This is a genomic window from uncultured Methanobrevibacter sp. (assembly GCF_902769175.1).
Lineage (GTDB): Archaea > Methanobacteriota > Methanobacteria > Methanobacteriales > Methanobacteriaceae > Methanobrevibacter.
The window spans coordinates 1-48232 of the sequence record NZ_CACXNW010000016.1 but is presented as its reverse complement, the minus strand read 5'-3'; the positions used below and the strand labels follow the sequence as shown (position 1 = coordinate 48232).

The window sequence follows — 48232 nt, the reverse complement described above, 5'->3', positions numbered from 1 at the left end:
TAATGTCTTAAATCCCCAGTAAATGTCATCTGGTTCATCAGGTGTGACTATTACCTCTTTAGCAAACTTAGTGATTTTAAATGAAAATATTTTATTCACTGTAAGTTGCTCTTTGCAAAATGCCAAGTTATCCATACCTATATCTACAAAGGTACCTTTCTTGTTCCTCTTAACAGTGAATCCTTGTCTGTAATCACATAATTCAGGTTTTCCAACAGGGTGATGAGGTACTCTTAAAGGAGGCAATATTCCAACATGTCTTAATTCAGGCTTGATAGGAATTGCCTTTTTTCTAAGGTATTGTGGAGTATCCATATATTTGAGAACTTCAGCAATGAAATCTCCATCATCATTCTGTTCACTGTCTGGAATTGAAAGATCTTTATAAATCACGACTTCATCCACTTCAAACAAAGCTAAGGCTCTTCCAATTAATCCAACTTTTGAAGTTTTTAATTTTAAGTCCTTAGTTTCTGCCAAGAATGAATTCGGTATAAAGACTGACACTTTTTTATTTTGCATATTATCATTTTTTTTAGTTTTATCTATATGCAACACAAGATTGAAAAGCATCTAGCAATGAACTAACTGCTATAATCTAAAGTAAAATAAGAAAAATAAAAATATATTCATGACTTCACGATTTAAATAGCTATAAAACATAGCCCTAGCTAAACCATTAAAAACCTATTAAATTCGATTTTTACACTGATATTCCACATTAGACAGATGTTTCATACCAAAAATCATGAAAAATAAATAAAAAATTTAAAAATTTCTTATAAATTACATAATGTATACATATAGATTAGTAATATTTAAGTTATTTCTAGTATATAAAGGTTTTGCTAAAAAAAGTAGATTTTTTTTGAAAATCAACTGATCTTCAAATGTAATAACAATTATTATATTATTTTATGCTTATCATTTAAAAAATTTATTGATTTACAAAATTTTAAATTGAAATAATAGTCAGGATAATAAAAATTTTATTGATTTACAAAATTTTGAATTGAAATGATAGTCAGGTAACATTGATTTACAAAATTTTGACATAAATCATTCTTATGACATCAAGATTCAAAATTTTCCACCCTCAAGACAACAACCTTTACATCACGAGATTCCTCTTTATGGAAATCATAAATCTTTGGAATTGGAAATTTGTATACAAGCTTGTGGCTCACATCAGCACCTAAGTCCCTATAGTAATCAATTACAAACTCTTCAGTATTTTTCATATGAAATGAATAGATCACTTCAGCACTGTTTACTGCAAATTCCATAAATTTCCTGTCTGCATGTCTTGACCCCTTCTCTTGAGAGCCAAAAGGAGGGTTCATGATAAGAGTGTCAAATTTATTTATTGAGATTAAATCAGGATTGAGGTCATTAGGATTGCTTGCATTTAATAAGTCGATTATTGAATTTAATGAATTAATGTCACCAACTATGAAATTTGCATTAGACATATCCATATCATGTTCTTCAGATATATGATTTTGAGTGATTTTTGCTAAAGCTATAGACTCATCATCAATGTCCACACCTAATGAATGACTTGCACCCATAAGTGAAGATGCAATTGCAAATATTCCAGTTCCACATCCAAGGTCTAAAATATTCATGCCATCAATATCCCCTAGGCCATATGCATTCCATATCAAATCTGCAGCAATTGTTGCAGGAGTGGAATACTGTTCAAGATCAACCTTTGGATTTGGATGTTTAGGAACATTTTCCAAAATCATTTCAAGATGTTTCTTTTTTGAAATCTTCATAAAAATCACTGAGAGAAATTCAATAAAAATTCAATAATAAAATTCTAAATAAAACCCTAAATAAAAAATTCAATAATAAAATTCTAAATTAAAAAATATAATTATTATATATTATATTATTAGTTATTTTTTTTATACATTCCTACAGAATCATAATCCTCTCTATTATTATAATAATTATTTTTACACAATTAATTCATCATAATTATAATTATATTAAAATAATAATTTTTTATACAAACAACATCATCATAATTATAATTATATTAAAATAAATATTTTTATACAAACAACATCATCATAATTTTAAAATTCTATTAAAATAATAATTTTTTATACAATAAACAGAATCAAGATTTTAAAAATATATTAAAATAATAATTTTTTATACAATAAACATCATCATAATTTTTAAACTATATTAAAATAATTATTTTTTATAGAATCACCAAAATCAAAATTTTAAAAATATGCTATATTATATTATAAGTTATTTTTTATATTCTCATAATCAAAATTTATAAAGATTGGCATAAGCTCATGAAAGTCATTAAAAAAATTTATATGGAACAAACATCTAAATAATGATAAAATTTAATATTAATAATTATTAATATATAATATTAATGATTGATAAATTAAGATTTGAAAATAAAATCAGATTTTATTATCATATGAATTATTAAAATTATAAAAAGAGGTATTATATGTTTGAAAAAGTACTTATTGCAAATAGAGGAGAGATTGCTATACGTGTCATGAGAGCATGTCGTGAATTGGACATGAAAAGTGTAGCAGTCTATTCAGATGCGGATAAAACTTCTCTTTATACTAATTATGCAGATGAAAGCGTTCCTTTAGGAAATCCTTCTCCAATCCAGTCTTATTTAAACATTGAAAAGATCATTAATGCTGCAGTTGAAACTGGAGCAGATGCAATTCACCCAGGATATGGATTTTTAGCAGAAAATCCAGAACTTGGAAGACAATGTGATAAGAATGGAATCAAACTAATCGGTCCTAAAGGAGAGCATATTGAAAAAATGGGAGATAAAATCACTTCCAAGCAAATAATGAAAGACGCAGGAGTTCCTGTTATTGAAGGTACACCTGACGGAATCACTGATGTTGAAGAGGCAAAAGAAATTGCTGAAGCTATCGGATACCCTGTAATCATCAAAGCATCAGCAGGTGGTGGAGGAATCGGTATGCGTGCAGTTTATGAAGAGGATGAACTTGTACGTGCACTTGAAGCAACACAATCTGTAGCATTGAAAAACTTTGGTGATGCAACCGTATTCATTGAAAAATACTTGGAAAAGCCAAGACATATCGAATTCCAGGTTTTAGCTGATGAGCATGGAAACACAATCCATGTAGGAGACAGGGAATGTTCCATCCAAAGAAGACATCAAAAGCTATTGGAAGAAGCTCCTTCACCAATTATGACTGAAGAGCTAAGGGAAAGAATGGGTGAAAGTGCAGTAAAGGCTGCTGAATCCATCGGATACAACAGTGCAGGAACTGTAGAATTCTTATATGAAAATGGAGAATACTACTTCCTTGAAATGAACACACGTATTCAAGTGGAACACCCAATCACTGAAATCGTTACCAATACTGATTTAATCAAAGAGCAAATCAAGATCGCTTGCGGTGAAGAATTGGAATACAGACAAAATGACATTAAGATTACAGGACATGCTATTGAATGTCGTATCAATGCTGAAAACCCACTTGCTGACTTTGCACCAAACCCTGGTAAGATCACTGGTTACAGATCACCTGGAGGACCTGGTGTACGTTTAGACAGTGGAGTTTACATGAATTATACAATTCCAACATTCTACGACTCTATGATTTCCAAATTGGTTACAAGCGGCCGTACAAGAAACGACGCAATCAATAGAATGAAAAGGGCATTAAGCGAATATATTATTTTAGGTGTTAAAACCACTATTCCATTCCATAAGGCAATATTAAGAAATGAATCATTCCTTGAAGGTGATTTGCATACTCACTTTGTAGATGAACACAAGAAATGGATTGATGCAGAAATGGAAAAGGTAATAGAAGAATATTTAGAAAGAGTAAATCGTATGAAATCCACTTTTATGCCTGGAAAGAAAATTGCTGCAATATCTGGAGCTGTTGGAACTTATTTCAATGCTGCTCAAGCACAGCAACTTAAAAAATAAATTAAACTTATCATATGAAAAAATAAGAATCTATATTGATTTTTAATAGGATTGAATTACACTAATTATTCGAGTGATTATTATGAGAAAAGAAATGATAAAGCTCTTGGTTAGCCATGATCTAATTTCTGAGGAAGATGCTAAAAAATTAGACTCCATCAATGACGAAAAAATTGAAGAATACATTAAAGACTTAGGATTTGGAAAAACTGAACACATTACAAAAGAAAATATTACTGAAAACTTAGAAACAGAATATATGGGCAGAGAAATCCTTTGTTTTAGAAAAGTGTTTTCAACCAATTCCATTGCTAAATTTTTAGCAAACCATGGTACAAAGGAAGGCACAGTATTGATTTCTGAAATTCAAACAAATGCAAGAGGCAGATCAGGTAAAAAATGGGAAGCTCCTGAAGGTGGAGTATGGATGTCCCTTCTCCTAAGACCACATATACCTCCTGCAAGAATAGGCTTGATTACATTGACAACAGGTGTAGCAATAGCTAAAACCATTAAGACTTTAGGTCTTGACGCTAAAATCAAATGGCCTAATGACGTATTGATTCATGGAGACAAAATCTCTGGAGTTTTAACTGAAGTCAATGCAACCTTAAATGAAATCGATTGGATTGTTGTAGGAATAGGAATTGACAGCAACTTCAAATTGGATGCCCTTTCTGAAGATGTAAGGAATGGTACAACCACCCTTACCGAAGAATTGCCAAGCGATACTGATGCAAATTCACTTATTGCAAAATTCCTAAATGAATTTGAAGAGGTTTATGACCTATACAAAGAAGGTGAAGTTGAAACCATTCTTACAGACTGGAGAAGCCTTTCAGATACCATTGGAAAATATGTGAACATTACCCAAACTGGAGGTAAGATCACTCAAGGATATGTTGTTGGAATCAATCATGAAGGAAGCTTAATCATTGAAAGACAAGACGGCACACTTGAAAAGATCATTTCCGGTGAACTTAGGACAGTTGAATAAGTAAATTAAGTTAAATTAAGTAAAATTAAATATTAAATTAAAAAAACAGATTTTTTGACTTAATTAAAAAACAAACAAAAACAGTACTTTAAAAAAAATAAAAAAATAAAATGAAAGATTTTTAATTTTTCATTTTATTACTCTTTTTTTAAAAAAAAATAGTATAATTTATTTAATAAAAAAATAATCTCTTTAAAAAAATTTTCATAAAGAATTCATTTAATAAAAAATAATCTCTTTTGATTTTTCCACATCTTGAGAAATCTCTATGAATTCTTCAAATGATGAATCTATCTTTTCATAGAGTTCATTCAAATCCATATCAATAACATCTTGAGTGGATAAGTCAAAGCGTATTGAAGCAGAAGCTCCTGGCATGCCTACTGCAGGTATTGTAATAATGCCAAAATCCCTTAATAAAATCATCGCCCATAAGAAACAACAGTCCTTTTGTGAAAGCTCTGTCTCAATATTTAAACTGTCCAACTGATTCTCAAGTGAACTTTCGCTTACATTAACACCAGTTGGAGTTTTTTCAAACATTTCATACTTTTTGCTTAGGAGATTATAAAATTCATCCTTTCTTGAAATGGCTGTAACCAGGTTTTCCTCGGTGTAATTCTTTATTCCATTGACCATAGCTAAAATCAATGGCGGCTGAGCTTCAAGGCCAAATTGATTGGCTTTAATCTTTACCTCATTGATCAGGTCTTCTCTGCCTGCCATCAATCCTCCTCTTGGACCTGGCATCAACTTGTCAGTGCTTGTAACAACCAAATCTGCTCCAAGCTCTGTAGCCTTTTTTTGCTTGAATACAGCAGTACGAAGCCTTGCACCTGAAGCGTCATCAACAAGGACAGGAATATCCCTTTCATGAGCCATAACAATGACCTTCTTAAACAAGCCTTCATCAATGACCTTATGGTCCATTGTAGAGCCTGTTACAACAACCAATGATGTGATTTCAGGGATTGTGAACTTATCGATATCAACAAACTCATCATAGCTTGCCCCCACTATTTTACAGGAACGTGGAATTGAGGGATGTGCAGGAAATTCGGCTAAGAAATGACTTACATGGTCTCCTTTTTTTACCAATGCTAAAATGCTTGCCAAAATACCGGAACTTGTCCTATTGACTGCTAAAACCTTTTCTCCACCGAGATGCTCCTTTCCTACAATTTGAAGTTCATCTTCAAATACCGCAGGACCTACATAAGTTTCCAAGAGATTCAACTCTTCATCACTTGCTATAAATCCACCAGAGAGTCCTGTAACATCATATAATGAATCTCTTCCTTTTTCGTTGATGATTTCCTTTATAATCTTTAGAGAGGATTCCCTTTTCCTAACTTCATCCAATGAATTGTTGACAATCATGATAAAACCCTTTAAAAAGTCAATATAAATAAAAATAGTTGATAGGTAAATAAAAAAATTTTAAAAATAGAGAAAATAAAAAAATTAGAATTAGAATAAATATTTATTCTAAAAGCTTTAATTCGAAGTCTTTAAATGCTTCAATGATTACTTTTAAGTCTTTTTCAGGAATATCCATTTGACTGAATTGGTCTTCTTCAGAATATCCGTATTCAGCAAATACAATGTTTCCGTCTGGACCAGTGTATAATGTAATCATGTCATCTTGCTTTTCTGGATTTTTATTAGGTAAACTTATAGTGAAAGAAAGACCTAATTGATTGAAGAATTTTTCTTTTTCTTCCTCATCCTTATTGCACTTCTTTAATTTTCTAATTCTTGATTTTAATTTCTTTTCTGCTGCTTCTGCAATATCAGCCATAATAATCACCAAATAATCATAAAATTTTTTTAATTAATTTAATTATAAAAACTATATTAATATAAATTTATTATCATATTTAAAATGATTGGTATTTAAAGTTTTACTATTTAAATTTTGAAAAATATTTTATTTTGATAATGAAGTTTTGAAAGATATTTATTGAAATATCATGAACTTTTTAGTCAATTAAAACATCAAATGGGAATGGTTACCTTTTTACAACAACTTTAGCAGTTCTTGATATGGCATTATATGATTTGTCTCCTGCAAACTTAGCTGTAAACTTATATGTCTTTTTGCTTGACAAGCTTACTTTGACTTTAGCAAGTCCCTTTGAATTTGTTGTTGCAACATATCTTTTTCCATTGATTGTGAAAGTAATCTTCTTATTCTTGATTGCCTTTCCTTTGCTGTTTTTCAATGTTGCTGTTAGATACTTGTTCTTATTTCCTACCCTATATGTTCTGTTAGGAGCTGTTAATCTCAATGATTGCTTTTTGACAATTACCTTAACTGTTTTGGATGAACCAGTGTAATTTGCATCTCCTGCAAAACTGATTTTAAAGGTATAGGTTCCAGCAGCTGCTATATTGATCTGCAATCTAGCAACACCAGACTTGTCGGTTGTTCTGGTATAGGTAGTGTTCTTAACTGTGAATGTGACCTTTTTGCCAGCTAATGCCTTTCCATTCTTATCCTTTAAAGTCATTGTAAGATTTTTGCCTGATTTTCCGTCAACGGAAACAACTACTGAATAAGTTGTTAAGTTATTTGCAATGACTTGAGTGCTGTTCTTTACAACAGTTACAGTAAATGTAGTGTTAGATGGGTCATAACGTCCATCTTCACCATCAAACAAAGCCATGAACACACATTTTCCTGGAAGCAAATTCAAAGTGAATTTAGCGTAAGCATCATTTGTATTTAAAGTAATAGGGTTCATGGAATAATTGTTGTTTGAACTTTTCAATGAAATACTTATGTTCCTATTTGGAATAAGCTTTTTATATGCATCAAGCAATCCAATTGAAACAATCTTATTGGATTTGAAATTAGTTGTCACATCTGCTATCTTCAAGAATTCTGTAAAACTGACATAATTGACAACAGATGAAGCCATCATGTTCTTATTGAAACTGTAAGTTAAGCTGTTTGCAATAAATGAGAGATTCATAGATGATTTGTCTTCATTAAACCTTAAGATTAAATTCAAGGTTTGGGTTTCTCCATTGTCTAAGCTATCCATTGTCCAGATTTTAGATGTCTCATCAAAGAACCCTTTTGTTACATAGCTGTATATAACATCTATGCTGTCATCAAAAATTGAACTGACATTGACTTCTTTGGAAAAGTCACCATTGTTTGAAATAGTAAGATTAAACTCTATTAAATCCTCTTCAATATAATAAGATGCATTGGATTTAAGGTCTAATGCCAAATCATCTGCAAAATCGGTATAAGCCTTAAGGCATACATTTGTTTCCACTAAATTGATTCTCATAAGGTTTTCATACAATTTAATTACAGCTGTATTCTTAGATGTGTCAATCCAATTTACACCATTTGGACTTATGAATGACTGGTTTGCTTGTGCACTGACCTTATCACTATAGTCAGAACGTTTGGATTCGATTGCTATAGGGAATAAAGAGCCGGGAGTGGTTAACTTTACAATTATCTTAAATATGTCTCCTTTAGATAAGTCAACCATGCTGTTTAATTTCACTGTATGATAACCTGCACCGATTAAGGCTCCTTCCTGTACAAGTTTGGAAATTCCATTGACTGTAACGTTTACCAAATAGCTTGAAGAGCCAAAGGTGTATAATCCAAATGCCTTAAGAGGATTGTTTGATTCTGCAGTGAACTGATTTGCAAGCCATGCGGTTTCGCAATTGTATCCTACAGATTCAAAGCTGTTTCCAACTATATCATATTAGTAGATATTTTTATATTCTGTTAAGTTCTCTACAGAACTGATTGCAATAGCTGCAAACTGGTCTGTAACACCGGGGAATGTTGCATCATAATATGAAACATAGTAGTATCCTCCTTGTCCAGAGGTGTTTCCCCAACTGTTTTTAATGATCCATGCACCATCTCCAGGAGGTGTGGATGCAAAATTGAATCTTGAATAATTGTCATCCCAACCGACGATGGCTACAGCATGCTGATTGGTGGTTGAAACATTAGAATATCCAGTTCCATTGGAGATTAAAATAGAAGAATATATTGAAGTGTACAATGCGCCATACTGCATAATTGCATATTTTATTTGTTCATTGTCCAAATAGTCCAATCTCAATGGAATGTATTTAAATCCTGTAACATATTTTAAAATATCCAAATCTTCAGGAGACCAAGTTGAATAAGGGTCAAAAGGATCCAAGCTTTCATCCACTGGTCCGCTGCCTCGCAATAGGTATGCAAATGCCATGATATGGTTACCTCCAGTGTTCCATCCAGTACCGTTTGTTCCATTTTCATACATTGCATTTTTCATATTGTTTTCAGAAAAGTCATAAGTGATGTTTTCATATTTCAATAGATAGGACTCTAAAGCAGCATAAATTGCAAAGGTCCAGCAATCACCGCCAGGCTTCTGGTTTTTGACGCTTGTGACCCAACCGTAATCCCTTAAGTCATAGCTTGAAGGCAAATCACCGATTAAACTGATGTCAAATGCATCTGAGATGATCAGCTGGTCTTCAAGACAGAATATCAAGTCTGACTTTACAGTTTTTATGGTGTTGTTTTCAAAAACGATATTTTCAAAGCGATAATTACCATTGATGTTAAAAACAGTGCTGTTTTCAACAGCTATTCCATTTGCATAATTATTCGCAATGGTTGAATTGATTATTTCAAGCAAAACACCTTTATGTGCAATAGCTGATCCAAATGTATAGTTCTCACTCATAGCATTTCCGGAAATAGTGGAATTGATAATATAAGTATTACGGCCATTCCAAATGCAAATAGCTCCACCTAATCCACGGGATGATGGAATGGTGGTGTTTGCTATTGAAGAGTTGACCAAAGTTAAAAATCCATTAGAACTGTAGATAGCTCCTCCAGAAGCGAATTTTCCCTGAAGGGTATTGCTTATGAATTTGGAATTGAATATGGACAATTCTCCTAAATGAGTGTAGATTACTCCTCCATATGAATCAGTGCCTCCAGATGAGGAATTCTTTGAGAAAGTGGAATTATATATTTTTATAAAACTTGATTTACTATATATAACGCCACCTACAGCATTATTATAAGCATGATTGCCAGTGAAAATAACATTAATGATGTTTAAATAAGATTTGAAAGCATAAATGGCACTTCCATTGACGTAGGAACCATTAGATAATGTTAAATTGATAATATTGACCAATTTCTGGTTAACCATATAAATTAATTGAGTGGAGTTTAAACCGTTTATAATTGTTTTTTGTGGATTTTCACCTATCAAGTTCATGGATTTTTGAATATATAATTTTCTTGAAATATTATAGGTTCCTTTAGCTAAAAACAGATTTGTTTTTTTATATTGTCCACTTAACTCTGATAATCCAGCTTCAATAGATTTAAATGGCTTTAATTGAGTTCCATCCTCTTCAGTTCCAGTGTATGAAGCATTTACAAAAACAGTGTTCTCATCAGTGATGTTTATTTTGACATTAGCAAAATCAGTATCTAAATTAGGAAGACTAGAATTTGATTCAAGATTAGATTGCAGATTATCTGATGATGCCTCATATAGACTACTATCATCATTTCCATTGTCAGATTCCAAGATATTTCCATTAGGATTTTCATCTGAATTGGAATCTGTATGGATGTTCTCATCCAAATCCTGATCAATTAACATATTACTATCATCAGACAATTGATTTGCATCCAAATCACTTGCAAAGCTTATTGGAATTGTAATCAAGGCTAATAACAATAAAATGATAATTATATTCTTTTCAAATTTCATTTTCCCCATTAAATTTTAAGTTTCAAGTTTTTTAATGATTGAATTTGAATTTCAGTTTCAAATTCATTCAAATTATTAAATAAATATGAATTTAATTCTAGTTTCAAGTTTTTTCAATAATAATTAAATAAATATAATTAGTCATAAAGACTGTTTCCATGGCTGTCCATTGCTACAATCAAAGGACCAAAGGAATCTACATCCAAGTCCCAAATGGCTTCAGGCATTCCTAAATCAAGCCAATTTACTCCTTTGATTCCATTTACCTTATCTACATACAATGCTGCACAGCCACCAGTTGCCACCACATAAACGGCATTGTTTCTCTTTAGGGCTTCCCTAACAGAATCATCCATGCCTCCTTTTCCAATTACAATCTTTGCACCCATATCCAAAACATCTGCCTGATATGGATTCATTCTCATGGAAGTTGTTGGACCAACTGCAACCATATTATATTTAGGTTCATCACTGTCTGATCTTTCCTCTTGAATTATAGGTCCTGCATGGAATAAAACTGCCCCTTCTATATCACAAGGAGCTCCCTGTTCCAAAATTCTCTTATGTGCTTGGTCTCTTGCAGTCAATATCTGGCCGGAGATTGCAATTACATCTCCTGCTTTTAGTTTATCAATATCCTCATCAGTAATCGGTGTTTTTAACTCTATCATGAAGTCACCAAATAATAATATTAAACAAAATCAAATAGTATTAAGTTTTATATAAAAAACTATCATATATTATAATTGTATTAATATATTTTTTTATTATAATATATAACGATTTATATAATTTTTTTATAGAAATTTTAAATTGGCTTAAAAAATTTTTGATAAGCCAAATGGATTCTTACAGATATTCATAAAAAATTGATTAGACTTTAATATTGAGGAAAACAAAAGGGTATGATTATCAATGTCCAGTATGAGTAGTGTAGCGGGATTATCAAAATATATAAGAACATTGCCTAAAGCTATGACTTCATTGCTATGTATAATTGTAATGAGTTTCATAATAGGTTTCTTGCTTTTTACAGTTAAGACAATGAGCTTTGGAAATGGATTGGAAAACTTCATTTATGGTGGGGCATTCGGTTTTGTTGTATTTGGATTGCCAGCAATCATAACCGGTTCTACAGATCAATTCTGGGTGGATTCCCTTAAGGGAATAAACCTTAAGACCAAACATTCCATGTTCCTTTCATTGGTTTCAATGACCATAGCAGGAGTCATCAGTATACTTGGAACTTTAGTTGGGCAAATATTCCATTGGGACCTATTCTTCAATTCAATCCTCTTAGGATCAGTATTGGCATTTGCATTCAATATTCTTGTGCTCTGGGGTACAACCAGAATAAAGATAATCAATTCTTTCCTTATCGCTTTGATTCAGCCATTGCTTATGATTGGAATGCTGATTATTACAAGTTTCCTAAATGATATTGAAGGAATGTTTGAACTCGGATTCCTTGGAACAATATTCAAGGTCATTATAGCAAGTATGATCTTTTTGCTTGCCATCTATTCATTCATCAGCGTAGTGGAATCTCCAATGAAAAAGAACTTAGGATTTGGAGCATTGGAAATACTCAGTTACTTTATTTCACATATGAATGAAGGTTCAAACAGCATTGAAGACTTATTTGATAACGCTGGAGAAGCTATAGATACACTTGTAGGTGTTGCAAGCTTTAGAAAATTAGACGGCACCATTAAGGCATTGTTCTTAAGCCCTTGCGTGCATCCAGGACCTCTTGGAGATATTGGAGGTTCCAATATGCCTACAATACTTGCAAACAGCTTTGATGCATTTACAATGGTTGCTCATGGACCTTCCACCCACGACTTCAACCCAGTTTCAAGTGATGAAATCGTTAAAATCGAAGAGTCAGTGAGAAAAGCATTGCGTGGTATTGAATACTCTCCAAAAGCAAGTGAATTTGTAAGATATTCCTATAAAAAAGCGAATATTGGTGTACAATTCTTTAATAATGGAACCATAATGCTCTCTACACTTGCTCCTTCAGGAAGTGATGACATTGAATATGCTGTTGGACTTGCAACAATGATTGAAGGGCAAAAGGTCTTAGGGACTAGAAACAATATCCTTGTAGATTGCCATAATTCATTCAATGAAGAAAAAGGTGGAGTTCTCCCTGGAAATCCAGAGATGTTCCAATTGCTTGACACCATCAAATTGATTGAAAAGAAAGAGTTGGAATATGAGATTCAAGTGGGATGCCACCATACAGACCTTGGCGGATTCGATAAGCATCAAGGAATTGGAGAAAGCGGCTTAAAAACCATGGTTATTGAAGTCAATGGACAAAGAACTGCTTATGTCCTATTTGATTCAAACAATATGGAGCTTGGATTTAGAGAAACCATATTCAAAGCTGTGGAAGAGTTGGAAATTGATGCAATTGAAGTCATGACAACAGACACCCACACAGTAAATACATTGTCTGCAGGATACAACCCTGTAGGAACTGTAGAGAAAGAAAAGATCATTGATTATGTAAAGCTTTCAATTAAGGAAGCAATCAATGATTTGGAACCTGTTGAAGCAGGAACCAATACAGAAAGGATAATCGGACTTAAAACATTTGGTCCAAACAATTCAACTGAGCTCATTTCCACTATCAGTTCAATTGTAGCTGTAAGTAAGATTATAGCTCCTTTAATCTTCATTGTAGCAATCCTATTTGTATTGATTTGGATATTCCTATTCTAATCCATTAGTTTTTTCAATAGATTTATATATTGCAAATCTTAAATTAGATTAAAAAATATTAAGGGTGATAATATGATTAATTGTAATGTATGTGGACATTTAAATCCTGATGGAAGAATAACTTGTGAAAACTGTGGATCTGACCTTTCTGACAGTCCAGATTTAGGTGGATCTGATGAAGATGATGAATTTTTCTAAAGTTTTTTAAAACTTTTTTCTTTTTTTTTTACTTTTTATTATAACACTTAAATTATCTTTTTTTTAACAATTGAACTTAACTAAATAATAAAATTAAATATTAACACTTAAATCATCTCTTTTTAACAATTTAACTCAATCTAATAATCTAATTTTATTATAAACATGAAAAATCTATTTTTTAACATTTAATAAATTGATAAATTATTGATTTAAACTTAAGTTAAAATTACTAATATGAAATAAGTTGTTAAATTAAAGAAAATTAGAAAAAGTGTAATAAAAGATATTAAAAAAAATTAAAAAAAAGAACTAGTTAAAGAGCATATACTCCCAACCAGTGAAAATGTTTTGATCAAACTTTTGAGAGCCGAAGGCGAGTAAAAGTTTGTTATAAATAATTAGTTAAAATAGTCCATAAAATGAACCAACAGAAACCGAATGGAAGAATTCCATCCCATAACCATGCGGAAAATCCTTCAATTTCACCTTCAAATGCTTTTTGACAGAATTGTCCAACGAAATAAAGAATCACTATACCTATAACGAAAGCGAATACATGGTTTTTAAATCCTAGCATACCTGTTGTAAATACAGTGGCTAAAATAGCTGCAACTATTGCAGCAACAATCTGAATTGATACGATTTTAACAGTAGAATCCATTAATTTTTCCTCCAATAATAAAAATAAATATAAATTGATTTGATTTTAAAATTTAATTAAGTAAATAGTCAGTTTAATATAATGATAAAATAAAATAAATCATATAAAAACTATAATTATAACTATAACTATAATTATATAAGTTGATATAATATATAAAATATTGCATAAAATTTATAAAATAATTAGTTTAAATTAATTATTTAGAAAAAATTAAACTAAAATTTAATAGTTCAAATAAGCAATTTAGAAAAAACAGATAATCTTAATTTTTAATTAAAATCAAAGTGAGAAATATGAAATCAATGTCTAATATAGACATATACACAATATGTCAAGAATTAAATGATTTGCTAGTCGGTGCAAGAGTGGACAAATCATTCCAGCCTACCAAAGATACAGTTGTTATGAGATTCCATAAGGCAGGTACTGGAAGATTGGACCTTGTAATCCAAGCAGGAACAAGAATCCACATAAGCCAATACCCATTGACAAATCCTCAAAACCCACCTAGCTTTCCAATGCTTCTAAGAAAAAGGGTGAAAGGAGCTAATGTAGTTAGCGTTACACAGCATAACTTTGACAGGGTTTTAGAAATTAAAATGAAGAAGGAAGAATATTACACCCTTATTGTTGAACTCTTTTCAGCAGGAAACATAATTCTATTGAATGAAGCAAATGAAATCATCCTGCCATTGAAAAGAAGGCATTGGAACCAAAGGGACATAAGCTCTAAAAAGGAATATGTTTTCCCTAAGGCAAATGGAATGAACCCATTCACAATTACAATAGATGAATTCAAGGAAGTGATTTCAGGTGGAGAGGACCATGAAGTCGTTAGAACCCTTGCTAGAAATGGGCTTGGAAGCGTATATGCTGAAGAGGTCCTGCTAAATGCTGAAATAAGCAAGAAGACTCCATGTTCCCAATTAACTGCAGAAGAGATAAAAACTGTTTTCGATGCATTGAAAGCTGTCTTTGAACCTTTGGAAAAAAGAGAGTTCACTCCTATGATTGTAAACAACAAAAAGGAAATCGAAAGGCTCAAATCTGAAAATCCTGATAAAAGCTACAAAGCCAAGGAAGATGTCATTCCAATAAGAATCAAGCAATACGAAGGTTTTGAAGAAGAGAAATTCGATAGCTTCAATGAAGCATGTGATGAGTTCTACTCCTCAAAGGTCAAAAATGAAATAACAAACATTCAGGAAGCTGCATGGAATAAGAAAGTTGGAAAATTCTCCAAAAGGCTTGAAAATCAGGAAGAAACCCTTCACAACTTTGAAAAGACAATTGAAGACTCACAAAAGAAGGGAGAGTTTCTCTTTACAAACTATGTTCAAGTTGACAATATCCTTAATGTAATAAAAGACGCAAGGGAAAAGGACTATGGATGGAAGGAAATAGGCCAAACCTTAAAGGATGCTAAAAAGTCTGGAATGGAAGACGCCCAAATATTCGAATCCATGGATCCTCTTGGAAACATCACATTGAAAATTGATGACATAAGCATACAGATGGACAGCAAAAAGTCAATACCAGACAATGCTGAAGTCTATTATGAAAAGGCTAAAAAGGCTAAGCGAAAAATCAAAGGTGCTTTAATAGCTATTGAAAACACTAAAAGGCAACTTGCAGACATTGAAGCCAAAAAGGATAAGGCCATGCAAAATGTTATGGTTCCACAGAAAAGGGTCCAAAAGAATCTCAAATGGTATGAAAAATTGAGATGGTTTGTCTCAAGTGATGGAATACTGGTTGTTGGCGGAAAGGATGCAGGTTCCAATGAAGCTGTTGTGAAGAAATATTTAGACCAAAATAATATTTATTTACATGCAGATATACATGGTGCTCCTTCAGTTGTAGCTAAAGTATCATCAGATGCATTAAATGATAATTTGCTTAAAGAATTAGGTGAGTTCGCCGCTTCCTTTTCAAGTGCTTGGAGGAAAAACTTCACATCTCAAGACGTCTTTTGGGTGGAGCCAGACCAAGTTTCAAAAACCCCTTCTTCAGGAGAGTATGTGAAAAAAGGGGCATTTATCGTTCGTGGATGTAGAAATTATATTAGAGGTTGTAAGCTTGAAATATCCATAGGTCTTGTTGACTATGATGGAGAGAAAAGAATTATGGCTGGACCTACAGATGCTATGAAAAAATTTACCAATAAATTTGTTACAATAAAACCTGGCTTTACCAAAAAGGAAAAGATAGCTAAAGAGATATTGTCTAGAATCAATGAGGATGGCTTATTGACTTTAGATGATGTTGTAAGAGTATTGCCAAGTGGAAAATGTGATTTTGTTTAAATCCATTTTCTATTTTCTTTTTTTTAATTTCAATTAAACTCTTTTAAAATAAATGGCTCTTTTTAGAAAAATAATAAAATTTATTGTTTTAATAACAATTAACAATAATAAAACATTTTTAAAAATAAAATAATTAAAATACTCTTTTTAGAAAAATAAATAAAATTTACTGTTTAATAAAAATTTAAAATAATGAAACTCTTTTTAAAAATAAAAAAAATAAAAATAGTTTAATTAATAGAATCTAATCTTTTTTATAATAAAAGAATATCTAAATAAGTTATAAAAATCTAAAAAAAATCTTTAAAAAAATAGCTAAATAAGTTATAAAAATCTAAAAAAAATCTTTAAAAAAATAGCTAAATAATTTATAAAAATCTAAAAAATAATAAAAATAAAAAATAAAAAAGAAAAATTCTTTTTTAATTTAATTGAATAAAATTATTCCTCTTTTTCAAAATCTGGCTTGTAATATTCCAATGGATTCATGATAACAACATCAATCTTAGGATTGAGTTGGTTTACGAAATTGGAAAATACAGCAGGATCCTGTTCTATTACTGGGAAAGTGTTGTAATGCATTGGAATAACTGCCTTTGGATTTAACCACATAGCAGCAAGTGCACCTTCAAATGGTCCAATGGTAAACTTGTCTCCAATAGGCACCATAGCAATATCCGGCTTGTAGATTCTTCCAATAACATTTTCCATATCAGAGAACAATCCAGTGTCTCCTGCATGGAAGACTTTAGTTCCATCTGGGAAAGTGAACAGGAAGCTTCCAGGGTTTCCTCCTGGGCGAACTTCATCAGTAAAATCAATGGAAGAAGAGTGCTTTGCATCAAGCATAGTGATTTTGATTCCTTGAATTGATACTGAACCGCCAGTGTTCATGCTAACGCAATCCAATCCTTGCTCTCCTAAAAACAATGAAATCTCATGGTTTGCAACAAGAGTTGCATTAGTATTGTTAGCTATTTCCATTGCATCCCCAAAGTGGTCTGAATGACCATGGGTAATGCAGATAATGTTTGCTTCCAATTCTTCAACTGGAAGGGGACAGGAAGGATTATTGCTAATGAATGGATCAACCAATATCTTTACTCCTTCATCACTAATTAATTCAAATGCTGAATGGCCTAAATATCTAATTTCCATAATTTCACCTTTGTCTTTTAAGAAATTTTTCATTTCAATAATTCAGTTTATTTTAGAAAATCTTTCATTTCACTAATGCACTTAATTTTAGAAAATCTTTCATTTCACTAATGCACTTAATTTTAGAAAATATTTCATTTCAATAATTCACTTTTTTAAGAAATTTTTAATTTTCAATAATTCACATTTCTTTTAAAAAATAAAAAAAATATCTTTCCTTATCAGAAAGACATCAAAAATTTAATATAAATGTAATATAAGCATAATTCCAATTATTCATCACCAATAATCGCATTGATATCCAAATCCTTTGCCATAGCCCATGAGGATTCAAATAATTCCTTGATGTTTTCTACAGACTCAACATCATCATAAACAGCACCATATTCAAAATCATTTTCATCAACACTGTTGGATATAATCAATGCATGAGAAGTGTCTCCTATCAAGTTAAATGAATTTACTGAAGGCAATGTCTTGATTTCAACTCCCTTCTTAATGAGAGAGCTTAATAAAAGAACATATGATAGGTCATCTAAATCAACCTCTTCGATTATGACTCTTGACTTGATTTTGGAAAGGCTTGACAAGAACCTGTCTCCCATATCCTTAACTGAAGGTGCCTCCAATAGAATTTCCTCTTTAGAGTGACTTGCAACCTCTTCAAATGCCTCTTGTGAAGTCAATATTCCCTTATCGCATATGACATAACTATTCAATAATCTTGGAATAGGCAATGATTCTGGATCATTAGGGTCAATATGAATGGTTTCGTCATCACCATCTAAAAGTTCAGAGATGGATGGAACATCATCTTCAGGCTCTGGAGTTTGAGCTATTGGACTAGGGCTTGGAATATCCTCTTCAACAACTGCCACTTCAGGCTCAGCAGTTACAGGAGTTGGTTTAGGAACTTCCCTTTGAAGAACTGCTCCTTCATTAGGTTTTGGTCTTGGCTTAGGTGCACTAAGCACTTCAGACTTTCTGTGTGGCCTAGTCAAATAGGAATTGATATCCCTTTTGGAAGCAATAGGGTTTGTAGATGCAATTGATGTTGGTCTTGGCAATTCCTCTACATCAATCTCTGCTTCAGGAGTTATATAATCTAATCTGTCCTCAACTGCTGCAGTTTCATCCTCATATTCAGGATAAATAACATCTCCAATGCCATGCTCTTCCTTATATGCCTCATCTGCATAAATTGGAGTGATAACATCATCTGCACCAGAGTCATCATAAATCACATTATTGTAGAGAGTGTTTTCAGATTGGGACAAGTCATAAATCGGCTCTTCAACAATCTCATCAATATCTATCTCATTGATAGGCAAAATGATTTCCTCATCAATGGTTTTAGGAATCAAGCTGTAGCTATCATCTGTAACTTCATTATCATAAATTGTTTCAGCTTCTCCAACACTTGCCAAAGCTTTTGAAATCTCTTGAGACCTTTTAGGAGTCTCTCTCAAATCAATTCTTTCCACAGATCTCTTTCTAGGTCTGCGAGTAACTTTCATAGGCTTTTCATAATTAGGTGTAAAGTAAAAGGTATCTGGGCTTGATTCCTTTTGGTCATCTTTCAAATAGCCATAGCTTCTTTTCTTAGGCTTATTTGATTTTCTAATGGATGGGAGTTTGAATTTAGGCTTTTCTTCTTTTACTGGCTTTGTTCTAAGGACCTGCTTGCTTTCATCGATTGGAGTTTCGAATTTTGGTGCAGGTTCTTTAGGTTTAGTGGCACTTAGGAAATCATCAAGAGTGGCTGTTGGCTCATCTAAACTGCTGTCCTCATAATATGAATCATGAGTTGTTAATTTTGCTTTTGGATTAGATGTGTTGTCCAATTTAGTGTTTACTAAATTTTCAACCTCTTTTGCACCTTCCTTAACCATAGAAAGAGTGTCATTTTTTGATTCATTTAACCTCTTCTTAGTATTTGATCCTTTTTTAGGAGATTGTAAATCTAAAATCCTATATATGAAAGCTGGAAGCAATTTGTATAAACCGAATATTGTGATTAAAACCCCTAAGATTAAAACCAAGTCAATCAAACGATAAACAATACTTCCATAAACAAGAACTAAACCAATGACTGTTAATAAAATACCAGTAAATACATCTAACGATTCTGCCACGGATACCCACCTTTTATGAAAATACTTAATTGATAATTATGAATCTGTAAACATTATAAAATTCCTAAAAATTCTTAATATTTTAATTTTTTTAAAATTCTTTTTTAAATTCTAAAATTTCATTCATTTTATAATGAAAATTTAAAATATAGTTTTTTTAAGCATATTTTTAAAAAATTATCCATAATTAATATTTATTTATAATCTTAATCATTTATATAATTTTGTTTTTATTTATAAAAATAATGATTAAAAATTAGTTAAAAATCAAAAAATTAATAAACAATGTATGAAATCTTAAAAAATAAGATGAAATTTTATTGAAAATAAATAAAAGCATCAAAAATTAAAATTTTAAAAAAATAGGCAAATTATATAAAAAATCAACCGGATAAAATCATGAAAAGATTTGGATATTAAATTTGCAATGCAATAATTGGAAATATCATAATATTTGAAAAAGGTCAAAAAATAAAATCAAATGAAAATATTCAAAAAGAGTAAAAAATTTGAAAATAATCTTAAATTATAATAATTCAATCAAATTATAATTTATTTGAAAAATTAAGATTAGATAATCCTTTAATAATGAAAAAAAGGCAAAATATAAATAATAAGTTGGCGAAAATAATATCAAAAATACATAAGGTGAAATTATGATTTTTGAAAATTTGAAAAATAAGAAAATGAGATTCAAATCAAAGGGTTTGATAAATTGTCAACTTAAGAAAAGATGTGTAAAATCAATGAAAGAGATTTCAAAGGACAGTTCAGGTCAAGGAGCTGCAGAATATATCCTATTGTTTGGAGGAGTTATTGTAATAGCCTTAGCAGGGCTTTTGATTTACAGATCCTACTTCAGCAATACTGCAAGCGGATTGAATGCAACTGAAGACATCAATTCCATAAGAAACAATATGACCAGTCTTTATTAATCTGATTGATTGAAAGGAAAATGTCTTTATGAAAAAGGTAATCAAAATATGTTAAACTGTTTGAAAAATGATGAAAGAGGTCAAACAAGCGTTGAAGTGATATTGTTGATAGGTTCAATATTAGTCATAACCATTATATGCGGAAGCTATGTCTATAAAATCAATACAGAGATTAATGACTTATATAATCAAACATTGAATAAAGGACGCTTGTGTTTATTTAATAAGCTAAAATAAGCAATGATTCCTTAAATCCTGGCAAAATTCGAATAAATAATAGATTAAATAAATAGAAAAATAATAATTATCTATAAAAACTAAATAAAAAAGGATTAAGAACCAATTAACATCTAAAAAAAAAAACTAAAAAAAGGATTAATGATCAATTAACAAATAGAAAACCCCCGTAAACTATTGGTTAATTGAAGATAATCACATAAATATAATTAAAGGAAGAAATAAAAAAATTTAGAAAATTAAATTATTTAATTTTCTAATCAAGCAGTTTTTCTAAAGCTGCTTTCCAAGAAGAAGATGAAATGTTGGTTAATTTCATTGCATTTCTATTAACAACAATTCTTTCTTGAGGACATACTTTAGTGCATGCACCACATAATACACAGTATTCCTGATTGAATTTTGCAGCATTGTCTTCAAGGACAATTGCATTACATGCACAAAGGTCTACACAAGATCCGCATCCTACACAGTCTTCATCAGTAGTGGAAATTTCTCCTTCAAATGGTTTTGTAACTTCTGCTGCATCAACTGGACAGATTTCCTTACACCATCCACAATTGATACAATCTGATCCTATGAAGATGTCACCGGTAATTTTAACCTTTTCAATCTCTTCACTGTACATACAGGTACTGCATACAGTCTTAATTGCTTCTTGAGGACATGCTCTTTTACAGACTCCACAGTATACACACTTATCCTCATCAACTTCAATGGAACATGCATCAGCTGTGTTTACAACAGTAATTGCATCTGCAGGACATAATTCTGCACAAATGCTACAGTAGATACAGTTCTCATCATTGATGGAAATTTCACCAACCAATAAGTCATTTCTATTAGGTAATTCCCTTTTGAATAAGATTGCATCTTGAGGACATGCTACAGTACATCTTCCACAGAATTCACAAGCTTCATCATCAATTGCAGATTCATGAGTCCAAGTTGGATAATTAGCAATGTCTTTAGAACTTTCACCTTCTATTTCAAAGTCTAAAGCACCAAATGAACAAGCTGAAGCACATAAACCACATAAAACACAAGTATTATCATCAAGTGTTATATAATTTCCTTCTGCTTGGCCTCTTGCAATCCCCAAAACATCCCCTAAAGCTAAGGAGCTGGTTGGACAGGAACCAGCACATATTCCACATGCTAAACAAACATTATTATCATACGATAATTTTCTTGATTCACTACCATCTCTTTGAATAAAAATCATAACAATCCCACATTTAATAGTCTTATTTTCATATAATATAAAGTATACTGAATAATTTTTAAAAAATACTTAAATTGCTAAAAAATATTCATACTTAAGCATAAAAAATTAATACTTAAATAAAATATACCAACTATTTTTATAGAATTAATAATATCTTTATAGATATGAATATATAAACATAACGATTTAATCTTAAGGTATGCCTAAAAATTTAGTTGATTATTCTGAATTTTAGAATAATATTGAATAAAAATAATTAAAAATATTTAAATCAAAATATTTTGTTTTAAATTAAAAAAATCATAATGAAAAATTAGTTAAAATTTTATATAAAATAGACTATAAGAAAAGTAGATTAAATCGAAATAATAATCAAAATCCAATAAGAAAAGTGGTAAATCAGCTAAATATTCATAAAAAAGCATTAAAAATAGATTAAATCGAAATTAAGAAAAATAGATAAAATAAATATCAACCTAAAAGTCTAAATTAACTCTCCCTTCTGATTGATTTTCCCTTGGCGTATACGTGTGGAAGAAATAGGTATTCCATCATCTGCCAATACAAAACTCACTACAACAATGTCTAATGGCTTCATGCCTTTGCTGACTCTAATCCCATTAATCTTAACAGCATTAGGTTCAGTTTCCTCACTTACAACAATTGCATCAAAACTTTCATCATAAATGGTTGGACCATAAGGATCATCTAAACGAGAAATATGAAAATTATTATGCTCTGTAGCTAAAAACTGATTTAAATTAGCCATACGAACATCACAAGAGTCAACATCCCCTTCCTTTTTTTCTGCAAAAACATTGGAAGTAACTCCTATTTCAACGCTTTCCCCAATTTCAAAAGCCTTAGCAATTAGGCTTCTATGACCATAATGAAATTTGTCAAATGTTCCCCCTACAGCAACTCGTTTATATTTTTTCATAACAATCCTTCAAATATTTTTAAAAATTATATAATTAATTTTAAATTTAAAATTATATAAACTTAATGAAAACAAGTAGGAAAATTTGGACTAAAACCGTTAAAAATTGAATAAAATGAAACTAAAATCAAAAAATGATAAAAATACTAAAAATAATAAAAATCAAAATTCTGAAGAAAAATAAACAAAAAATAGATAAAAATACTAAAAAAAATTAAAAATCTTAAAAATAACTAAAAACTAAAAATAATAGATAAAAATACTAAAAAAAGAATTTAAATAGTTAAAATAATAACTAAAAACTAAAAAATAAAATTTTATAGAATAAATCTTAAAAAAGATTATTCTATATAATTCAAATAATTAAATATTTCATATATTAGAATGGAATTTGTACATAGTTTGTATCACGATAGTGTGATCCAGTATTCCAATTCTTAATATTACCTACTTCATTTCTATAGCTTGTTGCATCAGCTGTGTACCAAGTTTGTGTATTTGTATCATAAACTTGTGCCCATACATGCCCAGTGTATAATCCACTTTGGAACTTACATCCTTGAGCATGAGAATATCTTGCATAAACACCTACAGATCTGCACATAGCTACAATTAAATTAGCCTTATCACAGCAATTACCAGATTTACTGCTGAAAGTGCCTGTTGCTCCTTTCAATGAGTTTGAATAGAAACTGTATTGAATGCTGTCCCTAACATATCTAAAGATAGCAATTGCTTTAGCTAAAGGATTTGTTAAACCTTTAGTAAGTGCTTTAGCCTTATTTTTAATTGCATCATTTACTGCAGCCTTTCCAGATGTTTTTAAATATTTTGCAAAAGTGGTTGAATCAAAAATCTCTCTGCAGTTTAAGATCTTTCCACCTTGACTTAGAGAATATGAATATCCTCCCCTGACATTATTAGTTTTGACACTAATAGATGCAGGCAATTTTTTATTTTTATTGTAGGAATCCAATACACAAGTGAAAGCATAAATATAAAGGTCCGCTTCCATTTTACCTAAGCTAACAGTTTTATAGTTAGGTATACGTTTGTTTGTTCCTACAAATTTAGTTAGATAAGTAGCTATCTTAAGATATTCCGCTTTAGACAACTTACCATTTATTTTTGAACCAGTAGATTTATAATTATTTGATAAATCCTTGATTGTAACACTTGCTTTTGAACCAGCATTAATATGTGATATAGCGCCAGCCATAAGATATGCAAATTCATCCATGGTAAACTTCTTATTAATGACAGTGACACTGTAAGACTTGTTCAAGAGATTGATGTACTCTACACGAGTCTTTAATTCCTTAGCTGCAGAAATGATCTGAGATAAGGTAAGATAAGGGTCAACTACCTTGAAGCTTTGACTGATTTTTGATGAATTGTAATATTTATTTCCAGCAAAACTTACTACCAATGGATAAGTGGCCTTTTTCAAGTTAATTTTAAAAGTCACTTGCCCTTTAGAGTCAGTGGTTCTATTGTAAAGCTTATTATTGATTTTTATAGCTAAGTTCTTATTAGCTAAAACAGCTCCTGCTGAGTTCTTTAAGGTAATAGTAAACTGATATCCTATTGCAACTTCCTTAGGTGCAGTGATGGAAGTAGCTCCTTTCACTACATGACAAATCTGTTGCTTATAGGATGGGTTGAATATATCGTCACCGACAAATCTCATTCTAGCTTTGAAATCACCGAAATAACTTATAGGAATGCTTACTTTACCATTCTTATTGGTTGTCAGCCTATAAGTCTTGTTCAATTGAACAAGGTTGACGATAATCTTTCTGCCAGCAATTGCTTCATTAGTTGTAAGTGACCTTAAAGCTACAACAAACTTTTTCCCATATTGGAAAGTGACATAGTTTGCAAATTTAGTGTCACATGGTATAGGATTAATCTTTAATGATGCATTAGTCTTATTTAAGTTTCCATTTCCGGCATAGCTAATAACTATATTAACCTTTTGCCAGGTATTGATCTTAAGTTTTGCCTGACCATTTGCATCTGTCTTAACGGTATACTTTTTATTATGCCATTTAGGAACTGTGAAAATAACCTTTTGGTTAACTAATGCTCTTCCTGATTGGCCATTTGTTAATGTAGCAGTTAAGTAGGTAGTTCTCTGAACAGTACGATTCAAGACCTTTAATTTAGTATTTGACTTTATGATCTTAATTGTTGTCTCTACTTTACAAGCCTCATAATTGCTGTCACCTGCAAAGCTAAATATAGCCTTACGAGATCCTACGAGATTTAAAACCAATTTTACTTGACCGTATGAATTGGTTGAGCCGGTGTATTTACTAATTCCATTTATATCAAATAGAACTTTCTTACCCTTTAATAATTTGCCATTCTTATCTTTTAATGTAAGAATCAAATGAGTTCCAGAATAGACAGTCTTATTGGCAACACTAATGCTTGTAGCATTTTTAGTGCTTGCAGCAGTTTTGGAAGCAGTGGTACTGGAAGCAGCCTTTGCATTGCTATTAGTTGTAGCAGCCTTTGCAGTATCAGTTTTTGTTGCAGTCTTAGTGCCAGTGGCATTGGTAGCTGCAAGTTTAGAAGATTCTGAACTGGATGCTAATGAACCATCACCATTATCCAAATCACTGTAAGAGCCAAGAAGATCTCCATTATTTAAACTGGAAACATCTCCATTAGATAAGTCATAAGAATCACTAACAAGATTATTGTTATCTGGATTATTCGACATATCTGAGATATCGCTAGCAGAAACTCCACCTATTACTAAAAAGAATAAGCAGAATATTGCCAAAAGCAATGTTCTTCTCTCTAACGAAATTTTTTCACCTCAATACACTAAAAAAATACGAATTAAAAGTTTTTAAAAAAATAACTCTTAGTCAAATATCTTTAGATTTTTATTGAAAAATCAAATTTTTTACTAAGGCTAATGCAATAAAAAATATGAATTCTTTAATAAAAATTAAAAAAATTTTAAAATTATCTGAATAATTAAAATTTTAAAATATTTCAAAAAAATCTTTATAAAATCAAAATAAAAACTATTTATATTTTATAAAAATTTATTCATCGAAATATTTAAAATAAAGATAATTCAACAATTTTTAGATAATATTTTTTTAATGTTATGTATAATTAAATGATTAATAACATATAAATCTTTCCCATAAAAATTTTAAAAAATAAGAGTGATGAATGGTTTAATTTTAATATATAGGTCAAAAAATTATTAATTTTATAAAATAAAACTTAATTATTAAAATATTTAATAATATAGAATAATGATTTAGTTAAAAAAGAAAATAAGCAATAAAAATAAATAATTATTAAAAAAGGCAAATAATTCGAATTAAGTTAAATAACCACTTATAATTAATTATTTTATTAAAATTTAATAGGATAATAATTGAATAATTAAAATATAAATAAAAATTCTTATTTAACTTATAAAAGAACAATGATTTAACTAAATAAATAAATTAATCTTAATTATATAAAGTTATATATTAAATTAATAATAATAAGCCTAATAATAAAAAAAAACTAATAATATTAAAGATTTATATCATTTATGCTCCATTAATTAAAGTTTATATAAAAAATAAGCAAGATTAAACCACTTTTAGAAAAATAATGATAAATCTTAAATTAGTTAAGGATTTTATGGAGAAATTAAGAAAATTTTTATAAAAAAATCAAGGAAAATAAATTAAAATTTATAATGAAAATTGAGATGATAATTTAAAAAAATAAGAAGTAAATTAAAATTTATAAAAAAAGTGAAAAAAGAGAAATAATCATTTATGTCCATTTATTCAATTATGTCAATATCCTGATTGTGATCATATTCCACTCCAAGAGGACATGCATGGACAGTTACTCCACGAATAACCTCAACCTCTTCAACGATTTTATCTTGAACCTTATGAGAGATTTCATGGGATTTCTCTACAGTCATATCACCAGGAAGGTCAATATGCAATGTTACAGTTGCATAGGATCCTAAATAATTCACCCTAATATTATGAGTTCCATAAACTCCCTCTACAGAATTGGCAGCCCTTTCAATATCATCAACCAACTCTTGAGATGGAACCTTTCCCATAATTGCATTTATATTTTCACGTGCAATATTAAAAGCGGTTTTTCCAATCAATAAAGCAATGAATAGCCCAATGATTGAATCCAATTGTGGATAACCATATTCACACACTAAAAGACCTAATAAAATAGCTAATGATGAGAAAATATCAACCCTCTGATGCTTACCATCAGCAACAATAGCGGGACTGTTTGCACTATGACCACGATTAATAATGCGTTGGCTCATTGCTAAGTTTATGAATATGCCTAATATCGCCATTACAACAGCTATAGAATCAGGAACAGCAAGGCTTTTTTTAACGAACAATCTAAGGAATGCACCTACCAAAATCTGATAGGCAACAACGACCAAAAAGATCACAATAACTAAACCGGCAATTGCTTCAGCTCTTCCATGACCATATGGGTGGTCAGCATCTGCAGGCTTATTAGCTATCTTAAAACCAGCATAGGCTATTATTGAAGTAATTAAATCTGATACTGTATGTGCACCTTCAGATACAAGTGCAAAACTACCTGATATTACACCAACTGTAATGTTAAAGATAGTCAAGAATAAATTACCAATAACAGCAACATAAAATGCACGCTTTCCATACTTTTCACGATCTTTAATTTTCATATTACCCACAAATATTTTAAAAAAATGGTTTTTATCTGATCTTAAATATTACAAATACCAAAATAGTTATTACTTAATATACCTATATTATTTTTCATATAAATAAATTCCCATATGATTTTCCATATACAATATTAAGTAAGTTAAGAATTAAAAATCTTTCTATTTACTTTCCATTCATTGAGAATAATATTAAAATAATAATCAAACTTTCAAGAATATTGAAAAAGCTAATTGAAATATTCAGTAATCCAAATCCTTCAATATATCCATTGCTTTTTCAATGTTTTCATATGAATTTGCATAGGACATCCTTACATGGTCTTCTCCAATGCTACCAAATGGAGAACCAGGAACTGAAATCACACCTGCTTCAGCAGCTGCCTTAACAAATTCCATAGGTCTTTCAACTTTAGGGAACACATAGAATGCACCTTTACAGTCCACTGTTTCATATCCCATGTCATTTAAGCTGGAAACGATTAAATCACGTCTTTTTGAAAACTCGCTTACCATCATTTCAACAGAGTCTTGTGGTCCAGTGAGAGCTTCAATAGCTCCAACTTGAGAAACTGAACTTGCATTTGCAGTACAGTATTGGTGAACCTTCAATAAGTTCTCGGTAATGTTTTCATTTGCAACCATATAACCTACCCTAAGGCCAGTCATTGCATAGGATTTTGAGAAACCGTTGATTGTAATTACATTGGCAGAGTACTCTGCAGGAGAGTGGTTTTTAGTTCCATAAATGATCTTTTCATAGATTTCATCTGAAATTATATAGAAATCATGGTCTGTTGCCAAATCTGCTATTCCCTTAATGTCTTCCTTATCCATTACTGCACCAGTTGGATTGGAAGGAGAGTTGATGATCAATCCTTTGGTGTTCTTGTCAATCTTCTCCTGTACATCTTCCACTTTCATCTTAAACTCATTTTCCATAGGAGTGCTTACTTCCACAACATTTGCTTCTGCTAATTGAATGCAAGCGGAATAGGATAGAAATCCAGGATTTGGAACCAATACATTGTCTCCCTTTTCAAATAATGCTTGAGCACAGTCGTATAATGCTTCACTTGCACCTGAAGTCACTATGATGTTTTCAGCATCGGTTTTAATGTTGTTGTCCTTTGCCAATTTGTCTACAATTGCTTCTCTAAGTTCAATCAAACCCTTATTTGAAGTGTATTTAGTATATCCGTCATCAATAGCTTCTTTCATAGCAGTCTTGATGTTTTCCGGAACATCAAAATCAGGTTCTCCAATTCCGAGATTAATTGCATCTGGATTTGTGACTTCAAACATTTTTCTAATTAGAGACAATTCTATAGTTTCAACTCTTTTAGCAGAATTTAACATGATAACACCTAAAATAAAATAATAAATAAGAAATAATCATATTTTTGAAAATAATAATTTAAAAAGAAATTTAAAAAATAAAATTTTTTATAAAAGATAAAGCTTTTAAAAATTCTTTAAAATATTCTTAAAAATTTCTTTAAAAAATTTCTTTAAAATATTCTTAAAATATTCTTAAATATTCTTAAAATAATTCTTATAACTACAATTAATATATTAAATTTAATATTTAAATATTTTTTATAAAATTTTGAAAAATGGAGATTTGTAAAAACTAATTGCAAGCACCACAATTATAGCATAGCCCATCCTCACACCAAGGAGTCTGTTCACTGCTTCTTATCTTTTCATACTCTGAAACTAAAAACTCCTTGCTTACGCTTATATCAATAGGATTCCATGGCAAAGCATCTCCCAACTCATAGCTTGGAGCATTTTCAGCCCATTCCTTAATGCTTATCTTTTGATTTAAGGACCTTTCTATCAGATTTCCAATATCCTTATCTCCACAGGACAATACAAATTGTATAAGCCCCATCTTAGCGCTATCAAACTTAATGTCCAAACCCTTTAGGTTCTTTTTAAGATATTTGATCTTTGACTTGATTGCCTTCATGTCATATGATTCCCATTGAAGTGGAGTGTGAGGCTTTGGAATAACCGGATTGACACTAAAGCTGATAGAAACCTTAGGCTTTTTATGAGACTTTGATTTTTTTCCACTTCCTTTTGTTGAAAAATTGGATTTTTTCCCATTCTCATCAACTTCATTTTTTGATCGTGAATTTGATATCAATTTCCTTGATTTGTCGCTTAATTTATTTGAAGATACAAAATTTGAATCAATATTATACTTCATGGAATCAATCTGCTTCATCATATCAGCAAGTTCACAAATATCTTCTTCTGTCTCATAGGGCAAACCGATTAAAAAGTACAATTTAATATTAAAACCTAAATCAACAGCATCACTTATCACCCTATAGACATCCTCATCACTAATGTCCTTATTGATTCTTCGACGCAATGAATAAATGGATTCTGGAGCTATTGTCAATGTCTTCAAACCGCTTGACTTTAGTGAAACCAAGGTTTCCCTTGTTATTGACTCAATTCTCATTGAAGGAGTTGAGACTAAAAATCCCCTTTCCCTTAATGATTTTGTCAATTCATCGATATGGGAGTAATCGGAAACTGCTGCACCAATCAATGTTATCTTATTCAATCCTGTGTTTGCTCTAGACTCTTCAGCAATTGATAGAAGATGATTCAAGTCTGTTTGCCTAAGAGGCCTATACATATAGCTTGACATGCAGAATCTGCATCCCCTTGTACATGCCCTTGAAACATTGAGGAAAATGGAATTGGAAAATGCAGGCATCAAGTCCTTATCGTCAGTTTCTGTAACTATTGGATAGGTCAAATGATAAGCCTCAGCCATTTCATCCAAAAGGGCAATTTTTGTATTGTTGTTGAATTCAGATATGTATAATCCTTCCACATCTAAAAATGGAGAGAGATCCCTTTTTATGCTTTCATTATTTTTACCCTTTCCCTTTGAGAGATTTTCTTTAGAATAGATGTCAAGAAAGTCGTAAAGATTGGATTCCGCTTCTCCAACAACAAAAATGTCTATAAAATCAGATAAAGGCAAAGGATTAGAGCTTGCACATGGACCTCCAGCAATTATAAGAGGGCCATTTATTGTTCTGTCTTCTCTTCTTAAAGGAATATTTGCTTCTCTTAAAAGCTCTAAAACATGGAAATAGTCCTGTTCATACTGTAAGGAAAAAGAGATAATGTCAAAGTCAGCAAGAGGACTATTGGTTTCAAGACTGCATATTGAAGGGTAGATTATTCTCTCTGCATAGCAGTCATCTCTTTCGTTGATATAATTATAAATTATCTGATATCCCAATGAGCTCATGGCAGTCTTGTATACATTTGGATAAACCAATCCAAATCTGATATCTGCCTTTAAGGGGTTTTTTATAATTATATTCTTTTCTTTAAACATGCTTTATTCCTTTTTAATTTTTATTTGCTATTTTTAAAATTTGTTTATACAAATATAATAAATTTTACTAATGTGAACATTTAGATTTTAGATTTTGCAATATGATTATAATATTCAAATCAAAGTATCAGTTATATATAAGCTTTGTTATTAAAAATAAACTGTGATTTTACACAAAATCACAATTAGAAAAGATATTTAAATTATTAAAATAAAATAAGAAGTTACCCATCTTTAAAATAAGAAAAATTACATTTTAATTAGTATTTTTCAAATTGAGACAATATTATAAGTAAAATTAATATTATTGCTTGATTAAAATATTCCAATTAAAATGAAAATTGTTTTAAAGGTAGTGAATGAAATAAATGGAGGAAAAAATCAAGAAAAATGAGGGGTTACTATTAAAAATAAAATGATAATTTTAGCTTTATTGGTAGTGCTTATATTTATCATCAGCAGTGTTTCATCAGTTGTTGTCAATAATACAAGCGATGTTAAGCTAGTTAAATCAACTAGCAAAACAACTGATAGCTCTAAAGTTAAAACTAATGCGACAAAGGTAACAAGTACTAAAACAACAACAGTAAACAAGAAAACATTGGCAAAGACATCTACAAGCTTTATGAAGTCTGTGGAGAAAAACGGAAAACTTCCAAAGGTTAAAATCAGCAATAGGAACTATTCACATACTGAGTATCTGTATCTAATTTCAAAATCAGTTGAGAATGAGTCCAAATCAAAGATTGAGATTAAGAACAAATTGGTTAAGCCTTATACAAACACTAAAAGCAAGTGTGTGAAAGGAACCATAAATAAGACAGAGTATGTGAAGATTGCTGGAAAAACCAGAAAATTTATTGAACAGAATAAAAGAGCTCCTAATTGGGCTTCCTCTTCAAAAGGCAATATTCCATACAACCAATTGATCTTAATGTTCAGCAAATGTTTAGACAACTACAATAAGACCAATAATTTACCGGCTTCCATAAAGCTTGATGATTTGGATTTGGATAAGATCAATAGTAAGGTAAATAGCGCTAAGGCAACTTTAGTGAAGAAAACAAATGCAAGCAGCACTAAAAAAGCAAATGCTACAAAAACTACAGCAAAAGCAAGCAGCACTAAAAAAGCAAATGCAACAAAAACTACAGCAAAAGCAAGCAGTACTAAGAAAACAAACACTACAAAGACTGTTAAAACCAGCACAACAACAAGCAAAAAAACTGCAGGAACAAATGGAAATGCAGCCAATAATCGCAGCTTGCTTGAAAAGTCGATTGATTATGTCTATAATGTACTAAACAGCATTTTAGACAAATTGGACCCAAGCAAATATAAACTTGAAGCAAGCAGATCTGCTGAAGCAAATGTCAAATTCAATATCAGTAAAGCCAAAGTTGATATGAATGGAAAATCCACTATCAGTTTGAAGATTTCTCCAAAGACTATAAAATTGGTTTCAAGCAAATCAAAAACAAGCTCAAGCAAGAAGAATGCAACTACAAGCAGTGCTAAGAAAACCACTACAAGCAGCACTAAAACAACAGCAAAGAAAACTACAAACAGCACTAAAAAAACAACTGCAAATAGCATTGCAAAAGCATTGAAAAAATACTTGGTCAGCTCTAAAAACTGTCAAGTGAACAATAAACAGATTAAAGCATTTGCAAAATCCTTGACTAAATCTCTTAAAACAGATTATCAAAAAGCAAAAAAGATATTCACTTGGGTTCGTGACCACATAACATACAAAAAGTATTCAAATACCCTAAGAGGTGCCTTAAAAACCCTTAAGTCCAGGAAAGGAAACTGTGTTGATCAAAGCCATTTGCTGATTGCATTGTCAAGGGCAGCTGGAATCCCTGCAAGATATGTAAACGGAGGAAACTGCAAATTCACCAGAGGTTACGTATCTGGACATGTATGGGCACAGTTGTATATCAAGAACAAATGGGTAGTTGCTGACACTACAAGCTATAGAAACAGCTTGGGGAAAATAAAAAATTGGAATACAAAAAGCTATACACACTATGGAGAGTACAGTTCCATAAGCTTTTAAGTAGATTTCATGTAAAAAAAAAAAAAATCTTTTTTAGTTTTGATTAATTATTTTCTTTAGAATAATAATTAATTAAAACTTTTCTTTTTTTAAAATTAATTTGCTCTTTGGAATTAAAACTAACTAAAACTTTTCTTTTTTTAAAAATAATTATTTCGCTTTTGAATTAAAACTAATTAAAACTTTTCTTTTCTCAATAGATAAAACTGATAAAAATAATTAAAAAAAACCCAATAAGAAATAGATAAAACTGATAAAAATAATTAAAAAAAAAACCAATTAAAAATAGATAAAACTGATAAAAATTAGAAAAATTGTAAAAAGCGCCGGGACGGGGATTTGAACCCCGGCGATCTAATGATCATCGGATTAGCAGTCCGACGCCGTACCAGGCTGGGCCATCCCGACTTACAAATGAAAAAAAGTTAAAAAACTTATTGTATATAATACAACTATTATTACTTTATATTTACTTATTATATAAACTTTTTCTTTTTAGAACAATTTCATTCATTCTTAAAAATAATTGAAAAAAACTCATTAATGAATTTTTAAAAATTATTGAAAGTTAGAAAATAAGTTAATAATCATCAAATGGCACATAAAGGAGTGGACACCTTTCATCAACCAAGGTGATCTGAAAAACTAACTCCACCCCGCTGTTCTACAAGCATCAGCTGTAAGCGGTAGAGCTGCTCCTTTCCAGGCCTGACACGTTCCCACAATAAAGCCAATTAAATATTACCCTCCAGTAATATCCTTGACACCATTGATCCTGCAGGACGGGGCTTCTATATTAGCTCCGCAGGCCCTGATTGAATCCAAATGCCGCCTCCTTTATTTCGACCGCACCAAAGGAGATTTGTGCTTACAGAGGACTCCTAACCCTCCAGTCTAGCCAATTATAATATATCTTACTAATCTTATATAAAGTTTATTAGTAAAAAAAGTCTAATTTAAAAAAAGGTATTTAAATATAAAAATTATCGATTAATAAAATAATAAAAAAAGATTTGACAAAACGATAAAAAAGAACACAATAAAAAAAAGATTTTAATCAAACTTTTTTAAAAAGTTTGAAAAAGGGATATTAAAAACTTTTGTAAAACTTCCAAAAGATGGAAACAATTTAAAAGATTTTATAAAAACTTCTTTAAAAAGTTTGGAAAATATAACGGAAGAAAAATTTTGATCAAGCTGATTCTAAAAGTCTAGAATTTATTTTCAAAATTTTTCTAAATGATTGAATTCTTCTTAATGAATTTAATAATATCTCCATCAGATATTATACCTACAAGTTCACCATCGTCAACTACAGGCAATTGGTTAATGATATTGTCTCCAGGAGCTTCATTAAACATTTGAGCAATTGCATCTTTAACAGTGTCTTCAGAACTGACAGTAGCAACATCCTTGACCATAACTGATTTTACTTTAGTACCATATTGATACTTGTCTAAAATCAAGTTGTGTCCTAAATCGGTAGCGGTAACGATACCAACCATTTTTCCTTCATTAACTACAGGCATTGCGCTTATTTTATGTTTCATTAATTTTTCAAAAGCGAAAACAGTTGCTTCTTCACAATCAACTGTTAAAACGTCTTTTGTCATTAAGTCTTTAACTTTTGTCTTTTCTAACATTTATTCAAACCTCCATATTGTTCAGCGATTGAATTAATTATAAATTCTATTGTGGTTAACCTATCTACATTATTTATATTAGGTATTCCCTCTATCTTTGATTGATCTATAAAATATTTTTGAATCTTCCTAATGGAATCGAAATTGTCCAAGTACTTTTGTAATGGCCTATTAGCCCAACCATCCCTACTTCGAGAATACAGTCGATTCTTATGGGCTTCCTCACCATCAAGAGTCAATGTAAACATCAATACATTATCCTTTTCCAGCAAATCCTTGCGAATAAAGCCTGGAACTATATGCACTCCTTCGATAATGATGCTTATTCCTTCAGTCAATGCTCTTTCAATAACAGCTTCCACTCCAAGGCTCACTGTTCCAACATGGTCTTTAAAACCTGCCAAAACAATGTCTGATTCAAGTGGAGGAGTTACTCTTAAAGCTTTATGAGCAATAAATGAAGATTCATGAATAACAGGACTTAATTCTTTTGATACAATTTTCCTCATTACTTGTCTAATCATATCAGTATTTATCATACTTTTAATACCTAATTTTCTAGATATCTCATATGAAATAGACGATGTACCGACACCAGATACTCCACCGATTAAAATAATCAATGGCTCATCTATTTTTCGTATTTTCATCCAATTTAAATAGTTTTCAGCATGAAGAGGACTTTCCTCTTCCAATAACTCAATAATTCTTTCAACTAAGTCTTCAGTAGAAATTGAAGAGATTTCATTTTCCACCAAATCTGATTCAATTTTATTAGCTATTTCATAGGCTTTACTAGGGTCTAATTCAGCACGAATAAGGGACCTTGATAAAATCCCTTTTGAAAAAGGCTCAGTATAAGATTTGCCTTTTAATTCTCTGCGAACTAAAATCATAAAATCACAACCTTCAGACTAGCGAGATAGTTTGAGATTTTTTAATTTTAACCGTTTTTGCCAAAAATTGATTAAATAACTTTAAATAATTTTTTAAGCTATAATTGGCAAGTTAAAATTTTAGAAACTATATATTTGTTTCATACTATTAATAATATTTACTGTTTACATTTTATAAATTTTTATATTTGATTTTTTTAAAAATTCACTTGAAATTTTTTAAAAAGAGATGGAATAAATGAAAATTGAAAAAAAAAGAAAAAATAAGATAAAAATCGAAAAAATAAGTTAAAAGTTGAATAAAATAAGCTAAAATAGAAAAATTATTACTTTAAAACAATACAAAAAAAATAGAAAAATAAAACAAATATTTCTTAAAAACAATACAAAAAAAAGAAAAATAAAAAAAAAACAACAAAATAAAACAAATATTTCTTAAAAACAATACAAAAAAGAAAAATAAAAAAAAACAACAAAATAAAACAATAATTTCTTAAAAACAATACAAAAAAAGAAAAATAAAAAAAACAACAAAATAAAACAATAATTTCTTAAAAACAATACAAAAAAAAGAAAAATAAAAAAAACTTAAAAAAAACAACACTACAAAAAAAGTTAAAAGAATAGTCTTTTGACTATTCTTAATTTAAATTATTTTTCTTTTGTTTTTAGTTTATTTTTAGTGTAGCTGATTTTGTTACTGCTTTGTATGTGCTGTCTCCTGCAAATTTAGCTGTGAATGAGTAGGATCCTTTAGCACTGATGCTTATATTTACAGTTGCCACTCCCTTGTCATCGGTTTTTGCCTTATAGACTTTGCCGTTTACAGTGAAGCTGACCCATTTTCCTGCAATTGGAGTTCCTTTATCAGACTTGAATGTTGCAGTTAAGGATTTGGTTTTTGCAGATGCATCGTAAGCCTTGTTAGGAACAGTTAAAGTAGGAGTTTGCTCTTTTACAGTAATTTTAGATAGAACAAATGAAGCATTGTAGTTTTCATCACCTAAGAAACATATAGCAAAAGTGTATACTCCTTTGTATCCAAGGTTGATTTGGAGTCTTGCAGTACCGTTTTCATCAGTAATGATTCCATCTTTCTCATAAGTATAGACTACACCATTAAATCCTATTTGCATTGGAACATTTGCCATTGGTTTTCCATCAGAGTCTGTTAATGTCCATGTGAACCACTCACCAGTTTTAGGATCTGCTGAGCTTACTGCAGTGGTTTCCATGTTTTCATATAGGATTTGGGTGCCGAGTTTAGCTACATTGAAATTGGAGACTGCAGATGATGCAGCGTATTTTTCATTTCCTAGATAAGCTGCTATAACAGTATAATTTCCTGCAGTTAAATTTGTTCTAAAGGTTCCTGCACCATTTATCACTTCAACAGTTTGGTTTTGATTTCCTATTAATGCAAAGATAGTTCCATTTAGTTTGTTTCCGTCTATGTCACTTAAAATGAAGTTTATGACGGATTCTTCACCATATTTAATATCCATTGTTGTGACATTGATTATAGTGTCTTTGATTGATTTAGTGAAATCAAGACTATTGAATGCATAATCTCCATCATCTGTTTCCAAGATAAGCTTTACATTATAATATCCAGAAGTCAAGTCTGCAGGAAGAGGAATTATTCCTTGTCCATTTACTAGTGTAATGGTTGGCAATTCTTCAATATCTTGTCCTTTGATGAGAACTCCATTTATTGTACCGCTTACTGTTTCACCAGTATCTGCCTTTTTAGCATCTGTAATAATGATTCCTGTAAAATCAGCATTAACTTCTGCTTCAAATGTGATGCTGCTAGGTTCTGTTACCCTTATTTTCTCAGTATCGTTGACATTTGAGGTGTAGTTTCCATTTCCGATGAATTTTGCGATTATAGAGTAGTTTCCTGGAATTGCAATATTTTGGAGTTTTGCTATTCCTTTGCCTTCTTCATCAAGTTCAACAAAGTCTTTTGCAACACCTCCAACCCAATCAACTGTAACAAGAACTGTGCCTTTAATTGGATTATTGTCCTTATCCTTTGATTGAATTGTTACGATAGCTTCATTTCCTAACTCCACTGTAGATCCGGTTACTATGAGATTTGGAGTTGCAGGTTTGACAGTTGCTATTATATTAGCTGTTGTTGGGTCATAATATCCTGTATAACTAACTTGGATGAGAGTTGAACCAACATCTACTTTTCCAAGGTTTACTTCATTCCATATGATTTCATACTCTTGAGCTTCCTTATCTCCGACAGCTATATTCACTCTCCTTATGCTTACTGGCACTCCTCTGCTATCTGTAACTCTTATGTTGAGAATTGTGTCTTCTCCATAGATTGCATCATTTGCAGTTATGTTCAGATTTATTTTTCTAGGTTCGTAGACAACAAATACGCTATCGTCATGAGCTTCATTGAAATTGTCATTAGCTAAAAAGATTGCATTCAATCTGTAGGCTCCTGGATAAAAATCAGCTGTTAAAGTAAGCTGTCCTTTTCCATTTTCACCAATTTTTGTATAATATTCAAATAATCCATCAACGGATATTTTGGCAATGCCTGAAATTGGATTTCCATTCTTGTCCTCTGCTGTAATGTTTATAGTAGCTGTTTCACCCATAGCAACTCCAGAATTTTCCACATATATGTTAGGGTTTCCTTTGGTTATATTTATCATTCCTGTGGTGTTTGAAGCAAGATAGTTGTTGTTTCCATTATATAAAATGAATACAGTGTATTTGTTTGTTTCTAAACCATTTGTAGATATTTTAACTTGTCCGTTTTCATCGGTAGTCTTTTCTTCAATTCCTTTTAGCAATACTAAAATCTTTTCATTTGCTATTGGACGTTTTTGACTGTCTTTCAAGGAAATGGTTAAATACCCTTCATCATCAAGGCTTGTTGTTATATTGTCTGCATACAATATAGTGTAAGCTTTATTGATTATTATATGTGCTTTAGAGTTTGATGCTGTGTAGTTTTCATTTCCAGCAAAATCAAATTTTACGTCATATTCTCCTGCAGCTAAAGTGTTGGTAGGGATTTCCACTTGTCCCTTTGCATTGGTAGTGAAAGTTTCTCCAGGGAAAAGATCAATTGTCAATTCTACACCGCTTACAGGATTTCCTTGTTCGTTTGTTATGGTTGCAACAATTTTATCATCTGAATTGAAAACTGTGACCACATCATTTGAAGACAATGTTGTATTTTGTTTTTCCACAACTAAAGTTACGGTTTTTTCTCCTGGCCCGAAAACATCATATGTAAATCCTTCAAAATAGATTCTTGTTGTGTAATTGCCTGCTGCCAATTTTTGCAAGTATCTTGGGTCTATCCTAGCATATCCATTACTATTGGTTATGAAATAGTCTTCATCAATCAAATCCATCCATATGCCTGCAGCACTTACAGGAACTCCATCTATACTTACCAATCTGACCATTATAGGGTCTGTGCCCTTATATTTGATAATAATCGGATCTTCACATTCAACTCTTATTGGAATCTTTGTAACTGTTATTCTTACAGTTTTGTTTGAAGCCTCATAGAGTTCATTTCCTGCAAATCTGATTGTTGCAATGTGTGTATCAATACTTAAATTATTGAGAGGCAGGTAGATGTATCCATCTGAGTTTGTTGTATAGTTGCTTATATTGCCATCTAAATCAATAATTAATTGTGCAATTATAGGTAAATAGCTACCTGTAACATTTTCCACCAATCTAATAGCTAAGGTTGGGTCTGTAGCATTGTAATGGATATTAATGTCATTTGCATAAACTTCAGAAGGTGTCTTCTTGATTTTTATGCTAAAGTTTGCACTTCTTATTTCAGGGATTCCATTGATATATGCAGTAGCTGTGTAGTCCCCTGGAGCTAAACGAGGAGTCCAAGATCTACCGCTTACAAAATTTTCAGTTTTGATCAATTCTCCATCCTTATAGATGCCAATGGTAATTCCAATATCATAAATTTCGGTTCCATCTCCAATTAAATGTATATTTGCATTTCCTGGTTTGATGGCGTATGCTGTGTAATCATCAGCAAGCAAATGAGATTCGCTGACAACCTGAGAATCTTCCCAACCATTATTGACAAAGGTACAGTTTACTGCAAATACCTCATAAATTGCATTGTTTGGGTCATCGTAGCCATCAGGATTTATTATGGAGTTGTTTTCGAAATGACTAGTTACTGCAATATTTTTGTATATTGCTCCTCCACCATATTCTGCAGTATTGGCTATGAAGGTACAGTTAATAGCTTTAATATCATATCCGGCTCCACCAAGTAACCCTTTGTTATTGGTAAATGTACAGTTTATTGCAGTTCCCCTATACATTGCTCCACCATATGCATCATATTCTCCAACTGCTCTGTTATTATGGAAGGTACAGTTTATTGCATCTACCTCAAAGGTTGCTCCACCAGCATGTGCACTAGTATCTCTAAATGTACAGTTTATTGCTGTGGATTTTCCATATATTGTTCCCCCTTCAGTTTCAGATGGAGCTTTTCCTCCGAGGAAGTTAATGTTTTTAAATACAACATTGCTATTGGTTACATGGAAAATTCTTGCTTTTAGGTCTCAGTTAATTGTATATCCATTTCCGTTGATGGTAACTTCACGATTTATGGTAATTCCTTCAATCATATTATCCCCAGTTGAATAAACATAGTTTTTATCCAAGTTTATTACTGGGTCTGTATTGTCATTAATTAAATTATTTAATTCTGTAAAGTTTCCAGTAGTATCAGTTAATGGATTCTTTTCTTTTTCAACATTCAAATTCACTTTATTGGGACTTTCTTCTAAAATAAGTTCTTCATTCGCTTCATTTAGATTGTTTGCCACATGGTTTTCCTCTAAAATGAGTTCCTCATTATCATTTATACTGCTAATATCATTTGAAGCATCATCTGCAGCACTTACTGCAGAGATAGTTAACATACAAATAATAAATATTAGCAGTATGCCAATATATTTTCTTTGTTTCATATTTTCCCCTTTATATTAAGAATCTGTTAAATTTAATTAACATTTTATATTTATTTAAAAAGGTATTTATATAATTTTATATAATCTTTTAAATTTTTATTAACTAAATTAACAAAAACAGAAAAAAAGTGAAAAAAATTATTAAAATAATGAATGAAAATAGAAAAAAGTGAGAATATTTTGAAAAGAATAATGAAAAAATAGAAAAAAATGAAAAAATCTTTTAAAATAATAAATAAAAAAAGAGAAAAAAATCTTTTAAAATAATAAACAAAAATAGAAAAAAATGAAAAAAAAATCTTTTAAAATAATAAACAAAAAAAAACAGAAAAAAATGAAAAAAACTTTTATAAAAATAAATAATAGAAAAAAAAGAAAAAGAGAGGAATAAATTTATTCCAATTCAACTATTTCAATAGTGAACTTAGCATCTTCTGCTACATCGATTAAAATAGCATGACCCATTTCAAGCATACCAGGGTTTGCAACTTTGGTTTTTCCTATTTCATCTATAGAGCATGCCTCATGAATATGGCCACAAATGTTTATGTCAGGCTGGAATTCATGAATAGGCTTTTTAACTCCTTGACTGCCTACATGGGATCCATCTGGAATCATGTCTGCTTTAGTGTCATAAGGAGGTGCATGAGTAAGCAAGATAACTACTCTTTCAGCTTCAGTGTTTCCAATGTAGTCATATTCAGCTAAAAGCTCATATACATTGAGATAAATCTTATCGTCATCCACTTCTCCAGGAGTGTTGAAAGGAGTAGGGTTAGAACCTCCATAACCCATAATAATTACGTTTTCATATGCTACCATTTGATTGTGTAAGCATAATGCAGGTCTTTCATCAGGACCGCTTTCCTTAATTGCATTGCAGATTCCTGCAGGGTCACAGTTTCCTGGAATTGCAAATACATCAACGTCACATTCTTCAACCAATTCATCAATGAATGGCTTTACAAAACTTAATGGTTCAAAGTCTGTAATGCAAAAATCAGTAATATCTCCAGCAATCAATACTAAGGAAATATCTTCTTTTTTTAAGTAATTAATTAATTTTTCACTTTTTTTACCGTGTACGTCACTAATTGCTAAAATTTTCATGATAACGACCTACAAATTTTTTTAATTCAATAATGTTTTTATTAAAAATACGCACTAAAAACTAAAATTATCAAGGATAATTATGATGCCTAAGATAAGCTAAACTATGATATTCTAAAAGCATAAAAATAAAGAAAATAGAAGAATAGCTTAATGTTTATTCTTCCTTTGTGTTTATTCAGAGAAGAACGGTGCCATCTCTTTTAGAGCTGATTGGATTTTAGGCTTTTCACCATACAATGCAATTGTCAAATCAGAATCAAATTCTATTATAAGACCGTAATATTCAGCTATCTCTTGCACCCTATCTTCTGCAATTGGATTTCTTAATGTAATTTTTGCATAGGAAAATCCTGGAGGAGCATTCAATATGAATTTTGATTGGGTATCTGAAATCTTATAGATTTCCTCCCCTTTATTCGCTCTTTGGAGTTTATCTAACCATTCTTCATAGAAAGACTCATCATAAGCTTCCGCTAATGACAATAGGATTCCTTGAATCTCGTTTAAGGACATATCTGCTTTAGCCATCTCATTGATCATATCTGGATGAGAAGGGTCTTTCTTATAAAAACCGATTTGAGATTTGACTAATCCTAAATCCTTATTGATTTCACTTGGAATTGGAATTCCTTTCTTGTGCAATTCAGTAGAAAGGTTAGCAATAACCAACCAAGATTGTTCTATAGGCAAAGTACTCATAAATGTCCTTCCAATATTTTTAAGGTAGTAACATTAACTTTTGCATCTGCTTCCCTTAATTCTCTTTTGATTTCATTGAGATTGTTGTATCTGTCTAAAAAGAGAACGTGATGACTACCAGTACCGGTAATATCTAAAATAGCGATTTCGTCTTGATCTTTAATTTCATCTCTGCCTTCAATAGCAGCTTTGAATTGTACATAAGGACCATATTCTTCAGGAAGGTCTTTGAATCTAAATATTCCACCTAATATTGCAATAAACATATTATTTCTCCTATATAATTAAATAAAACTTAAAACCAGCAAACCAGAATATCCAGCAAACTAGTTTAATCAATATCCAAACCAATATAAATTTTATATAATATCAATTATATGATTATATCTTTAATTTAATATTAATATAGTTTATTATTATACAAATAATTTTTATATACCTGAATAATTTAATTTCTTTAAATTTGTTAAATAATATACAAATTATTCTATATTATATTAATAATTATAAATTTATTTTTAAAGTATAAAAACATTTGTTAATATTGAAATGAAATTTTTTATTAAATGTTTAAAAGCATTAGGAACTAATCAGACAAGATAACATAATGTCAATCCATTTATAAAATCCATAAAACAATTATTTTCTAAAAAAAATTAAAAATAATGATATAAATAATTTAAATTAAGGATATTTGAATTAAAAATTAAAAACCAAGATTCACAGGAGATAGAAAATGGAACAAAATAATGTAATTTATGAATTTAATGCATTAACCGGAGACAATTCTATCCTTTATGATAGACTTAAAATAAGTATCCATAATGCTAATCAAATTGACATAATTGTTTCATTCCTTATGGAATCTGGAGTTAAACTTATTATTGAAGATTTAAAACTTGCTATGAAAAAAGGAGTTAAAATACGTATTTTAACTGGTAATTATTTAAATATAACACAACCACATGCACTTTATTTATTACGTAAGGAATTAGGGGATAAAATTGATTTGAGATTTTACAATGTACCTAATAAAAGTTTCCATCCAAAAGCTTACATTTTCCATAATAAGGAAGATAGTGAAATTTACATAGGATCCTCTAATTTATCCAAAGGAGCATTGACTGATTCTATAGAATGGAATTATCATTTTAAAAAATCAGACAATGAAAAAGATTTTGACCACTTCTTCAATAATTTTGAAGATCTTTTTTATAATTTTGCAATCGAGGTCAATGACAATATTTTAAGAGAATATTCAAAGTCCTGGAAAAAACCAAAATTTACTAAACAAACTCTTAAAAATGAAGATGAAGAACCGAAAGAAGTTGATGAAACATCCCCAATAGAAACTTTTGAACCTAGAGGAGCACAAATAGAAGCATTATATGCTTTAGACCGGTGTCGTGAAGAAGGATTTGACAAAGGTCTGGTTGTAGCCGCCACAGGAATAGGAAAGACATATTTAGCTGCTTTCGACTGTAAAAATTATGATAAAGTTTTATTTGTAGCACATAGAGAAGAAATCATAAAACAATCTGCTGAAAGTTTTAAAAATGTATATCCTGATAAACAAATAGGATTCTTCTATAATAAATATAAAGACACTGATGCTGATTTCATTTTTGCACTTGTGCAAACATTAGGGAAAGAAACCTATCTTAATGAAAACTATTTTGATAAGGATTACTTTGATTATATTATCATAGATGAATTCCATCATGCTGTTGCTAATAATTATAAAAAAATTATAGGCTATTTTAAGCCTAAATTTTTATTAGGACTTACAGCAACACCTGACCGTTTAGATAATAAAGATGTGTTTGCATTATGTGATTACAATAATGTTTACGAAGTTAGATTAAAAGAAGCCATAGCTAAAGGTTGGCTGGTTCCATTCAGATACTATGGAATCTTTGATGATACAATAGATTATTCAACAGTTAATATGCGAAACGGCAGATATGATGAGAAAGATTTGGAAGAAAAACTAATGATCCATCATCGTGCAGAGTTAATCTATAGACATTATATGAAATATCCATCAAAATCTGCTATGGGTTTCTGTTCATCTAGAAACCATGCAGAGTATATGGCGAATTATTTTAATGAACAGGGAATCCATTCTGTAGCAGTATACAGTGGAGAACAAGGAGAAAATACTGGAGAACGTGATGAAGCATTAAGAAAATTAAAAAATGGAGAATTGAGAGTAATTTTCTCAGTTGATATGTTTAACGAAGGTTTGGATGTTCCTTCAATTGATACTGTGCTTTTTTTAAGACCAACACAATCCCCAACAATATTCCTGCAACAATTAGGTAGAGGTTTGCGTAAATATGAAAATAAGAAATATTTAACAATTTTAGATTTTATTGGAAATTATAAAAAAGCGAATTTAGTTCCATTCTTACTAAGTGAACAAAACTATGATAAAAAAACATTATTAAATGAGACAGTTTTAGAATTTGAGTATCCTGACGATTGTTATATTGATTTTGATTTTCAATTAATTGATTTATTTAAAGAACAAGCCGAGAAAGAATTGAAAGTTAAAGATAGGATAAAAATAGAATATGAAACTGTGAAAGCGGATTTAGAACATCGCCCAACTCGTGTTGAATTATTCTTGGGTATGGATGATATTATCATAAATGCTATGAAAAGAAATAGCCAACTTAATTTATTTAGAGATTATCTAAGCTTTTTAGATAAAAATAACGAATTAAATGAGGAAGAGAAAAAATTTATCAATACTCCTGCTCATGAATTCTTAAAAACTATCGAAACTACCAGCATGACCAAATCCTATAAAATGCCAATTTTAAAAGCATTTTATAATAATGGAAATATAAAGATGAACATTACAGATGATGATGTTTATGAAAATATGAAAGAGTTTTATAATTATGGAACTAATGGAGCAGATATGCTAAAAGATAAAAGTTCAAGAGATTACAAAAATTGGGATAGAAATGATTACTTATCCTTAGCTAAAAGAAATCCTATTAAATTTCTTGAAAAATCAAGCAATGGATTATTTGTTTTTAAAAAGGATTATGCATTATCCTTAAATGACAACTTAGAAAAATATATCCATTTAGATAGTTTTAAAGAACATTTTAAAGACATAATTGAATATAAAACCATGTATTATTATAAAAATAAATTTGAAAAAAATGAATAATGTATTAATTAATTAAATGAAGGTATAAAATGACTAATAATTTCTATGATTTGAATGCAAAAGAATTTTTTGAAAATACTGTTAATGTAGATATGAGTCCACATTATAATGAATTTTTAAAGTTGATTCCCGAAAAAGGACATATTTTAGATGCAGGATGCGGATCTGGTAGAGATACATTGATGTTTAAATCATTTGGCTATGAGGTAACTTCAATGGATGGCTCCGAAGAAATGTGTAAATTAGCTAGTGAATATACTAAGCAAGAAGTTTTATGTTTGCAATTTCAAGAAATAGAATTTGACCCAATATTTGATGGAATTTGGGCATTAGCATCATTATTGCATGTGCCAAGCAATGAGATTAAAATGGTTTTAAATAAGTTAAAAAACTCACTAAAAAGCAATGGTGCAATGTATGCATCCTTTAAATATGGGGATTTCGAAGGAGAGCGTAATGGAAGATATTTCAATGATTTTACTGAAGATAGTGCTATAAGGTTATTTAGTGAAATAGGATTTGAAATAAATAAGACTTGGATCAGTAATGATGCAAGAAAAGGAAGGGAAGATGAAAAATGGGTTAATATATTAGTTACAAAACCTTGATTATATTAAACATCACCACAATATAATATTTGAACAAGATAATGGAAAAAAAGGTTTCTTATAAAAGTTTGTAAATTTACGAACTAAAAAAAATGATTTAAAAAAAAAAGAAAAAGAAAAGTAGGATAACCTACTTATTCAATTTTTTCTAAAACAGGAGCTGCGTCGATTAATTGTGCGTCGAAAGTTAATTCGTCAGCAGATAATCCCATAGCTAATCCGTATAATTGAGCTAAGTGCATTACTGGGAATGCGAATTCAGTTCCGTATTTAGCGTTTACTTCAGTTTGACCTACATCGAATTGTAAGTGACAGAATGGACAAACTTCTACGATAGCGTCTACACCAGCTTCAGCCATAGCGTCGAGTTTTTCTTTGGTGTAACTTAAAGTTACATCGATATCTCTAGCTCTTAAACCTCCACCTGCACCACAGCACATCATTTTGTTTTTGTAAGGTACAGATTTAGCACCAGTGATTTCAACTAATTCATCTAAGATAGTTGGGTTTTCTGCGGATTCTTCAATTCCTACTTCAGCGGTAGGTTTTAAGAAGTGGCATCCGTAGTGTACTGCTACATTAATACCTAATTCTTTGGTGAACATTTCAGATAATTTGTCAAGACCTACGTCGTTGTATAAAATTTCTGCAAAGTGTCTTACTTTAGTTTCACCTTTGTATTGTTTGTCAGTGGTTTCAGCTAAGATAGCGTTAATTTCGTCTTTTTTAGCTGGGTTTTCTTTTAATAAGTGGTCACATTCACGTAAGGAACCGAAACATCCGTTACATTCGGTCATGATGTCTGCACCCATTTCTTCTGCAATAGCGAGGTTACGTGCTGCAATAGCTGCCCAGGTGGTTTGGTCAAAGGATCCGAATACACCAGGTGCAGGACAACAGGAAGCTCCTTCCATGTCTTTTAATTCAATGTCTAATTTATCGAATAAGATTCTGGTTGCTTTTTCGATACCAGGATAACGGTTGTTCATAATACAACCTAAGAAATATGCAATCTCCATAATAATAACTCCTTCAATATGTTTATTCTAATTCTCCAGTTTCCATGTTGAAACCGATTAATTTATCAAATTCACATGCTGCACAGATTTTTTGTACTTCATCTAAAGCGTCAGGGTAAGAATGTACTGTTGGAGGTAATTCGTCAAGTCCAATAGCTTTTCTTAAATCTTTGGTTTTGTCGTTGATTGGTACACCGTGACCAAATTTGATTACGTAAGATCCGGTTGCTTTGTGTGCGTCTGCCATGTATCCAGCTTTAGCTGCTTCGTTACGTGCCATTTTGATGATGTCTACGATTTTTACACTTCTAGGACATCTTTCTTGGCAGGTGTAACAAGTGGTACACATCCATAATGCAGGGTCAGATACTACTTCTTCTCTGAGTCCTAATAAACATTTTCTTACAATTTGTCTTACTCTGTAAGGAGTTCTTCTACCAGAAGGACATCCTCCACCACAGGTACCGCATTGGAAACAGTGGTCTACAGTTTCAATTCCAACATCAACGAATTTTTGAGTAAATTCTTTATCAATATCATCCATTGAATATATATCATTTTCTTTTAATAAAGTCATATTATCGCTCTCTTCATTTTCTTCTGAAGC

36 protein-coding genes, 1 tRNA gene and 1 other RNA gene are annotated in these 48232 nt (G+C 30.7%); 11 read left to right on the top strand and 27 right to left on the bottom strand.

Features of this window, described 5'->3' with window-relative positions; genetic code table 11:
- Together QZV12_RS06980 and QZV12_RS06975 are read right to left on the bottom strand one after the other, a co-directional pair.
- Window positions 1-522, bottom strand: a 522-nt coding sequence (locus tag QZV12_RS06980) for a putative RNA uridine N3 methyltransferase (RefSeq protein WP_295619317.1), incomplete at its 3' end; no start/stop codon positions are given.
- Between the two features lie 551 nt (window positions 523-1073).
- Entirely contained in the window at window positions 1074-1781 is a 708-nt protein-coding gene (locus QZV12_RS06975) for an METTL5 family protein (protein ID WP_295619313.1), read from the bottom strand.
- Between the two features lie 707 nt (window positions 1782-2488).
- On the opposite strand from QZV12_RS06975, the gene QZV12_RS06970 reads away from it, so the two are divergent.
- The gene (locus tag QZV12_RS06970; RefSeq protein WP_295619310.1) at window positions 2489-3979 is read left to right on the top strand and encodes an acetyl-CoA carboxylase biotin carboxylase subunit; all 1491 of its coding nucleotides are present in this window, start codon (window positions 2489-2491) and stop codon (window positions 3977-3979) included.
- A gap of 82 nt (window positions 3980-4061) precedes the next feature.
- A complete protein-coding gene (locus QZV12_RS06965; RefSeq protein WP_295619307.1) occupies window positions 4062-4976 on the top strand; it encodes a biotin--[acetyl-CoA-carboxylase] ligase in 915 nt (304 codons plus the stop codon).
- Between the two features lie 219 nt (window positions 4977-5195).
- On the opposite strand, the gene QZV12_RS06960 is transcribed toward QZV12_RS06965, so the two are convergent.
- From QZV12_RS06960 to QZV12_RS06940, 5 genes are all read right to left on the bottom strand, one after another.
- On the bottom strand, window positions 5196-6356 hold the full coding sequence (locus QZV12_RS06960; protein ID WP_295619304.1) for a TIGR03576 family pyridoxal phosphate-dependent enzyme: 1161 nt from the start codon (window positions 6354-6356) through the stop codon (window positions 5196-5198).
- Window positions 6357-6459: 103 nt separating this feature from the next.
- A complete protein-coding gene (locus QZV12_RS06955) occupies window positions 6460-6777 on the bottom strand; it encodes a hypothetical protein (protein WP_295619299.1) in 318 nt (105 codons plus the stop codon).
- Between the two features lie 211 nt (window positions 6778-6988).
- Window positions 6989-8710 (bottom strand): lectin like domain-containing protein, encoded by a 1722-nt coding sequence (locus QZV12_RS06950; protein ID WP_295619327.1) that lies wholly within the window; start codon window positions 8708-8710, stop codon window positions 6989-6991.
- A 6-nt stretch (window positions 8711-8716) separates the two neighbouring features.
- Window positions 8717-10753, bottom strand: coding sequence for a C1 family peptidase (locus tag QZV12_RS06945; RefSeq protein WP_295619296.1), 2037 nt, complete (start codon window positions 10751-10753; stop codon window positions 8717-8719).
- Between the two features lie 137 nt (window positions 10754-10890).
- On the bottom strand, window positions 10891-11424 hold the full coding sequence (locus tag QZV12_RS06940; protein WP_295619293.1) for a FumA C-terminus/TtdB family hydratase beta subunit: 534 nt from the start codon (window positions 11422-11424) through the stop codon (window positions 10891-10893).
- A 244-nt stretch (window positions 11425-11668) separates the two neighbouring features.
- Here QZV12_RS06940 and QZV12_RS06935 point away from each other — a divergent pair, with 244 nt between their 5' ends.
- Window positions 11669-13486 (top strand): DUF2070 family protein, encoded by a 1818-nt coding sequence (locus tag QZV12_RS06935; protein WP_295619291.1) that lies wholly within the window; start codon window positions 11669-11671, stop codon window positions 13484-13486.
- A 72-nt stretch (window positions 13487-13558) separates the two neighbouring features.
- Complete coding sequence (locus tag QZV12_RS06930) at window positions 13559-13684, top strand: zinc-ribbon domain-containing protein (protein WP_295619288.1); 126 nt, start codon at window positions 13559-13561, stop codon at window positions 13682-13684.
- Between the two features lie 391 nt (window positions 13685-14075).
- On the opposite strand, the gene QZV12_RS06925 is transcribed toward QZV12_RS06930, so the two are convergent.
- Window positions 14076-14348: a hypothetical protein gene (locus QZV12_RS06925; protein ID WP_295619286.1), complete on the bottom strand. Its 273-nt coding sequence runs from the start codon at window positions 14346-14348 to the stop codon at window positions 14076-14078.
- A 296-nt stretch (window positions 14349-14644) separates the two neighbouring features.
- On the opposite strand from QZV12_RS06925, the gene rqcH reads away from it, so the two are divergent.
- Window positions 14645-16657, top strand: coding sequence for a ribosome rescue protein RqcH (rqcH, locus tag QZV12_RS06920; protein WP_295619283.1), 2013 nt, complete (start codon window positions 14645-14647; stop codon window positions 16655-16657).
- Between the two features lie 441 nt (window positions 16658-17098).
- On the opposite strand, the gene QZV12_RS06915 is transcribed toward rqcH, so the two are convergent.
- Both QZV12_RS06915 and QZV12_RS06910 read right to left on the bottom strand, forming a co-directional pair.
- A complete protein-coding gene (locus QZV12_RS06915) occupies window positions 17099-17815 on the bottom strand; it encodes a metal-dependent hydrolase (RefSeq protein WP_295619280.1) in 717 nt (238 codons plus the stop codon).
- 272 nt (window positions 17816-18087) lie between these two features.
- On the bottom strand, window positions 18088-19950 hold the full coding sequence (locus QZV12_RS06910) for a hypothetical protein (RefSeq protein WP_295619278.1): 1863 nt from the start codon (window positions 19948-19950) through the stop codon (window positions 18088-18090).
- Window positions 19951-20696: 746 nt separating this feature from the next.
- On the opposite strand from QZV12_RS06910, the gene QZV12_RS06905 reads away from it, so the two are divergent.
- Together QZV12_RS06905 and QZV12_RS06900 are read left to right on the top strand one after the other, a co-directional pair.
- Window positions 20697-20885, top strand: coding sequence for a class III signal peptide-containing protein (locus QZV12_RS06905; protein WP_295619325.1), 189 nt, complete (start codon window positions 20697-20699; stop codon window positions 20883-20885).
- 48 nt (window positions 20886-20933) lie between these two features.
- Window positions 20934-21122, top strand: a complete 189-nt coding sequence (locus tag QZV12_RS06900) for a Flp family type IVb pilin (RefSeq protein WP_295619275.1) — start codon at window positions 20934-20936, stop codon at window positions 21120-21122.
- Between the two features lie 256 nt (window positions 21123-21378).
- Here the strand turns inward: QZV12_RS06900 and fwdF are convergent, their stop codons facing one another.
- The 6 genes from fwdF to QZV12_RS06870 form a co-directional block, all read right to left on the bottom strand.
- On the bottom strand, window positions 21379-22347 hold the full coding sequence (fwdF, locus tag QZV12_RS06895; RefSeq protein ID WP_295619272.1) for a tungsten-dependent formylmethanofuran dehydrogenase subunit FwdF: 969 nt from the start codon (window positions 22345-22347) through the stop codon (window positions 21379-21381).
- Between the two features lie 487 nt (window positions 22348-22834).
- Window positions 22835-23290, bottom strand: a complete 456-nt coding sequence (locus QZV12_RS06890) for a phosphopantetheine adenylyltransferase (RefSeq protein WP_394350727.1) — start codon at window positions 23288-23290, stop codon at window positions 22835-22837.
- A 379-nt stretch (window positions 23291-23669) separates the two neighbouring features.
- Window positions 23670-26084, bottom strand: coding sequence for a transglutaminase family protein (locus QZV12_RS06885; protein ID WP_295619269.1), 2415 nt, complete (start codon window positions 26082-26084; stop codon window positions 23670-23672).
- 1020 nt (window positions 26085-27104) lie between these two features.
- On the bottom strand, window positions 27105-28019 hold the full coding sequence (locus QZV12_RS06880; RefSeq protein ID WP_295619266.1) for a cation diffusion facilitator family transporter: 915 nt from the start codon (window positions 28017-28019) through the stop codon (window positions 27105-27107).
- A gap of 243 nt (window positions 28020-28262) precedes the next feature.
- The gene (locus QZV12_RS06875; RefSeq protein ID WP_295619264.1) at window positions 28263-29378 is read right to left on the bottom strand and encodes a pyridoxal phosphate-dependent aminotransferase; all 1116 of its coding nucleotides are present in this window, start codon (window positions 29376-29378) and stop codon (window positions 28263-28265) included.
- 274 nt (window positions 29379-29652) lie between these two features.
- Window positions 29653-31395 carry a radical SAM protein gene (locus QZV12_RS06870; RefSeq protein ID WP_295619261.1) on the bottom strand — a complete coding sequence of 581 codons (1743 nt, stop codon included), beginning with the start codon at window positions 31393-31395 and terminating at the stop codon, window positions 29653-29655.
- A 439-nt stretch (window positions 31396-31834) separates the two neighbouring features.
- Here QZV12_RS06870 and QZV12_RS06865 point away from each other — a divergent pair, with 439 nt between their 5' ends.
- Entirely contained in the window at window positions 31835-33457 is a 1623-nt protein-coding gene (locus QZV12_RS06865) for a transglutaminase domain-containing protein (RefSeq protein ID WP_295619320.1), read from the top strand.
- A 324-nt stretch (window positions 33458-33781) separates the two neighbouring features.
- On the opposite strand, the gene QZV12_RS06860 is transcribed toward QZV12_RS06865, so the two are convergent.
- The 5 genes from QZV12_RS06860 to QZV12_RS06840 all read right to left on the bottom strand — a co-directional run bounded on the left by QZV12_RS06860 (window position 33782) and on the right by QZV12_RS06840 (window position 40342).
- Window positions 33782-33865 (bottom strand) — tRNA-Ser (locus tag QZV12_RS06860).
- Window positions 33866-34048: 183 nt separating this feature from the next.
- Window positions 34049-34362: signal recognition particle sRNA (gene ffs, locus QZV12_RS06855), an RNA gene on the bottom strand.
- 330 nt (window positions 34363-34692) lie between these two features.
- The gene (locus QZV12_RS06850) at window positions 34693-35100 is read right to left on the bottom strand and encodes a CBS domain-containing protein (RefSeq protein ID WP_295619257.1); all 408 of its coding nucleotides are present in this window, start codon (window positions 35098-35100) and stop codon (window positions 34693-34695) included.
- Window positions 35094-35996 (bottom strand): 2-phosphoglycerate kinase, encoded by a 903-nt coding sequence (locus QZV12_RS06845; RefSeq protein WP_295619254.1) that lies wholly within the window; start codon window positions 35994-35996, stop codon window positions 35094-35096. The genes QZV12_RS06850 and QZV12_RS06845 overlap by 7 nt, the downstream gene beginning before the upstream one ends.
- A 668-nt stretch (window positions 35997-36664) precedes the next feature.
- On the bottom strand, window positions 36665-40342 hold the full coding sequence (locus QZV12_RS06840; protein WP_295619251.1) for an Ig-like domain repeat protein: 3678 nt from the start codon (window positions 40340-40342) through the stop codon (window positions 36665-36667).
- A gap of 42 nt (window positions 40343-40384) precedes the next feature.
- Here QZV12_RS06840 and QZV12_RS06835 point away from each other — a divergent pair, with 42 nt between their 5' ends.
- Window positions 40385-40585, top strand: a complete 201-nt coding sequence (locus QZV12_RS06835) for a hypothetical protein (protein ID WP_295619248.1) — start codon at window positions 40385-40387, stop codon at window positions 40583-40585.
- A 3-nt stretch (window positions 40586-40588) separates the two neighbouring features.
- On the opposite strand, the gene QZV12_RS06830 is transcribed toward QZV12_RS06835, so the two are convergent.
- The 4 genes from QZV12_RS06830 to QZV12_RS06815 all read right to left on the bottom strand — a co-directional run bounded on the left by QZV12_RS06830 (window position 40589) and on the right by QZV12_RS06815 (window position 43077).
- On the bottom strand, window positions 40589-40999 hold the full coding sequence (locus QZV12_RS06830; RefSeq protein ID WP_295619245.1) for a hypothetical protein: 411 nt from the start codon (window positions 40997-40999) through the stop codon (window positions 40589-40591).
- Between the two features lie 393 nt (window positions 41000-41392).
- Window positions 41393-42109, bottom strand: coding sequence for a metallophosphoesterase (locus tag QZV12_RS06825; protein WP_295619243.1), 717 nt, complete (start codon window positions 42107-42109; stop codon window positions 41393-41395).
- A gap of 174 nt (window positions 42110-42283) precedes the next feature.
- The gene (locus QZV12_RS06820) at window positions 42284-42811 is read right to left on the bottom strand and encodes a DUF2096 domain-containing protein (protein ID WP_295619241.1); all 528 of its coding nucleotides are present in this window, start codon (window positions 42809-42811) and stop codon (window positions 42284-42286) included.
- Window positions 42808-43077: a DUF749 domain-containing protein gene (locus QZV12_RS06815; protein WP_295619238.1), complete on the bottom strand. Its 270-nt coding sequence runs from the start codon at window positions 43075-43077 to the stop codon at window positions 42808-42810. Before QZV12_RS06815 ends, QZV12_RS06820 begins: the two co-directional genes overlap by 4 nt.
- 470 nt (window positions 43078-43547) lie before the next feature.
- On the opposite strand from QZV12_RS06815, the gene QZV12_RS06810 reads away from it, so the two are divergent.
- Entirely contained in the window at window positions 43548-45998 is a 2451-nt protein-coding gene (locus QZV12_RS06810; RefSeq protein WP_295619235.1) for a DEAD/DEAH box helicase family protein, read from the top strand.
- 29 nt (window positions 45999-46027) lie between these two features.
- A complete protein-coding gene (locus QZV12_RS06805; RefSeq protein ID WP_295619231.1) occupies window positions 46028-46606 on the top strand; it encodes a bifunctional 2-polyprenyl-6-hydroxyphenol methylase/3-demethylubiquinol 3-O-methyltransferase UbiG in 579 nt (192 codons plus the stop codon).
- Between the two features lie 134 nt (window positions 46607-46740).
- On the opposite strand, the gene hdrB is transcribed toward QZV12_RS06805, so the two are convergent.
- Window positions 46741-47625 (bottom strand): CoB--CoM heterodisulfide reductase subunit B, encoded by an 885-nt coding sequence (gene hdrB / locus QZV12_RS06800; RefSeq protein ID WP_295619229.1) that lies wholly within the window; start codon window positions 47623-47625, stop codon window positions 46741-46743.
- Window positions 47626-47647: 22 nt separating this feature from the next.
- Window positions 47648-48232, bottom strand: a 585-nt coding sequence (hdrC, locus tag QZV12_RS06795) for a CoB--CoM heterodisulfide reductase subunit C (RefSeq protein ID WP_295619226.1), incomplete at its 5' end; no start/stop codon positions are given.

Excerpts from the sequence above, each read along its gene's own strand:
- QZV12_RS06915 (WP_295619280.1), bottom strand. The coding sequence starts at position 17,815 with ATGGAAATTAGATATTTAGGCCATTCAGCATTTGAATTAATTAGTGAT.
- QZV12_RS06930 (WP_295619288.1), top strand. The coding sequence starts at position 13,559 with ATGATTAATTGTAATGTATGTGGACATTTAAATCCTGATGGAAGAATA.
- QZV12_RS06970 (WP_295619310.1), top strand. The coding sequence starts at position 2,489 with ATGTTTGAAAAAGTACTTATTGCAAATAGAGGAGAGATTGCTATACGT.
- QZV12_RS06820 (WP_295619241.1), bottom strand. The coding sequence starts at position 42,811 with ATGAGTACTTTGCCTATAGAACAATCTTGGTTGGTTATTGCTAACCTT.
- QZV12_RS06875 (WP_295619264.1), bottom strand. The coding sequence starts at position 29,378 with ATGTTAAATTCTGCTAAAAGAGTTGAAACTATAGAATTGTCTCTAATT.
- QZV12_RS06845 (WP_295619254.1), bottom strand. The coding sequence starts at position 35,996 with ATGATTTTAGTTCGCAGAGAATTAAAAGGCAAATCTTATACTGAGCCT.
- QZV12_RS06835 (WP_295619248.1), top strand. The coding sequence starts at position 40,385 with ATGGAAGGTACAGTTTATTGCATCTACCTCAAAGGTTGCTCCACCAGC.
- QZV12_RS06935 (WP_295619291.1), top strand. The coding sequence starts at position 11,669 with ATGTCCAGTATGAGTAGTGTAGCGGGATTATCAAAATATATAAGAACA.
- QZV12_RS06965 (WP_295619307.1), top strand. The coding sequence starts at position 4,062 with ATGAGAAAAGAAATGATAAAGCTCTTGGTTAGCCATGATCTAATTTCT.
- QZV12_RS06850 (WP_295619257.1), bottom strand. The coding sequence starts at position 35,100 with ATGTTAGAAAAGACAAAAGTTAAAGACTTAATGACAAAAGACGTTTTA.
- QZV12_RS06805 (WP_295619231.1), top strand. The coding sequence starts at position 46,028 with ATGACTAATAATTTCTATGATTTGAATGCAAAAGAATTTTTTGAAAAT.
- rqcH (WP_295619283.1), top strand. The coding sequence starts at position 14,645 with ATGAAATCAATGTCTAATATAGACATATACACAATATGTCAAGAATTA.
- QZV12_RS06840 (WP_295619251.1), bottom strand. The coding sequence starts at position 40,342 with ATGTATAGGGGAACTGCAATAAACTGTACATTTACCAATAACAAAGGG.
- QZV12_RS06940 (WP_295619293.1), bottom strand. The coding sequence starts at position 11,424 with ATGATAGAGTTAAAAACACCGATTACTGATGAGGATATTGATAAACTA.
- QZV12_RS06900 (WP_295619275.1), top strand. The coding sequence starts at position 20,934 with ATGTTAAACTGTTTGAAAAATGATGAAAGAGGTCAAACAAGCGTTGAA.
- QZV12_RS06955 (WP_295619299.1), bottom strand. The coding sequence starts at position 6,777 with ATGGCTGATATTGCAGAAGCAGCAGAAAAGAAATTAAAATCAAGAATT.
- QZV12_RS06905 (WP_295619325.1), top strand. The coding sequence starts at position 20,697 with ATGAAAGAGATTTCAAAGGACAGTTCAGGTCAAGGAGCTGCAGAATAT.
- fwdF (WP_295619272.1), bottom strand. The coding sequence starts at position 22,347 with ATGATTTTTATTCAAAGAGATGGTAGTGAATCAAGAAAATTATCGTAT.
- QZV12_RS06825 (WP_295619243.1), bottom strand. The coding sequence starts at position 42,109 with ATGAAAATTTTAGCAATTAGTGACGTACACGGTAAAAAAAGTGAAAAA.
- QZV12_RS06880 (WP_295619266.1), bottom strand. The coding sequence starts at position 28,019 with ATGAAAATTAAAGATCGTGAAAAGTATGGAAAGCGTGCATTTTATGTT.
- QZV12_RS06960 (WP_295619304.1), bottom strand. The coding sequence starts at position 6,356 with ATGATTGTCAACAATTCATTGGATGAAGTTAGGAAAAGGGAATCCTCT.
- QZV12_RS06945 (WP_295619296.1), bottom strand. The coding sequence starts at position 10,753 with ATGAAATTTGAAAAGAATATAATTATCATTTTATTGTTATTAGCCTTG.
- QZV12_RS06975 (WP_295619313.1), bottom strand. The coding sequence starts at position 1,781 with ATGAAGATTTCAAAAAAGAAACATCTTGAAATGATTTTGGAAAATGTT.
- hdrB (WP_295619229.1), bottom strand. The coding sequence starts at position 47,625 with ATGGAGATTGCATATTTCTTAGGTTGTATTATGAACAACCGTTATCCT.
- QZV12_RS06815 (WP_295619238.1), bottom strand. The coding sequence starts at position 43,077 with ATGTTTATTGCAATATTAGGTGGAATATTTAGATTCAAAGACCTTCCT.
- QZV12_RS06890 (WP_394350727.1), bottom strand. The coding sequence starts at position 23,290 with ATGAAAAAATATAAACGAGTTGCTGTAGGGGGAACATTTGACAAATTT.
- QZV12_RS06810 (WP_295619235.1), top strand. The coding sequence starts at position 43,548 with ATGGAACAAAATAATGTAATTTATGAATTTAATGCATTAACCGGAGAC.
- QZV12_RS06925 (WP_295619286.1), bottom strand. The coding sequence starts at position 14,348 with ATGGATTCTACTGTTAAAATCGTATCAATTCAGATTGTTGCTGCAATA.
- QZV12_RS06830 (WP_295619245.1), bottom strand. The coding sequence starts at position 40,999 with ATGAAACAAAGAAAATATATTGGCATACTGCTAATATTTATTATTTGT.
- QZV12_RS06870 (WP_295619261.1), bottom strand. The coding sequence starts at position 31,395 with ATGTTTAAAGAAAAGAATATAATTATAAAAAACCCCTTAAAGGCAGAT.